The 54,362-nt window shown below is 63.9% G+C and carries 56 protein-coding genes and 1 tRNA gene (1 of these 57 running past the window's edge); 20 read left to right on the top strand and 37 right to left on the bottom strand.

Annotation, left to right across the window (positions count from 1 at the left end):
• On the top strand, positions 1–238 hold the 3' portion of the coding sequence (locus tag ACFMBG_RS06220; protein WP_421053838.1) for a VOC family protein. Its footprint begins 188 nt before the window's first position; only the last 238 of its 426 coding nucleotides appear in the window; its start codon lies beyond the left edge, outside the window; the stop codon is at positions 236–238.
• Between the two features lie 122 nt (positions 239–360).
• Positions 361–1,083 (top strand): alpha/beta fold hydrolase, encoded by a 723-nt coding sequence (locus ACFMBG_RS06215; RefSeq protein ID WP_421053837.1) that lies wholly within the window; start codon positions 361–363, stop codon positions 1,081–1,083.
• Here ACFMBG_RS06215 and ACFMBG_RS06210 read toward each other — a convergent pair.
• Together ACFMBG_RS06210 and phaZ are read right to left on the bottom strand one after the other, a co-directional pair.
• A complete protein-coding gene (locus tag ACFMBG_RS06210; RefSeq protein ID WP_421053836.1) occupies positions 1,080–1,652 on the bottom strand; it encodes a DUF6151 family protein in 573 nt (190 codons plus the stop codon). The genes ACFMBG_RS06215 and ACFMBG_RS06210 overlap by 4 nt on opposite strands.
• Before the next feature lie 4 nt (positions 1,653–1,656).
• On the bottom strand, positions 1,657–2,931 hold the full coding sequence (gene phaZ / locus ACFMBG_RS06205; RefSeq protein ID WP_421053835.1) for a polyhydroxyalkanoate depolymerase: 1,275 nt from the start codon (positions 2,929–2,931) through the stop codon (positions 1,657–1,659).
• A 133-nt stretch (positions 2,932–3,064) separates the two neighbouring features.
• Between phaZ and ACFMBG_RS06200 the strand changes: the two genes are divergently transcribed.
• Positions 3,065–4,867: a PHA/PHB synthase family protein gene (locus ACFMBG_RS06200; protein ID WP_421053834.1), complete on the top strand. Its 1,803-nt coding sequence runs from the start codon at positions 3,065–3,067 to the stop codon at positions 4,865–4,867.
• 131 nt (positions 4,868–4,998) lie between these two features.
• Positions 4,999–5,448, top strand: coding sequence for a phasin, PhaP (locus ACFMBG_RS06195; protein ID WP_421053833.1), 450 nt, complete (start codon positions 4,999–5,001; stop codon positions 5,446–5,448).
• A 107-nt stretch (positions 5,449–5,555) separates the two neighbouring features.
• Here ACFMBG_RS06195 and ACFMBG_RS06190 read toward each other — a convergent pair whose 3' ends face one another.
• Both ACFMBG_RS06190 and ACFMBG_RS06185 read right to left on the bottom strand, forming a co-directional pair.
• Positions 5,556–7,304 carry an adenylate/guanylate cyclase domain-containing protein gene (locus ACFMBG_RS06190; RefSeq protein ID WP_421053832.1) on the bottom strand — a complete coding sequence of 583 codons (1,749 nt, stop codon included), beginning with the start codon at positions 7,302–7,304 and terminating at the stop codon, positions 5,556–5,558.
• Between the two features lie 117 nt (positions 7,305–7,421).
• Positions 7,422–8,291 (bottom strand): NAD-dependent epimerase/dehydratase family protein, encoded by an 870-nt coding sequence (locus ACFMBG_RS06185; protein ID WP_421053831.1) that lies wholly within the window; start codon positions 8,289–8,291, stop codon positions 7,422–7,424.
• 198 nt (positions 8,292–8,489) lie between these two features.
• Here ACFMBG_RS06185 and phaR point away from each other — a divergent pair, with 198 nt between their 5' ends.
• Complete coding sequence (gene phaR / locus ACFMBG_RS06180; RefSeq protein WP_421053830.1) at positions 8,490–9,047, top strand: polyhydroxyalkanoate synthesis repressor PhaR; 558 nt, start codon at positions 8,490–8,492, stop codon at positions 9,045–9,047.
• Positions 9,048–9,131: 84 nt separating this feature from the next.
• Here phaR and ACFMBG_RS06175 read toward each other — a convergent pair whose 3' ends face one another.
• The 18 genes from ACFMBG_RS06175 to ACFMBG_RS06090 form a co-directional block, all read right to left on the bottom strand.
• Complete coding sequence (locus ACFMBG_RS06175) at positions 9,132–9,314, bottom strand: hypothetical protein (RefSeq protein ID WP_421053829.1); 183 nt, start codon at positions 9,312–9,314, stop codon at positions 9,132–9,134.
• A gap of 65 nt (positions 9,315–9,379) precedes the next feature.
• Positions 9,380–9,901 carry a hypothetical protein gene (locus ACFMBG_RS06170; RefSeq protein ID WP_421053828.1) on the bottom strand — a complete coding sequence of 174 codons (522 nt, stop codon included), beginning with the start codon at positions 9,899–9,901 and terminating at the stop codon, positions 9,380–9,382.
• A 93-nt stretch (positions 9,902–9,994) separates the two neighbouring features.
• Entirely contained in the window at positions 9,995–11,200 is a 1,206-nt protein-coding gene (locus ACFMBG_RS06165) for a DegT/DnrJ/EryC1/StrS family aminotransferase (protein WP_421053827.1), read from the bottom strand.
• A gap of 145 nt (positions 11,201–11,345) precedes the next feature.
• Positions 11,346–12,656 carry an NAD(P)/FAD-dependent oxidoreductase gene (locus ACFMBG_RS06160; RefSeq protein WP_421053826.1) on the bottom strand — a complete coding sequence of 437 codons (1,311 nt, stop codon included), beginning with the start codon at positions 12,654–12,656 and terminating at the stop codon, positions 11,346–11,348.
• 106 nt (positions 12,657–12,762) lie between these two features.
• Complete coding sequence (locus tag ACFMBG_RS06155; RefSeq protein WP_421053825.1) at positions 12,763–14,121, bottom strand: glutamine synthetase family protein; 1,359 nt, start codon at positions 14,119–14,121, stop codon at positions 12,763–12,765.
• Complete coding sequence (locus ACFMBG_RS06150; RefSeq protein ID WP_421053824.1) at positions 14,121–14,801, bottom strand: type 1 glutamine amidotransferase; 681 nt, start codon at positions 14,799–14,801, stop codon at positions 14,121–14,123. The genes ACFMBG_RS06155 and ACFMBG_RS06150 overlap by 1 nt, the downstream gene beginning before the upstream one ends.
• A gap of 69 nt (positions 14,802–14,870) precedes the next feature.
• The gene (locus tag ACFMBG_RS06145) at positions 14,871–16,205 is read right to left on the bottom strand and encodes a glutamine synthetase family protein (protein WP_421053823.1); all 1,335 of its coding nucleotides are present in this window, start codon (positions 16,203–16,205) and stop codon (positions 14,871–14,873) included.
• 192 nt (positions 16,206–16,397) lie between these two features.
• Positions 16,398–17,204 (bottom strand): ABC transporter permease, encoded by an 807-nt coding sequence (locus tag ACFMBG_RS06140; protein WP_421053822.1) that lies wholly within the window; start codon positions 17,202–17,204, stop codon positions 16,398–16,400.
• Positions 17,201–18,085, bottom strand: a complete 885-nt coding sequence (locus ACFMBG_RS06135) for an ABC transporter permease (protein WP_421053821.1) — start codon at positions 18,083–18,085, stop codon at positions 17,201–17,203. Before ACFMBG_RS06135 ends, ACFMBG_RS06140 begins: the two co-directional genes overlap by 4 nt.
• A 111-nt stretch (positions 18,086–18,196) precedes the next feature.
• Entirely contained in the window at positions 18,197–18,904 is a 708-nt protein-coding gene (locus ACFMBG_RS06130) for a transporter substrate-binding domain-containing protein (RefSeq protein ID WP_421053820.1), read from the bottom strand.
• A gap of 45 nt (positions 18,905–18,949) precedes the next feature.
• On the bottom strand, positions 18,950–19,729 hold the full coding sequence (locus ACFMBG_RS06125) for an ABC transporter ATP-binding protein (protein WP_421053819.1): 780 nt from the start codon (positions 19,727–19,729) through the stop codon (positions 18,950–18,952).
• A 135-nt stretch (positions 19,730–19,864) separates the two neighbouring features.
• A complete protein-coding gene (locus ACFMBG_RS06120; protein WP_421053818.1) occupies positions 19,865–20,638 on the bottom strand; it encodes a phosphate/phosphite/phosphonate ABC transporter substrate-binding protein in 774 nt (257 codons plus the stop codon).
• Entirely contained in the window at positions 20,635–21,075 is a 441-nt protein-coding gene (locus ACFMBG_RS06115; RefSeq protein WP_421053817.1) for a tellurite resistance TerB family protein, read from the bottom strand. The genes ACFMBG_RS06120 and ACFMBG_RS06115 overlap by 4 nt, the downstream gene beginning before the upstream one ends.
• Positions 21,075–21,536 (bottom strand): tellurite resistance TerB family protein, encoded by a 462-nt coding sequence (locus ACFMBG_RS06110; RefSeq protein WP_421053841.1) that lies wholly within the window; start codon positions 21,534–21,536, stop codon positions 21,075–21,077. Before ACFMBG_RS06110 ends, ACFMBG_RS06115 begins: the two co-directional genes overlap by 1 nt.
• A gap of 43 nt (positions 21,537–21,579) precedes the next feature.
• Positions 21,580–21,873: a DUF1330 domain-containing protein gene (locus ACFMBG_RS06105; RefSeq protein ID WP_421053816.1), complete on the bottom strand. Its 294-nt coding sequence runs from the start codon at positions 21,871–21,873 to the stop codon at positions 21,580–21,582.
• 198 nt (positions 21,874–22,071) lie between these two features.
• Positions 22,072–25,143 (bottom strand): valine--tRNA ligase, encoded by a 3,072-nt coding sequence (locus ACFMBG_RS06100; RefSeq protein WP_421053815.1) that lies wholly within the window; start codon positions 25,141–25,143, stop codon positions 22,072–22,074.
• 369 nt (positions 25,144–25,512) lie between these two features.
• Positions 25,513–26,337 (bottom strand): 3-methyl-2-oxobutanoate hydroxymethyltransferase, encoded by an 825-nt coding sequence (locus ACFMBG_RS06095; protein WP_421053814.1) that lies wholly within the window; start codon positions 26,335–26,337, stop codon positions 25,513–25,515.
• Positions 26,338–26,407: 70 nt separating this feature from the next.
• Positions 26,408–27,409: a sterol desaturase family protein gene (locus ACFMBG_RS06090; protein WP_421053813.1), complete on the bottom strand. Its 1,002-nt coding sequence runs from the start codon at positions 27,407–27,409 to the stop codon at positions 26,408–26,410.
• 140 nt (positions 27,410–27,549) lie between these two features.
• Between ACFMBG_RS06090 and ACFMBG_RS06085 the strand changes: the two genes are divergently transcribed.
• Positions 27,550–28,431: a LysR family transcriptional regulator gene (locus ACFMBG_RS06085; protein WP_421053812.1), complete on the top strand. Its 882-nt coding sequence runs from the start codon at positions 27,550–27,552 to the stop codon at positions 28,429–28,431.
• Between the two features lie 3 nt (positions 28,432–28,434).
• Here the strand turns inward: ACFMBG_RS06085 and ACFMBG_RS06080 are convergent, their stop codons facing one another.
• Positions 28,435–28,872, bottom strand: coding sequence for an Lrp/AsnC family transcriptional regulator (locus ACFMBG_RS06080; protein WP_421053811.1), 438 nt, complete (start codon positions 28,870–28,872; stop codon positions 28,435–28,437).
• Positions 28,873–28,977: 105 nt separating this feature from the next.
• Between ACFMBG_RS06080 and ACFMBG_RS06075 the strand changes: the two genes are divergently transcribed.
• The 3 genes from ACFMBG_RS06075 to ACFMBG_RS06065 are packed head-to-tail and all read left to right on the top strand — an operon-like array spanning position 28,978 to position 33,529.
• Positions 28,978–30,129, top strand: coding sequence for a type III PLP-dependent enzyme (locus tag ACFMBG_RS06075; protein ID WP_421053810.1), 1,152 nt, complete (start codon positions 28,978–28,980; stop codon positions 30,127–30,129).
• 48 nt (positions 30,130–30,177) lie between these two features.
• Entirely contained in the window at positions 30,178–32,475 is a 2,298-nt protein-coding gene (locus tag ACFMBG_RS06070; RefSeq protein WP_421053809.1) for a xanthine dehydrogenase family protein molybdopterin-binding subunit, read from the top strand.
• Entirely contained in the window at positions 32,453–33,529 is a 1,077-nt protein-coding gene (locus tag ACFMBG_RS06065; protein WP_421053808.1) for a DUF2235 domain-containing protein, read from the top strand. The genes ACFMBG_RS06070 and ACFMBG_RS06065 overlap by 23 nt, the downstream gene beginning before the upstream one ends.
• Before the next feature lie 88 nt (positions 33,530–33,617).
• Here ACFMBG_RS06065 and ACFMBG_RS06060 read toward each other — a convergent pair whose 3' ends face one another.
• From ACFMBG_RS06060 to ACFMBG_RS06050, 3 genes are all read right to left on the bottom strand, one after another.
• Positions 33,618–34,133 carry a DUF2867 domain-containing protein gene (locus tag ACFMBG_RS06060; protein WP_421053807.1) on the bottom strand — a complete coding sequence of 172 codons (516 nt, stop codon included), beginning with the start codon at positions 34,131–34,133 and terminating at the stop codon, positions 33,618–33,620.
• A gap of 93 nt (positions 34,134–34,226) precedes the next feature.
• Positions 34,227–34,706, bottom strand: a complete 480-nt coding sequence (locus ACFMBG_RS06055; protein ID WP_421053806.1) for a PaaI family thioesterase — start codon at positions 34,704–34,706, stop codon at positions 34,227–34,229.
• Positions 34,707–34,770: 64 nt separating this feature from the next.
• Positions 34,771–35,640 carry a methylenetetrahydrofolate reductase gene (locus ACFMBG_RS06050; RefSeq protein WP_421053805.1) on the bottom strand — a complete coding sequence of 290 codons (870 nt, stop codon included), beginning with the start codon at positions 35,638–35,640 and terminating at the stop codon, positions 34,771–34,773.
• Between the two features lie 98 nt (positions 35,641–35,738).
• Between ACFMBG_RS06050 and ACFMBG_RS06045 the strand changes: the two genes are divergently transcribed.
• Positions 35,739–36,644 carry a LysR family transcriptional regulator gene (locus ACFMBG_RS06045; RefSeq protein ID WP_421053804.1) on the top strand — a complete coding sequence of 302 codons (906 nt, stop codon included), beginning with the start codon at positions 35,739–35,741 and terminating at the stop codon, positions 36,642–36,644.
• Positions 36,645–36,741: 97 nt separating this feature from the next.
• On the opposite strand, the gene ACFMBG_RS06040 is transcribed toward ACFMBG_RS06045, so the two are convergent.
• Complete coding sequence (locus ACFMBG_RS06040; RefSeq protein ID WP_421053803.1) at positions 36,742–37,761, bottom strand: NADP-dependent oxidoreductase; 1,020 nt, start codon at positions 37,759–37,761, stop codon at positions 36,742–36,744.
• A 191-nt stretch (positions 37,762–37,952) separates the two neighbouring features.
• Between ACFMBG_RS06040 and ACFMBG_RS06035 the strand changes: the two genes are divergently transcribed.
• Positions 37,953–38,738 (top strand): inositol monophosphatase family protein, encoded by a 786-nt coding sequence (locus tag ACFMBG_RS06035; RefSeq protein WP_222502900.1) that lies wholly within the window; start codon positions 37,953–37,955, stop codon positions 38,736–38,738.
• A gap of 165 nt (positions 38,739–38,903) precedes the next feature.
• Here ACFMBG_RS06035 and ACFMBG_RS06030 read toward each other — a convergent pair whose 3' ends face one another.
• The 3 genes from ACFMBG_RS06030 to putA form a co-directional block, all read right to left on the bottom strand.
• Positions 38,904–39,284, bottom strand: a complete 381-nt coding sequence (locus tag ACFMBG_RS06030) for a GFA family protein (protein ID WP_421053802.1) — start codon at positions 39,282–39,284, stop codon at positions 38,904–38,906.
• A 202-nt stretch (positions 39,285–39,486) separates the two neighbouring features.
• Positions 39,487–40,257 (bottom strand): rhomboid family intramembrane serine protease, encoded by a 771-nt coding sequence (locus ACFMBG_RS06025; protein WP_421053801.1) that lies wholly within the window; start codon positions 40,255–40,257, stop codon positions 39,487–39,489.
• A gap of 53 nt (positions 40,258–40,310) precedes the next feature.
• Positions 40,311–43,724: a bifunctional proline dehydrogenase/L-glutamate gamma-semialdehyde dehydrogenase PutA gene (putA, locus tag ACFMBG_RS06020; protein ID WP_421053800.1), complete on the bottom strand. Its 3,414-nt coding sequence runs from the start codon at positions 43,722–43,724 to the stop codon at positions 40,311–40,313.
• 126 nt (positions 43,725–43,850) lie between these two features.
• Here putA and ACFMBG_RS06015 point away from each other — a divergent pair, with 126 nt between their 5' ends.
• The 4 genes from ACFMBG_RS06015 to ACFMBG_RS06000 all read left to right on the top strand — a co-directional run bounded on the left by ACFMBG_RS06015 (position 43,851) and on the right by ACFMBG_RS06000 (position 46,078).
• Complete coding sequence (locus ACFMBG_RS06015; RefSeq protein ID WP_421053799.1) at positions 43,851–44,321, top strand: Lrp/AsnC family transcriptional regulator; 471 nt, start codon at positions 43,851–43,853, stop codon at positions 44,319–44,321.
• A gap of 67 nt (positions 44,322–44,388) precedes the next feature.
• The gene (locus tag ACFMBG_RS06010) at positions 44,389–44,994 is read left to right on the top strand and encodes a tetratricopeptide repeat protein (protein WP_421053798.1); all 606 of its coding nucleotides are present in this window, start codon (positions 44,389–44,391) and stop codon (positions 44,992–44,994) included.
• A 107-nt stretch (positions 44,995–45,101) separates the two neighbouring features.
• Positions 45,102–45,187: transfer RNA gene (locus ACFMBG_RS06005), tRNA-Leu, on the top strand.
• Between the two features lie 159 nt (positions 45,188–45,346).
• A complete protein-coding gene (locus ACFMBG_RS06000; RefSeq protein WP_421053797.1) occupies positions 45,347–46,078 on the top strand; it encodes a helix-turn-helix domain-containing protein in 732 nt (243 codons plus the stop codon).
• Here the strand turns inward: ACFMBG_RS06000 and ACFMBG_RS05995 are convergent.
• From ACFMBG_RS05995 to ACFMBG_RS05970, 6 genes are all read right to left on the bottom strand, one after another.
• On the bottom strand, positions 46,055–46,666 hold the full coding sequence (locus ACFMBG_RS05995) for a hypothetical protein (protein WP_421053796.1): 612 nt from the start codon (positions 46,664–46,666) through the stop codon (positions 46,055–46,057). The two genes, ACFMBG_RS06000 and ACFMBG_RS05995, sit on opposite strands and share 24 nt — an antisense overlap.
• 305 nt (positions 46,667–46,971) lie before the next feature.
• Positions 46,972–47,436, bottom strand: coding sequence for a preQ(1) synthase (queF, locus tag ACFMBG_RS05990; RefSeq protein ID WP_421053795.1), 465 nt, complete (start codon positions 47,434–47,436; stop codon positions 46,972–46,974).
• A gap of 16 nt (positions 47,437–47,452) precedes the next feature.
• Positions 47,453–48,160 (bottom strand): 7-carboxy-7-deazaguanine synthase QueE, encoded by a 708-nt coding sequence (gene queE, locus ACFMBG_RS05985; RefSeq protein ID WP_421053794.1) that lies wholly within the window; start codon positions 48,158–48,160, stop codon positions 47,453–47,455.
• Positions 48,157–48,522 (bottom strand): 6-carboxytetrahydropterin synthase QueD, encoded by a 366-nt coding sequence (gene queD, locus ACFMBG_RS05980; RefSeq protein ID WP_421053793.1) that lies wholly within the window; start codon positions 48,520–48,522, stop codon positions 48,157–48,159. The genes queE and queD overlap by 4 nt, the downstream gene beginning before the upstream one ends.
• Positions 48,522–49,223: a 7-cyano-7-deazaguanine synthase QueC gene (gene queC, locus ACFMBG_RS05975; RefSeq protein WP_421053792.1), complete on the bottom strand. Its 702-nt coding sequence runs from the start codon at positions 49,221–49,223 to the stop codon at positions 48,522–48,524. Before queC ends, queD begins: the two co-directional genes overlap by 1 nt.
• A gap of 204 nt (positions 49,224–49,427) precedes the next feature.
• Complete coding sequence (locus tag ACFMBG_RS05970; protein ID WP_421053791.1) at positions 49,428–50,318, bottom strand: LysR family transcriptional regulator; 891 nt, start codon at positions 50,316–50,318, stop codon at positions 49,428–49,430.
• A gap of 110 nt (positions 50,319–50,428) precedes the next feature.
• On the opposite strand from ACFMBG_RS05970, the gene ACFMBG_RS05965 reads away from it, so the two are divergent.
• The 4 genes from ACFMBG_RS05965 (at position 50,429) to ACFMBG_RS05950 (ending at position 53,008) form a co-directional block, all read left to right on the top strand.
• Positions 50,429–51,187 carry a class II aldolase and adducin N-terminal domain-containing protein gene (locus tag ACFMBG_RS05965; RefSeq protein ID WP_421053790.1) on the top strand — a complete coding sequence of 253 codons (759 nt, stop codon included), beginning with the start codon at positions 50,429–50,431 and terminating at the stop codon, positions 51,185–51,187.
• Between the two features lie 106 nt (positions 51,188–51,293).
• Positions 51,294–52,322 (top strand): fatty acid desaturase, encoded by a 1,029-nt coding sequence (locus ACFMBG_RS05960; RefSeq protein WP_421053789.1) that lies wholly within the window; start codon positions 51,294–51,296, stop codon positions 52,320–52,322.
• A 36-nt stretch (positions 52,323–52,358) separates the two neighbouring features.
• Entirely contained in the window at positions 52,359–52,670 is a 312-nt protein-coding gene (locus ACFMBG_RS05955) for a non-heme iron oxygenase ferredoxin subunit (protein ID WP_421053788.1), read from the top strand.
• A 149-nt stretch (positions 52,671–52,819) separates the two neighbouring features.
• Positions 52,820–53,008, top strand: a complete 189-nt coding sequence (locus ACFMBG_RS05950; RefSeq protein ID WP_421053787.1) for a hypothetical protein — start codon at positions 52,820–52,822, stop codon at positions 53,006–53,008.
• Here the strand turns inward: ACFMBG_RS05950 and ACFMBG_RS05945 are convergent.
• On the bottom strand, positions 53,005–53,763 hold the full coding sequence (locus tag ACFMBG_RS05945) for an alpha/beta fold hydrolase (RefSeq protein WP_421053786.1): 759 nt from the start codon (positions 53,761–53,763) through the stop codon (positions 53,005–53,007). The two genes, ACFMBG_RS05950 and ACFMBG_RS05945, sit on opposite strands and share 4 nt — an antisense overlap.
• Positions 53,764–53,866: 103 nt before the next feature.
• Here ACFMBG_RS05945 and ACFMBG_RS05940 point away from each other — a divergent pair, with 103 nt between their 5' ends.
• Positions 53,867–54,232, top strand: coding sequence for a hypothetical protein (locus tag ACFMBG_RS05940; protein ID WP_421053785.1), 366 nt, complete (start codon positions 53,867–53,869; stop codon positions 54,230–54,232).
• Positions 54,233–54,362 lie beyond the last annotated feature (130 nt).

The following is a 54,362-nucleotide window of genomic DNA, read 5'->3' as shown; positions in this document are numbered from 1 at the left end:
GGAGCTGGGTACCGGCGCGATGACCCTGAGCCACAATACCCGAACCAAGGAAGAGGTGGCAGAGCTGCTGGCGGCGGCCGAAGCCGCGGGCGCGGAGGTGCTGAAGCCTGCGCAGGATGTGTTCTGGGGCGGCCATCACGGCTATTTCCGCAGCCCGGACGGGCATATCTGGGAGATCGCCTTCAACCCGTTTTCACCGCTGGCGGCGAATGGCGCGTTCCGCTGGAACGGCTACTGAGCGTGACGCGGCGGCGGCAGCGGTTTGGTGAATGACTGCCGCCGCGAGGTTTTTCTTGATCCGCCAGCAAGCTCTCCGCACAGTTGAGGCAACGGGTGGAGGGCAAACCGCGAGGGCAGGACATGCCTTATGACCAGCAACCGTGCCGCGAACCATTGGTTCTGCTGCCGGGGATGATGTGCGACGGGCGGATTTTCGAGGCTCAGATCAAGACGTTCTCCGGCAGCATGCCGGTGATGGTGCTGCCGCTGGCGGGCGGCGACACGGTGGAGAAGATTGCCGCCCGGATGCTGAGCCACCTGCCGCCGCGCTTTGCCCTGGCGGGGCTGTCGATGGGCGGGATTGTGGCGATGGAGCTGGTACGCCGGGCGCCGGAGCGGATCAGCCGGCTGTGCCTTATGGGAGCGAGCCCGCTGGCGGAGACGCCGGAGCAGGCCGCCGACCGGGAGCCGCAGATCATTGCGGCGCGGACCGGCAGGCTGGAGGATGTCCTGCGCGGGACGCTGCCGATGGAGGCGCTGGCGCCGGGGCCGTCGCGGCTGGAGGTGCATAACCTGTTCTGCCACATGGGGATGGAGCTGGGGCCGGAGCTGTATGTGGCGCAGGCGCGCGCCTTGCAGCGGCGGCCCGACCAGCAGGCCACGATGCGGCGGGTGCATATGCCGACGCTGGTGCTGGCAGGGCAGCATGACACGGTGGTGCCGCCCGCCAAGCATGAGCTGCTGTCGCAGCTGATCCCGAACGCGCGGCTGGTCGTCATTCCGGAAGCGGGGCATTTCCCGGTTCTGGAAGCGCCCGATGCAGTGAACCGGGCGCTGTTGCATTGGCTGGCGGTGCCGGCCTAGGGATACAGCACGGCGCGCTGCTCCTTGCTGAGCAATTCGGGCTCTGCCACCGGTTTGCCGGTCTTCGCATCAAAGAACGGCGTGTCTTTCCAGCGGCCTGACAGGCGGGCGGTGATCATCCGGCTGAGAATGCCCCAGGCCATGGCGCCGCCGCCCTTGGTGCGGGACTGTTTGCCAGGCACGGGAATGAAGGCCTTGGCGCGGATCTTGCCGAGCGCGGATTTGTCCTGGAACAGGCCGGAGCGCATGCCGGCAAAGGGCAGGCCGGGTTTTGCCAGCGTATTGGCGAACGGCGTGCCGCAGCAGGCAGCGTACCAGCGCAACGGGCCGCGGCGGCCGAGGCGGATCGCCTTCAGCTGCTCCGCGCCTTGGGTGATGGTGATGGTATCGGGCGACAGCTGGAACAGGTCGACCGGATCCGGCGCCGGATCCGGCTGGCCGTGATACAGCTCATTGGCGCGGCAGTCCGGGCAGTAGCAGACGACGCGGGTGCCGCCTTTGACACCCGCTGCTGAAACTTCGCCGCGCAAGGTCCCGCAATTGCAGGAGAACGCCAGGCCGCCGCTCATCCCGTCAGGCGGCCGTGTTCTTGTTGGCCGGTTTGCGGGCCGGCTTGCGGCGGCTGTTGGCGTTCATGAAATCGATCACCAGCGGCCGGATGTTGTCGCGCCAGCTGCGGCCCGCGAAGATGCCGTAATGGCCCGCGCCCGGCTCCACATGGCTGGCCTTCTTCTCCTCCGGCAGGCCGGTGCAGAGGTCCAGCGCCGCGACGCACTGGCCGGGGGCGGAGATATCGTCCTTGGCGCCTTCGACGGTTTTCACCGCCACGTCGGTGATCTTGCTGAAATCGACCTTGTGGCCGTTGACGATGAAGTCGTTGCGGGCAATCTCGCGGTTCTTGAAGATGCGCTCGACCGTCGACAGGTAGAATTCAGCGGTCATGTCCATCACCGCCAGGTATTCGTCGTAGAACCGGTTGTGGGCGTCGTGATCCGAGGCCTCCCCGCGGGAGACACGCTGGATCTGGTCCAGGAACGCCTTGGTGTGGCGCTCGCCGTTCATCGACATGAAGGAAGCGAGCTGCAGCAGGCCCGGGTAGACCTTGCGGCCGACGCCGGGGTATTTGAAGCCGACCTGCTGGATCATGGTTTCTTCCAGCTGGCCCATGGTGACACGGCGGCCGAAGTCGGTGACCTCCGTCGGGGTCGCGTCCGGGTCCACCGGGCCGCCGATCAGGGTCAGCGAGGAGGGCTGCGCCTTGGGGTCGCGCTCCGCCAGATAGGCGGTGGCGGCAAGCGTCAGCGGCACCGGCTGGCAGACCGCGACGACATGGGTGTCGGGGCCCAGCTCCCGCATGAAGTCGACGAGGTAGAGCGTGTAGTCCTCAATGTCGAATTTCCCTTCGGAAACAGGAATATCGCGGGCGTTGTGCCAGTCCGTCACATAGACTTCACAGTTCACCAGCAAGCTCTTGACGGTGGACCGCAAGAGGGTGGCGTAATGGCCGGACATCGGGGCAACCAGCAGCACTTTGCGCGGCTGTTCCTCGCGGCCGTTGACCTTGAAATGGACCAGGTCGCCAAAGGGGCGCTCGACCACGGTGGTGATGTCCACCAGATGGTCCTTGCCGTCTTCGCAGGTGAAGGTGCGGATGCCCCAGTCGGGCTTCACCACCATCCGCTGGTAGGTGCGTTCGGTCACTTCGCCCCAGGCCGCAACCCAGCTGAGCGCAGGATTTGGCAAGGCGGAAAAGACCGGGTAAGATGCCATGGAGAGGGCAGTGGCGCCCAGCCATTGGTTGGTGTTCCGGACGGTCTCCATCAGGTCGTAGGTCATCATGTATCGCATGCGCGTCTCCTTCGGGCTCTGTCCCCGCGTCATCGGACCAGAAAATCCGGAACATCGGACCAATCGCCGCTTTGCCCTGCCTTCTGCAGAAGAGTATTCTGCGTAGCAGAAAGCCTATGAGGGATTCCTTTTTATGACAACTAGTGACGAAGTCTCCGCAACGGCCAATTCTGAAAGCATTGAAAAACTTAAGGAAAATATGAAGCGTGTCGAGGAGCTGAGCAAGCGTTTGGCCGACGTCATGTCCCGGAAGGTGCCGCATAACCCGGCTTTGGACGGTCCGAATCAAGAGCTTTATGCGCGCGCAGCAACCGCCTATTGGACAGAGGCGATGCAAAACCCTGCCAAGCTTCTGGAGCATCAGCTCGAATTCTGGAGCAAGTCGGTGCTGAATTTCGCCGAAGCACAGAAAGCCCTGACCGGAAAAATGGACAGCCCGGATGACGGCGGCCCTGTGGACCGCCGTTTTACGAATCCGCTGTGGCAGAGCAGCCCGTACTTCAACTACGTCAAGCAGCAGTACCTGACCAACGCCGATGCGATCCGCAAGGCGGTGCAGAATGCCGGCGAGATGGATGGCAAGGACAAGCAGCGGCTGAGCTACTTTGCCGATCAGATCATCGAGATGATGTCGCCGACCAATTTCCTGCCTACCAATCCGGATGCGCTGGAGAAAGCGGTGGAAACCGAAGGCCAGTCGCTGGTCGACGGTCTGGAGAACCTGGTCACCGATCTGGAGGCCAACAACGGCGAGCTGGTGGTGCGGCTGGCGGACGAAACCGCCTTTGAACTGGGCGGCAATATAGCCACCACGCCGGGCGACGTGATTTACCGCAACCGGATGATGGAGCTGATCCAGTACAAGCCGGCGACGGAAACCGTGCATGAAACCCCCATCGTGCTGTTCCCGCCCTGGATCAACAAATTCTACATTCTCGACCTGAAGGCGCAGAACAGCCTGATCAAATGGGTGACCGAACAGGGCTACACGCTGTTCGTGGTCTCCTGGGTCAACGCCGATGCCAGCCATGCCGACGTGGGAATGGAGGACTACATTCAGGAGGGTTTCCTGACCGCGATCGAGACCGCCAAGGAGGTCTGCAATGTCGATCAGGTCAACACGGTGGGCTACTGCATCGCCGGCACCACTCTGAGCCTGACGCTGTCGCTGCTGAAACAGCGCGGCGACAAGTCGGTGAAATCGGCAACCTTCTTTACCACCCTGACCGATTTCGGCGATCAGGGCGAGTTCACCCCGTTCCTGCAAAACGACTTCATCGACGGGATCGAGGCGCAGGTGGAGCAGGAGGGCCTGCTGCGGTCGTGGGTGATTGCGCGCACCATGTCCTTCCTGCGCTCCAAGGACCTGATTTACGGCCCGGCGGTCAAAAGCTACATGATGGGCGAGACGCCGCCCGCATTTGATTTGCTCTATTGGAACGGTGACGGTGCCAACCTGCCGGGGCGGATGGCGATCCAGTACCTGCGGGGCCTGTGCCAGAACAATGAGTTCGTCGGCGAGGGGTTCGAACTGATGGGGCACAAGCTGCATATCAAGGACGTGGATGTGCCGCTGATCTCGATCACCTGCGAGACCGATCACATCGCCCGCTGGAAGGACTGCTACCACGGCGTGCAGCAGATGGGGTCGCGCAGCAAGAGCTTCATCGTGTCGGAGTCCGGTCATATCGCGGGCATCGTCAACCCGCCGAGCAAAAAGAAATACGGCCATTACGTCAATGACGACCTGAAGGGCGACAGCGAGGCCTGGATGGCCGGGGCGGAGTACCACGAGGGCTCCTGGTGGCCGCGCTGGAACGACTGGCTGAAGAAGCGGTCGGGCAAGCAGGTCCCCGCCCGCGACGTGGGAGATTCGGGCTATCCGTCTTTGATGCCGTCCCCGGGATCCTATGTGAAGGTGAAGGCAAACCGTTGATTTTGCAGGCGCAGAAAATTTTTCTGCGCCGCAGCATCAAAACTCTTGAAATGCTGCGGTGCAGCGTGCATATTCCCCTCATGCTAAGAGCGCAGGATGGTCCTGCTGCAGCTTTCTGAGGAATTAGAACTATGGCAAAGACCCAAGACTTCACCGCGATGATGAAAGACTTCATGGGCGCCTTCCCGGTCGACACCAAAGCGATGGAAGACGCATTCAAGAACACCGCAGCCCTGAACGAGAAACTGTCCGCCGTTGCGCTGGACGCTGCCGGCAAGTCGGCCGAAATCTCGAACAAGTGGACCAAAGAAACCATCGCCAAGCTGAGCGACGTTTCCAAGGTCAAGGCTGAGCCGGCTGACTACGCCAAGGCCGCGACCGATTTCGCTTCCGCTTCCGCTGAAGTGGCTGCCGAAAACATGGCTGCCTTCGCCGAAGTGGCAAAGAAAGTCCAGATGGACACCGTCGAGCTGCTGATGGCGGCTGGCAAAGACGCAACCGAAGAAGCCACCGCTGCCGTGAAAAAAGCCACCGAAGAGGTGACCTCGGCCGCGAAAAAAGCTTCGGCAGCTGCCAAGTAAGAACGTCCACGATCCGGCCCTCGCTCTCCTCCCTGACGGAGCTGGACCGTGAAGAAGGGCAGGCCGCAAGGCCTGTCCTTTTGCATTTCAGGGGTCATGCCGGGGGGTCAGTCAGGCAGCCCGGCGCGCCTCAGACCGTCGCAGTAATGCTCCAGGTCCTCCGCCCTGGCAAACGGCAGCGTCTCGCTGATGCGGGCCACTGAGAATTTGGGCTCAAGCTCCAGGATTCGCCCGCATTCCCGCGCCGCGGCGGGCCTGTCTCCCAGCTGGGCATAGCAGGCGGCAAGATGGCGGTGCGGCGCCGGGAAGCCCGGGAACAGCTCGATCGCCTTGTTCACTTCGGAAACCGCCGGTTCATAGACCCGGCACATGTACAGCGCGAGCCCCCGGAACCAGTGGAAATAGGTCGGGTGGAACGGGTTCTGAGATGTCGCCTGATCCAGTTCCTTCAGCGCCTTTTCCGGCCGGCCCTGGTAGATCAGCGACAGCCCGCGGAAGGCCATTGCATCGGTGTCGTTGGGGTTCAGCATCAGGGCGCGCTGAAAGTGGTCCTCTGCCGGGGCGAAGTTTCCCTTGCACAGATGCATGACGGCGAGCCTGCGCTGCGCAACGCTGTCGAGCGGATCGATCCTGGCGGCATGGCGCAGCAGCGGAAAGGCCTTGTCCAGGGTCAGTTCCACCGACAGGCCCCAGCCGCTCATCCATTCCACCAGATAAGTCAGCGCCAGCCCGGAATAGGCGGCCGCACTGCCGAAGTCGGCATCACAGGCCTGCTGGTACAGCTCCCGGCACTGCTTCAGCCTGCTGCGGGAGTCCAGGATGACGGATTTGGCCTGCATCACCAGCTCCCGCGCGGTCGGAGCGCCGCCCTTGGCCGCCAGCGCCGCGGATTTCTGCCGGGCAATGGACTGGAGCTGCGTCGCCAGGGTCTGGGTGATCTGAGAGGCCAGGGCGTCCTGCTGAGAGAAATCGTTCGAGAGGTACCGGTCATAGCGGCCGCTCCACAGCGACAGGCCGCTGGCGCCGTCCGAAAGCGTGACCGTGATCCGCAGCTTGCCGGTCAGTTGCCGGATACTGCCTTCGGCCAGAAACCGGACGCCAAGCTCGGAAGCCACCACGGACGACCCGGCGGTGCTGCCGGCAAAGCGCAATGCCGCATTGCGGGAGACGACGCGCAGCGCACGGAACCGGGACAGGCCAATGGTGATGTCCTCGGTCAGCGTCTGCGCCATGGTTTCGGTTTCGGCGCTGGCGGGTGAGGTACTGGCAAAGGGAAGCACCGCCACCGAGGCCTCGGGCGAGGGGCCTTCGGGGTCCAGCGCGGGCAGGGAATTGCCGGTGATGCGAAAGATGCGCACGGGCTCTGAAACGTTGCGGACCTGCTGCAATCCCAGGTCGTCGAAGGCCGCGCCGACCTTGCCGCGGACCTGTTCATGCACGGTGCCAGAGATGCAGATTTCCCCGGGCGCGGCGAGGCTTTGCAGGCGGGCGGCGATATTGACGCAATTGCCCAGCAGGTCATCGTCCGAGGGGAACACCATGCCTGAATGGATACCCATCCGCAGTCTCAGGTTCAGCCCGCGGGGGCCGTTGCGGAAGGCCGCCGCGTTGCCGGCAATTGCCATCGCCGCTTTGACCGCCCGTGCGGAAGCCGGGAACTCCAGCAGGAAGCCGTCCCCCACTGTTTTGACAAGCCGTCCTCCGTGCTCCTGCGCAACCGGGGCGATGATACGGTTGCCCAGATCACGGACCGCCGCGATGGTTTCGGATTCCCGTGCCTCAACCAAGGCGGAGTATCCGGCCACGTCAGCGATCAGTATGGCGGCTTGTCTTTGCCTGTCCCCTTGGTCAGCCATTTTCCCCGACACCACAGACTCGAAAGACCTGACGTCAATTGTATCACATTGAGAATCTTTTGCTGCCTTTTAGGTGCGGAAAGTCGTGACCCTGGGTCAGAATATTCCGTGTTAGCGTCAAAATTGTGCATCGCGGAAGCTTAAGTGCTGCAATTTCCAGCCGGTCAGGCGCCGCAGCCTGTGCGAGGCCATCTGCTGATCGAGCGCCGGACCCTCGGCCCAAGCGCCGTATTTGATCAGCACATGTTTCAGGCTGCGCACCACATAGCTCGCATCATGCCCGTGGCGGCGGGCAATCTCCCCGGTGATCTCCGCCACCGGAACGCCGGTTTCGGCACTGGCGTTGAAATGGCCGGTGAGCTGCGGCTGTTCCAGCAGCAGCCGGTAGGCGCGGGCCAGATCCGCCCGGTGCACCAGCGGCCAGCGGGTGGCGATGCTGCCCCAGATTTCGAACGGCTTGCCGCTGCGGGCGGCTTCCAGGTAGCGGGAGAAGGCACCGCCGTCCTCGTGGTAGACCATCGCCGGATGCAGCACTGCGGCTGTGAGGGCGGGGGACGCCAGAACCGTTTCGCCGTTCTCCTGCATCCAGGCAAAGGGCTTGATCGGCCGCAGCGGGCTGGTCTCATCCGCGACCCGGTTGCCGGTGGCGCCATAGAGCCAGCAGCCGCCGGTGTAGATCAGCCGCAGCGGCTCCGGGCGCAGGGCGGCCTGGCGCAGGATGGCAGCGATGGCGGTGGTGTCCGCCTCGGCCATGTCATCATCGAAGGTGGCGGCCAGCTGGATCAGCGCATCGGTCCTGGCAACCTCCCGGACCCAGCAGCCGGGGCTGCGCAGATCGCCCCGCAGGGGGCAGGCGCCCATCGCTTCCAGTTTGCGGTCGGAGGCCGCCGAGCGGCTGAGGCCGGTGACCTGATGGCCGCTGCGGACCAGCTCCCAGGTGACGGCAGCGCCGATGGAGCCGGTGCCGCCGAGAATCAGAACTTTCATTTCTATGCGCTCCTGCTGCGGTTTGGACTGCAGGACAGATCTGTAAAAGCTCAAGCAAGGTTCAGGTCAAGGGTTGTTGCGGCCGCCTGCCTGAGATTTTGACGGGAACTATTGTTGCGGAAACAGCGCTGAGGCTTCCCTTTTGTTCTGCAGTGGCATAGGCTTTGCTGCGATGCGTCATGACCGGGGAGGGAGCACATGGCAGAACAGGACAAACCCTTGCTGATCAAACGGTATGCAAGCCGCAGGCTGTATAACACCGAGACCAGCGATTACGTCACGCTGGAAGATATCGCGGGGTTTATCCGGGATGGCCGCGAGGTGCAGATCGTCGATCTGAAAACCGGCGATGACCTGACCCGGCAGTATCTGCTGCAGATCATTGCCGAGCATGAAAGCCGCGGCGAGAACGTGCTGCCGGTGAATGTGCTGAACGATCTGGTGCGCAGCTACATGGTGCCCGGCGGCGGAGTGATGCCGCAGTTCCTGCAGACCTCATTCGACATGCTGCGCGAGAGCCAGTCGAAGATGATGGAGAACATGAACGCAATGAACCCGATGTCCAAGATGCCGGGGTTCGAGGCGATGAAGGCGCAGCAGGAAGCATTCCTGAAGGCGATGACCGGCGGTTTCGGCACGGCGGGCTGGAGCGGCGGCGCGCAGGAGGATGAAAAGTCCGAAAGCGGCGGCGAGGATCTGGACGACATCAAGAAGCAGCTGGCGGCGCTGCAGGAAAAGCTGTCGAAGATGAAGTGAGGTTTTTCGGCGAGCACTGACAGCAAAGCCCCCGGTCCAGTTTGGCGGGGGCTTACTTTTTGCGCAGTCTGACGCCGGGGCGGATCAGGAGCCGGCTTCAACCTTCAGCACGTTATGCAGCCGGTGATACGGGGCGTTCTTGACGATCTCGTCCAGAGTCTTTGCCTCCGGCGCGGGACGCGCGCGCAGGTACAGATAGGCGCTGGCGCCAAAAGACAGGGCGCAGGCGCCGATGATCGTGCTGACGATGACTGTCTCAAGTCCCATGGCTTCAAACATGCGTTTCTCCGGTTGCGCTGCCAATATAGGCGAGGAAAGCTGAAAATTCCATATCACTTCCCGTCATGCCTGAGTTTGCCGGCTTCCAGGACGTGGCGGGCAAGGGACTCGGCGCTGTCGCGTGCCTGTGCGTGGCGGCGCATTCTCAGCCGTCCGCCGATCCTGGAGGCGGTTGCAAATACAAAGCCCGAAAACGACAGGAGGGTGAGGCCGAAGGCGAGCCCGCCGGTTACGGTGCCGGCAATCGCCGCACCAAAGCCCGCCAGCAGCGCGCCGGCTGCCAGCCGCTGTGCCCATTGGCCGATGACCTGATCCGCGTCGCGGGCCTGGGCCTCAGCCTCTGCGGCCTCAGAGGCAAAGGCGGTCAGCAGGTCGGCCACGGCAAGACCGCTGTCCGGGTCATTGGACACGCGGATCGCGGCCAGCAGGGCAGCCCGTTCCGCCTGGTCCGAAACCACCGCGCTAATGATCTGGGTCAGTTCGCCTTTGGGGACGGCATCCCCCATGCTCAGGGAGTTTGCCATGGCAACCAGCGCGGTTGCCGGGCGCCGCTTGAATTTGGCCGGAGCTTTCATAGGCGGCAAGGTGGACGGCACATCCCAGGATTGCAATCACGAAAAAGCCCCGGCGCGGGGCCGGGGCTGCAACTGTCAGGTTTTGGCTGCGTCTCAGGCGGCGGCCTTGCCCATGGTTTCTTCAACCGCACCCAGCAGGATGTCCGCAATCACGTCCAGCTCCGCCCGGGTCAGCCGCACCGGCAGCCGCACATCGCAGGCCTTCATCAGCATTGCGCGGGTTTGCGGCAGGTCGGGCACGTCGCGCAGGAACTGCCAGTTCCAGAAGGCGCGGGCGTTGTCGGTGGAAAGGCCAAAGACCTGCACCTTGACACCCTTGGCTTCGGCGGCGATGGCAAAGGCGCGGGTCTGCTCCTCGCTGAGGCCCACCAGGTTGAACTGGATCGAATCCGGCGCGCGGCGCTCCGGGCCCAGCGGCTCCGGCACGTGGAAGAAGGGCGAGCCGTTCAGCCGCTCTGCCACGTAGTCGTGGTTGGCCAGCCCGTCGCGCACCCGGCGCGCCAGCTCCGGCAGCTGCGGGCGGATCACGGCCGCCGACAGGTTGCTCATCCGCAGGTTATAGAGCGGCAGCTGGTTCTGCCACTTGGCAAAGGCCTGTTCCAGGTCCGGGGTGTTTTCCCCATGCGGGCCCTTGTGCTTTTTCCAGTTGCGCTCATAGGCGCCGGACATGATCACGGCGCGGGCAATCAGGTCGGCGTCGTCGGTGATCAGGATGCCGCCTTCGCCGGCGTTGACCATCTTGTAGGACTGGAACGAGAAGCAGCCCACCTTGCCGATGGTGCCGATGTTCCGGCCGTTCCAAGTGGTGCCCAGCGAATGGGCCGCGTCCTCGACCACCGGGATGCCGCGGGCATCGCACAGCGCCATGATCGCATCCATGTCGGAGGTATGGCCGCGCATGTGGCTGATGATCACCGCCTGCACGCCGTCCAGCTTGGCCTCGAAATCACCCATGTCGATGCGGTAATTCTCACCCACCTCGCACAGCACCGGCACGCAGTCGGCATGAACGACCGAGGAGGGGACGGCGGCAAAGGTGAATGCGGGGATCAGCACCCGCGCATCGCGCGGCAGGCCAAGCGCTTTCAGCGACAGGAACAATGCTGCGGAGCAGGAGGAGACCGCCAGCGCATACTTGCTGCCCAGAAGTTCGGCGTATTCCTGTTCCAGCAGCGTGACCGGCGCATCTTCGGGCGCGGTATAGCGGAAGAGATCGCCGGATTGCATCAGCGCGTCGATGGCCTCGCGGGCGGCTGCGGGAATGGGTTCAGCGTCATGAACGTTGGGCGGCAGGGCCATATTTCAAAATCCTGAATTGTTTCTTCAGGAAACGTAAAACTAAGCACTGCGGATGCCAAGACCGGACGCGGCGGAATTTGCCGCCCCCGGCGAGATTTCACACAACTGTTGCGAAGTTGCGCGGAAACCGGCTCAGGCGCTGGGGTTAGACCCCCAGCCGGTCGCGCAGGGCAAACCAGGTCATCGCCAGCACCAGGAGCGGCGAGCGCATCCGCGGCCCGCCGGGGAAGCGCGGTGCAGGGACGCGGGCCATGGTGTCAAAGCCTTCGGCCTCGCCCCGGATGGCCTGGGCCATCAGCTGGCCTGCATGGGTTGCGGTGCCGACGCCGTGGCCGGAATAGCCGGAGGCGGTCAGCACGTTGGGTGCCAGCCGCGCCAGGTACGGCATCCGCTTCATGGTGATGCCCAGAGTACCGCCCCAGGCGTAGTCGATCTTCACGTCTTTCAGGCGCGGGAAGATCTCCGTCATCGGCTTTCGCACGGTGGCAGAGATGTCGGCCGGGAAGCGGTAGCCATAGCTTTCGCCGCCGCCGAACAGCAGCCGCTTGTCATGGCTGAGGCGGAAGTAGTTCACCACGAATTTGGTATCGGCCACCGCCACGTCGCGGGTCAGGACCCGGGCGGCGTCCTCTCCCAGCGGCTCGGTGGCCACCACGAAATTGTTGATCGGCATCACCCGCGCAGCCACTTGCCCGTTCAGCCCGCCCAGGTAGCCGTTGCAGGCAAGGATCAGGTGATCGGCGGTGACGCTGCCGCCCGCAGTGCGGATGCGCAGCTTGGCGCCGTCCTGGATGTCCAGAACTTCGCTGCCTTCAAAAATCCTGGTGCCTGCCGCGGCGGCGGCACGGGCCAGGCTGAAAGCATAGTTCAATGGGTGAAGGTGGCCCGCACCATGATCCAGGATGCCGCCCTTGTAGGCGGGCGAGGGGCACATGGCCCAGCAGGCGTCCTTGTCGAGCAGCTCAATGCTGCTGTAGCCGTACCGGTCCTGCAGGTGGCGGCCATAGTCGTGCAGCTCTGCCGCTTCCTTTTCGGAGAAGGCGGTCCAGGCGACGCCGGGCTTCAGATGGCAGTCCTGGCCGTGGCGCGCGATCAGCGATTTCACCAGGTCCTTGGCATCCTCGCCCAATTGCCAGAGCTTCTGCGCCTCCGGCCCGCCCATCAGCGCTTCCAGCCCTTCCTGGTCCATCCGCTGGCCGCTGCCAAGCTGGCCGCCGTTGCGCCCGGAGGCGCCAAAACCCACCCGTTGCGCTTCCAGCAGCACCACGGACATTCCGGCTTCCGCCAGGTGCAGAGCCGCGGACAGGCCGGTATAGCCGCCGCCAACGATGCAGACATCCGCCTTCACCTCCCCCTGGAGGGCCGCAAAGCGCTCCATCGGAATGGCGGTTGCCGCATACCAGCTGTTCGGGTATTCGCCCTTGCGGTCATTGGAATAGAGCAGGTTCATCCCCATCGCGCACCTCTTTTGAGTGCAGATGCCCGCTCGGACAGCCTGCACTTCTTCTTTGCAAAAATACTCAATTGCACTGGCGCTGCACCGGAGCGCAGCGCCGGAGTTCTTACACGTTCATCAGCAGATGCTCGCGCTCCCAGGGCGAGATCACCTGCAGGAACTCCTCGTATTCCGCCCGCTTCACGGCGGAATAGACCCGGGCAAATTCAGGCCCCAGGATCTCGTGCAACTCCGTGGCTTCGTCGAACAGGTCCAGCGCCTGGCCCATCACCTGCGGGATATCGCCGTCGCCTTCATAGGCGTCACCCTTGAACTGCTTGCGCGGGCGTTCCTCGTTGACCAGGCCAAGGTAGCCGCAGGCCAGCGACAGGGCGATGCCCAGATAGGGGTTGCAGTCCATGCCGGCGATGCGGTTTTCCACCCGCCGCGCCTCGGGGCCGGACAGCGGGATGCGGATGCCGGTGGTGCGGTTGTCGCGCGCCCATTCCAGGTTGATCGGCGCGGCGTGGTCCTTCACGTAGCGGCGGTAGGAGTTCACGTAGGGCGCCATGACCGCAAGGCCTGCGGGCAGGTGGTTCTGCAAACCGGCAATGAAGTTGTAGAACGCATCCGTCTCGCCGCCCTGCGGGCCGGAGAAGATGTTCTGGCCGGTTTCCAGGTCGATCACCGAATGGTGGATATGCATGGCTGAGCCCGGCTCATCCTCGATCGGCTTGGCCATGAAGGTGGCAAAGCAGTCGTGACGCAATGCCGCCTCGCGGATCAGCCGTTTGAAGTAGAACACCTCATCCGCCAGCTTGACCGGATCGCCGTGGCGCAGGTTGATCTCCAGCTGGCCGGCGCCGCCTTCCTGGGTGATGCCGTCGATCTCAAACCCCTGGTGCTCGGCAAAGTCGTAGATGTCGTCGATCACCGGGCCGAACTCGTCCACCGCGGTCATCGAATAGGCCTGCCGTGCCGCAGCCGGGCGGCCGGAGCGGCCCATCATCGGCTCGATCTCCTTGGCCGGGTCGATGTTTCGCGCGACCAGGAAAAACTCCATTTCCGGTGCCACCACCGGTTTCCAGCCCCTGTCACGGTACAGCTGCACCACGCGCTTCAGCACGTTGCGCGGGCTGTAGGGGATCGGCTGATCGTGCCGGTCATAGGCGTCATGGATCACCTGCAGGGTCCAGTCGCCGGTCCAGGGTGCGGCGGTCGCGGTGGACATGTCCGGCTTCAGCGTCATGTCCTTTTCGATCCAGCCGTCCTCGTCCGCGGCATCGGCCCAGTCCCCGGTGATGGTCTGGTAGAAGATGCTGTCCGGCAGATGGAAATAATCGGTCTTTGCAAACTTCGATGCCGGTACCGCCTTGCCACGGGCGATACCGGGAAGGTCCGAGATAACGCATTCAACTTCGTCGAGACGACGGCCCTCCAGATAGGTTTTTGCTGCTTCGGGAAGGGCGTCGAGCCAGGCTGACATTAGGTCCTCTCTTTCCTGTAAAACTCTGCGAGGAAGGTTGCGATTTCGGGGTTGTCCACGGGGGCGTCCAGATCGGCTGCGGCGCGGTCGAGCAGATCGTCCGGCACGACACCGCGGCCGCGTTTTTCGATCAGGCCGCCAACAAAGGCGCTGGGGAATTCAGGGTGGGGCTGCCAGGAGATGATGTGTTCGCCATAGGCCAGGATGCCGTTCCGGCAGAAATCATTTCCGCCAAGAATACGGGCCCCGCCGGGCAGCTCCACAACCTGGTCCTGGTGCCAGGCATTCAGGGTTAGCGGGCCGTCCTGCGTCTGGTAGGTGACGCGGCCCACGGCCCAGCCGCCCTCGAACTTGGCGACCTTGCCGCCAAGCGCCTGGGCGATGATCTGATGGCCAAAGCAGATGCCGGCCAGCGGCTGCTTGCGCGCGTTGATGGCGCGGATCAGATCCTCCAGCGGCGGGATCCAGGCGTGATCCTCATAGGCGCCGTGCTTGGAGCCGGTGATCAGCCAGCCGTCGGCGTCCTGGGGGCCATCCGGGAAGATGCCGTCGACCACGGCCCAGGTCTGAAACTCGAACCCGTTGCCGTCCAGCATGTCGCGGAACATGGCGTCGTAATCGCCGAACGGGCCAAACAGGTCTTCGGGGGAGTGGCCGGTTTGCAGGATGCCGATTTTCATAAGTCACCAGTATCAGATTGCGTGCTGCGCGGAAGGTAGCCCGCCGCCAGGACGGCGGGCAAGCGGCCGTCAGACCGTATCCAGGTAGATCTCGACCCGCTCCTCCGGGGTGAGCTCTTCCATGTAGTGCAGCTCCTGGCGCTTGGTCAGCACCATGTTGCGGATCATCTCGGCAGAGAAAAAATGCGGGATGATGTCCGAGTTTTCGAACGCGTCGATGGCACTTTGCCAGGTGTTGGGAACCTGCGGGAGGTCGAGCGCATAGGCATTGCCGGTGATCGGCTCCGAGGGCTCGATCCTGTTCTCGATCCCGTAGAGCGCCGCCCCAAGGATGGCGGTCAGCATCAGGTAGGGGTTCACGTCGCCGCCGGCAAAGCGGTGCTCGATCCGGCGTGCCTTGGGGCTGCCCGAGGGAACGCGGATGGCGGCGGTCCGGTTCTCGTAGGCCCAGCAGATGCCGGTGGGGGCGTGGGCGCCCGGGACCATCCGGTCATAGCTGTTGCCATGCGGCGCAAAGACCAGGGTGGAATCGCTCATCGCCTTCAGGCAGCCGCCGACGGCATGGCGCATGGCATCGGTGCCCTTGGGGCCGCCATCGTCAAAGATGTTGTTGCCGTCCTGATCCAGCACCGAGAAATGGGTGTGCAGGCCGTTGCCGGCGTAATCCTCATACGGTTTCGCCATAAAGCTGGCGGCAAAGCCGTGGCGGCGGGCAAGCCCCTTGACCAGCATCTTGAACAGCCAGGCGTCGTCAGCGGCGCGCAGCGCGTCGGGTCCGTGCATCAGGTTGATCTCGAACTGGCCCAGGCCCGCCTCGGAAATCGCGGTGTCGGCGGGGATGTCCATATCCTCGCAGGCGTCATAGAGGTCGGTGAAGAAGGTGTCGAACTGGTCCAGCGCCCGGATCGACATGGTCTCCGCCGCCTTGCGGCGCTTGCCGGAGCGGGGCGATGTCGGCACCTGCAGGTTCTTGCCGCTGTCGTCGATCAGGAAGAATTCCAGCTCGACCGCGACCACCGGGGTCAGCCCCAGTTCCTTGTAGCGGTCGACCACGGCGCGCAGCGCATGGCGCGGGTCGCCGTCATAGGGGCGGCCGTCTTCGCGGTACATCCAGATCGGCAGCAGGGCGGAGGGCGATTCCAGCCAGGGCATCGGCACAAAGCCGCGCTCGGTCGGCTTCAGAACCCCGTCAGCATCGCCGGTCTCGAATACCAGCGGGCTGTCGTCGATATCCTCGCCCCAGATGTCCAGGTTGAGAACCGACAGCGGAAAGCGGGTGCCTTCCTCGACCGCCTTGTCGGCAAAGCGGGCAGGGACACGCTTGCCCCGGGCCTGACCGTTGATGTCCGCCGCCGCAACGCGGATGGTGCGCACGTGCGGGTTTTTCCTGAGCCAGTTCTTCATCCAATCACCTGACGGTTTCGGGGGCACCGCCGGCCTCAGGCGCCCCCGGACGGGGCGCAGCAGGGCCGGGGCAGCTTTTCACCCCTGGTCCAATTTTTTGATCATAATCCAGCGTAGCCTGGATTTTGCCCATGAACTCGCAGGATTCCGCGGTCAGTCGGCCCGGCTGTGAATTTGATCAAATAATGGATACTACCGGATCAGATTAGGACGCAAGCGAAATTTTCTCCGCCGTTCCTGGGGCAGGTGCTTGTTCAGCCGTTTGTTCACCAGGCCGAAGACGGCGATGATCACCAGCGTCAGCAGGATGAAGTAGAACGCAAGGATCGGGTAGGGGATGAACGGGTTGAAGGTCTTGTCGGCAAAATAGTTGGCATAATAGAGCGCATCGCCCTGCTGCCGCCAGGCCGGGAAGCCGGAGAAGAACACCAGTGTGGTGGCGTGGAACAGGAAGATCGCCTCGTTGGTGTAGGCGGGCCAGGCCAGCCGAAGCATTGTCGGGAAGGTGATGCGGCGGAACCGGGTCCAGCCGGTCATGCCATAGGCGTCGGCGGCCTCGATATCGCCCTTGGGGATCGACAGCAGCGCGCCATAGAAAATTTCGCCGGAGTAGGCGGCGGTGTTGAAGAACAGCACGACCAGTGCGCCCAGCCAGGCCGAGGTGAACGGGTCGAAGAAGCTGGAGACGCTCTTGAGGCTGAGGAAGCAGGCATAGGCAAAGAAGAACTGGATGAACAGCGGGCTGCCTCGGAACACGAAAATGAACCACTCCGCCGGTTTGCGCCACAGCGGGTTTGGGCTGGACTTGCCGACCGCCAGGGCAACCGCCAGGAAGAAACCGGTCATCAGCGCCAGCACGCCGAAGTAGACATTCCAGATCAGGCCGGAGCCGATCAGGGTGAAATGCTCGCACAGGGTATACTCGCCGCGCGGCAGCAGCCGTTCGCCAAAACCCAGGGAACGGAAGGCATAGGCCTGGATGGTTTCAACGCAACTCATGCCGCTGCCTTTCTTTGTGCTTCGCCACCCGCAGTGGCCTGGCCTTTGGTCAGGCGCTTCATGATCCGGTCCAGCACCACTTCGGACACTTTGGTGAAGCAGAGGTAGAACACCAGCAGCGCGGCAAAGTACCAGACATGCCAGTTCGGGTGCGGGTAGTCGGTGAAGCGCGCGGTCTTGGTGCCGCCCAGTTCACGGGCCCAATAGACGATGTCCTCGACCCCCAGCAGGAACAAGAGCGGGGTGGACTTGATCAGCACCATCCAAAGGTTCGACAGCCCCGGCAGCGCATAGACCCACATCTGCGGCACCAGGATGCGCCAGAACGCCTGGCGGCGGGTCATGCCATAGGCTTCGGCGGTTTCGATCTGGGCCCGCGGCACGGCCCGCATGGCGCCGTAAAGAACGTTGGCGGCAAAGGCCCCGAAAACGATCGAGAAGGTCAGCACCGCCAGGAAGAAGCCGTAGGTTTCATGCACCCACTGCGGGGCGGACGACAGCGGCAGCTTGGCCGCGTCGCAGACCACAAAGTCGATGCCCTGGCGGATCGGCTGATCCCAGTCGGGGCATTTCACCTTGTGGCGCATCCACTCGAACGCCTGGTCGAGCGCGATGACGAAAAACAGGAAGAAGGCAATGTCCGGCACGCCGCGCACGATGCTGGTATAACCCTTGCCGAACCAGCGCAGCGGCGGGAACTTGGAGCGGGCGGCGCTGGCGGCGCCAAAGCCGAACAGCAGCGCAACCGGGGCGGTGATGGCCAGCAGGACCAGAACCACGACAACCGAGATATAGAGGTTCACATGCTTGCCGGTGGTCAGGTAGCAGCTGAGCCAGCTCAGCCCCTCAAGCGTTGATGGGTCCGTGCAGTAGGAAAACATGTTTGAGCCTGTCTTTCTCCGGTCGTGCCCGGCGCAATGTGCACCGGAAGAGAATGAATGAGGCCCGCGCGCCGCAGCGGCGGGCCTGCAAGATCCTGAAACAGGATCAGATTACCACTGGGAGGACACTTCCCACTTGGCGATCAGTTCGTTCAGCGAGCCGTCGTCTTTCATCGACTGGATCGCCGCATCGAACTTGCCGCGCAGTTCTGCGTCGGATTCACGGAAGCCCATGCCGACACCGCCGCCAAGCGATTCGGTGCGCTCCAGCATCACCAGATCATCGCCGATGACGGAATCGAGGAAGCTTTTGTCGGCCAGAACCGCGTCCGCTTCGCCGTTGCGCACAGCTGCGACGGTTTCTTCCGGGGTTGCGAATTCGACCAGGGTCCAGCCCTGCTCAGCGATGAAGGCGGCCTGGATGGTGGTGGCCTGGGCCGCGATCACACCGTTTTCCAGATCAACGTCAGTGGACTGGGCGACATAGGAGGACGGATCCGGCGGCGTGTAGGGCTGGGTGAAGTCAATGACCTCGTCACGCTCGTCGGTGATCGACATGCCGGCGATGATGGTGTCGTAGTTGCCGGAGACCAGGTTCGGAATGATCGAATCCCAGTCGTTCTTGACCCACTCGCAGGTCAGCTCGGCACGCTTGCACAGCTCGTCGCCCAGCTCACGCTCGAAGCCGTCGATCTCGCCCGCGTCGTTGACGAAGTTCCAAGGCGCATAGGCGCCTTCGGTGCCCATGCGCACGGTGTCCGCCAGGCCCATGCCCGCGGTCAGCGCCAGGGCGGCGGTGCCAAGGATCAGTGATTTCATAGTTAACTCCCGTTCTGTTTGGTTATTGGATTTGTTAGTTATTGCTCAATGCGCGTGGCGGGTCGAGGACAGGAACGCGCGCAGACGCTCGGAGCGGGTGCCACCGAACACTTCGTCCGGCGTGCCTTCCTCTTCGATCAGGCCCTGGTGCAAAAAGACGACGTGGCTGGAGACATCGGCGGCCATTTTCATGTCGTGGGTCACGATCATCATGGTGCGGCCTTCGGCAGCCAGATCCTTGATCACCTTGATCACTTCCTGTTCCAGTTCCGGATCCAGCGCAGAGGTGGGCTCATCGAACAGCAGCGCCTCGGGCTCCATGCACAGGCCGCGGGCGATCGCCGCGCGCTGCTGCTGGCCGCCGGACAGCTGGGCCGGGTAGACATCGCATTTGTCGCCGATCCCGACCTTGGTCAGGTAGTAGCGGGCTTTTTCCTCGACCTCTGCCTTGTCGCGGCCCAGCACGGTGACCGGCGCCTCCATCACGTTCTGCAGAATGGTCATATGGGACCACAGGTTGAACTGCTGGAACACCATGCTGAGGTTGGTGCGGATGCGCAGGATCTGCTTGGCGTCGGAGGGGCGGCGGTTCAGCCCCTGGCCGGTCCAGGTGACTGGTTCGCCCTTGAACAGGATCTCGCCCTGCTGGCTGTCCTCCAGCAGGTTGCAGCAGCGCAAAAGCGTCGACTTGCCCGACCCCGAAGACCCGATCAGCGAGACCACGTCACCCTTGTGGGCGGTGATATCCACGCCTTTGATCACTTCCAGCTCACCATAGGATTTGTGCAGGCCGCGGATTTGCAGAACGGGCGTTGTGTCGGTCAAGGTGTCTTTGTCCCTATGAGTGGAAATTCGTTCTTATTGGACCGAAAAAAAGACCGAATGCAACGTTCAAACCGCACAAGCTGGCACCGCAGGTGCCAAAATGACCGGTTGTGCCGCCGTTTTGGAAGGAGGCCGTTACGTCAGCTCCGCGGCGCGAATGCGCTGCCCGGTCAGCACCGGGCCGGGCGGGGTTGGCACCGCCAGATAGTCGCTGGGGGCGATCTGCTCCAGGCCATTCAGATGCAGCAGGCTGCGGGTCTCCGGATCCAGTCCGTGGATGGCGGATTCAATGGCGGAAAACAGCGCCTTGGTGTCGCCGCCCAGGGCGGTGATATAGGGCAGCGTCGGGGTTGGTTCGGTGCGATCGATCTCCGTCAGCCCCGCGGCGAAACCATCGTATTTGCGGACCATTTCCCAAGTCAGCGCGTCCAGCGCGGCAAAGTCGGTACGCCCTTCGGCCACGGCTTCGGCAGACAGCCGGTGGCCGCCGGTCTCCACCAGCGCGCCGGGCAGGATGCTGCGGTCATGCAGATGCATCATTGGCGCCGCCCAGCCAGACTGCGACAGCGCCTCGTTATAGGCAAAGCGGCGCCCGGCAAAGCTGCCAAGCGGCTGGCCCGCGTCCTCTTTGCGGGCGATAAAGACGCTGTTGTAATAGCCGGGCGGGCAGCCGGGCAGGCCGTAATCCGGGGTGCCCACCAGCTCCACCTCGCCATAAAGCCGGGTGCGGTAGGGGCAGCCGCAGGTTTGCGACAGCAGCAGGTCAGGCGATTTCCAGACCTCCCAGAAATCGGCGCCGCGGGTCAGCTGCTCGGGGCCGCCGCCAAGATGGTCGCGGATCGATGCCCAGAACCGGTCGTTTGCCGCAGCGGTTTCCGGGCGGTCGTACATTCCAAGATGAGCAATCATAAAGCAGTCTCTGCCCGTTTGCGCGCCTTTGCGCTGTCCACATCCGATACTCCCAGCAGGCTGGACGACAGCCGCAGGAGCGCGTCTTCATTCGCATCGCGGCGGCCGTCGGCCAGGGCAACCTGCCAGAGCGCCTCGATCACGCCGGTGCGGTCCTCATAGGCCACCGCGTCCTTGATCGCGCGGGTAAAGCGCACGGTGTCGGGCGCTTCGGCCTCCATCGCCTCGGCCTGTTCGCGCAGGATCAGCGCGCCGCCGGTGTCCAGCCCGTAGCGGGCGGCCAGGATGCGGTCGATGCGGTCCTTCTCCACCTCGGAATAGTTGTGGTCGGAGCGGGCAATCCGCACCAGCAGCGCCGTCAGCGCCAGCCGGGCACCCTCGTCATCCAGCGTGGCAGGTGCAGGCTCCAGCAGGCGGTGAAGAAGCTCCCGGAACATCAGCGCTCTCCAGCCGCACTGGCGATTTTTTCTTCGGCCCGGCTGCGGGCTTTCTGGCTGTCGGCATAAGACAGCCCCATCGCCTTGCGCGCGTCCTCGAGGATGGTGACTTCACCCTCGTGGGCGCTGCCGTCGGCCAGCACCACTTCCCAAAGCGCATCAAGCGCGGCAAGGCGTTCTTCCAGCCCGGTGGTTTCGCGGATCAGCCGCCCGAAGGTGTCTGTCTCCGGCGCCGCGGCGTGCAGCTTCTCGCAAGTGGCGCGCACCTTGGCGGCCTCGATCGCGTTGTGCTGGTACAGCCGCGCCAGGATCCGGTCGATCAGGCTGATCTCCTCCAGCTGGTATTCGCGGTCCGACTGCGCCACCCGCACCAGCAGCGCCCCCAGCGCCAGTTCAGCATCCGGATCGGGCAGGACCGGCGGTTCGGAGGGGCGGAAGGCTTGGAAGAATTTCTTGAGCAGGGGCATTCGGTGACCTCGGTCAGCTGCGCAACGGGGCGCGGGATTATTCGCCGTAGCCTTCGATGATTTCCATATCACCAGCGGAGACAGGATCACGCAAGGCCTTGGCGTCCTGGTAGGCCACTGAATCATAGCAGGCTTTTGCGGTAGCGAAATCCTTGAATTCGATCACCACCGTGCGCGACCTTGTCTGCCCTTCGCGTACTTCCTTCCGGCCGCCGCGCACCAGGAATTTCGCCCCGTATTCGGCAAAGACCGGGCCGTTTGCATTGATGTAATCCTTGTAGCGCTCCATGTCGTTCACATCCACATGGGCCACCCAGTATCCCTTGGGCATAGGCTGCAGCCTCCCTTCTTTTTATGTTTAAGCGCAGGCTGGAACAAAAGCGCGGCAAAGACAATGGGCCGGTTGTTAAGAATTTCCCCGTTCCGCCGGCAATTGCGCTCGCTTCACCGCCCCTGCAGCGGAACACGGAGCGCCCGCCGGAAAGGCGGGCGCTTTGGTTCCATGCTTGCAGCAGCGGCAGGGCCGGGATCAGCCGATCTCGGCCAGGCGCGCCAGCGCTTCCTTGACCTTGGCTTCTTCCTCTTCGCGCGCAGCGAGGTTTTCGCGGGCTTCCGCCACAACCTCTTCCGGCGCGGAGGCCGCGAATTTCGGGTTGTTCAGCCGCCCGCGCAACCCGCCCAGCTCCTTGGCCAGCTTGCCCAGGGTCTTCTCAAGACGCGCCTTTTCGGCATCCACGTCGATCACATCCGCAAGCGGCAGGCCGAAGGACGCACCGGGGGCCGCCACCGAGGCGCAGCCTTTGGGGAAGCTCTCGACCTGTTCCAGCGCGGTGATGCGGGCCAGCTTCTTGATCATTGCCTCGTTCTTCTCCCAGGCCGCGCGGGCCTGATCGGAGAACTCAGTCACCACCATCGGGATCTTGGCACCCGCCGGCACATGCATCTGCGCGCGGGTGGAGCGGATGTTTTCGATCGCGGTGATCACCCAGTTCATCTCCGCATCCGCATCGGCGTTCACCAGTTCGGTGCCATAGGTGGGCCAATCGGCATGCACCAGCATCTTCTCGCGCTTGGCGGTGTTGCCCCACAGCTCCTCGGTGATGAAGGGCATGATCGGGTGCAGCAGGATCATGCACTGATCCAGCACCCAGCCCAGCGTCTGGCGGGTTTCGGCGATCACCGCCTCATCCTCAGAGTTGAACAGGGGTTTGCTCAGCTCGATGTACCAGTCGCAGACCTTGCCCCAGACAAAGGCATAAAGCGCATTGGCCGCGTCGTTGAAGCGGTAGGCCTCCAGCGCCGCGTCCACCTCAACCCGCACCTTGGCGGTCTCGCCAATGATCCACTGGTTCACGGCAGCCTGCGCATCCGGGCAGTCATAGGCCGGAACTTCCGCATCATAGACGTTGTTGAAATGGGCAAAGTTCACCGCATTCCACAGCTTGGTGCCGAAGTTCCGGTAGCCCTTGAGCCGCTCCATATCCAGCTTCAGCACACCGCCTAGAGCCGCCATCGCAGCAGAGGAGAAGCGCAGCGCGTCGGCACCGAATTCCTCAATGATCTCCAGCGGGTCGACCACGTTGCCGGTGGATTTCGACATCTTCTTGCCCTTGGCGTCGCGCACGAGGCCATGCAGGTAGACGGTGTCGAATGGGATGCGCTTTTTGACCGGCAGGTTTTCGTCCAGCACCGCCAGTTGCATCATCATCATCCGGGCGACCCAGAAGAACAGGATGTCCTGCCCGGTGACCAGGGTCGAGGTCGGGAAATACTTCTCCATTTCCGGAGTGGCGTCCGGCCAGCCCAGGGTGCCGATCGGCCACAGGCCGGAGGAGAACCAGGTGTCTAGCACGTCGGGGTCGCGGAACATCGGCACCTGCATCGGCCCGTCAAAGCTGCGGATCGCGCCTTCGTCCTGGACATCCATCAGCTTGATCTGTTCGGCCAGGATCTGCGCCGCTTCCTGCTGATCGGCAACGATGCGGAATTCCGTGCCTTCGGCAGAGCTGAGCCGGGCCTTCTCCAGCGCCTCTTCCTCGGTCGCGGCACAGATCGGGTACCAGTCCTCTTCACCGGGGATATACCAGACCGGGATCTGATGGCCCCACCACAGCTGGCGCGAGATGCACCAGGGCTCGATGTTCTCCAGCCAGTGGTAATAGGTCTTCTCGCCCGATTCCGGCAGGATCTTCACATCGCCGTTGCGCACGGCATCCAGCGCCGGGCCGACGACCTTTTCCGCGTCCACGAACCACTGGTCTGTCAGCATCGGCTCGATGACAACCTTGGAGCGGTCGCCAAAGGGCTGCATGATCGGCTTGTTCTCGACGTAGGGTTCCTGCACCTCAACGTCTTCGCCGGTCTCGGGATCGGTCTTGGTGACGGTGTGCATCACCGCCAGGCCTTCGCTGGTGATCTGCTCCACCACCAGTTTGCGCGCCTCGAACCGGTCCAGGCCGCGCAGGTCGTCCGGCACCAGGTTGATGGTGTCGGCCTCATTCTCACTCAGGGTCTGTTCGCCCTTGGCCACTGCCATGGCGATACCCGCAGCCTCGGCATAAGACGCGCCGTCGTCGCGCATCTGGCCCTTGGTGTCCATCAGGCGGTACATCGGGATGCCGCCGCGCTTGGCGACCTGGTAGTCGTTGAAATCATGCGCGCCGGTGATCTTCACCGCGCCGGAGCCGAAGTCCGGGTCCGGGTATTCGTCGGTGATGATCGGGATCAGGCGGCGGTGCTCCTTGGGGCCCACCGGGATTTCACACAGCTTGCCGACGATGGGTGCGTAACGCTCATCCGAGGGGTGCACCGCAACCGCACCGTCGCCCAGCATGGTCTCGGGCCGGGTGGTGGCGATGGAGATATAGTCGCGCTCCTCCTCGAGGATCACGTTGCCGTCCGCGTCCTTCTCCACGTAGGTGTAGGTGGCACCATTCGCAAGCGGGTACTTGAAGTGCCACATGTGGCCCGCAACCTCGATGTTCTCCACCTCGAGGTCGGAAATCGCCGTTTCGAAATGCGGGTCCCAGTTGACCAGCCGCTTGCCGCGGTAGATCAGGCCCTTGTTGTACATCTCCACAAACACCTTGATCACGGCATCGTGGAAGTTGGGAGAGTTCTCGTGGCCCACGCGGGTATCACCCTGCGCGCCCGCCATGGTGAAGGCGGTGCGGGAGAAGTCGCAGGAGGCGCCGAGGCGTTTCAGCTGCTCAACGATAGTGCCGCCGGATTTCTCTTTCCACTCCCAGACTTTCTCCAGGAACTTCTCGCGGCCCAGCTCGCGGCGCGACGGCTGCTGGGTCTTGGCCAGCTCGCGCTCGACAACCATCTGGGTGGCGATCCCCGCATGGTCGGTGCCGGGCTGCCACAGGGTGTCGTAGCCTTGCATCCGCTTCCAGCGGATCAGGATGTCCTGCAGGGTGTTGTTGAAGGCGTGGCCCATGTGCAGCACGCCGGTGACGTTCGGCGGCGGGATCATGATGCAGTAGGTGGAGGCCTCCGGCTTGGCATTTGCGCCTGCCTTGAAACAGCCTGCGTCTTCCCAGGCCTTGTAAAGGCGGCTTTCGGCTTCAGCCGCGTTGAACGTCTTTTCCATCGCCATGCGTCTCGATCCCTCATGCAGTTGGGCGTTCAATTACCGAATGGCGGCAGGAAGGTGAAGGCGGATTCTGCCGCAAGCGGCCCGCCTGCGGCTGCCGGAGCGCTATTGGGTATTTGAGACCAGAAAGAAGCGGCAAGATTCCGTTAACCAGAATCGCGCCACTCTCCCTATGCGGTACAGGCTGGGGAGCCGATGACCGCACCAGGAAGAAGCGGCCCTTGCTCCTGGCATGACTATCCCTTGGCGGACGGACGGCCTGCGGGCAAGGGCACTTCGTTTGCTGCTTCTTTCTGGTTCCAAATACCCAATTGGCGCCGGAGGCGCTAAGGCCAGCGCGCGCCTGGGCGGGCGCGCACCGCTTTTCTCAGGTTACAGCTTGTCGAGCGCTTCGTGCAGTTTCTCCAGCTCGCCGTCGCGCATCGGTATCGCCTGAGCCTTGTAAGGGAAGTTCCTGGCGCGCACTTCCGACTGGAACTCCTGCAAGGCCTCCACCCGTTCCCGGTACATCTGCCTGTGCAGCCGGCCCAGGTCGCGGAAGGCGTGGGCATGGCGCGGCGGGTTTTCCGCTTCGCCGCAGATATCGGCCGTGAACAGGAAGATCACGTCGCCCGCATTGCCCGAGCCCAGCGAGATGGTGACGATGGATGTGCGATCATTCAGCAGCCGCAGGGTATCCTCGGCCACGCATTCAATCTCGCAGGCAAAGGCTCCGGCATTTTCGTAGCGTTTGAAGGTGTCGTGGATCTGCATCGCCTCTTCCGCGGTGCGGCCAAAGGCGCGCAGGCCGCCGCACCAGTGGCTGAGGGAGGGCACCAGCCCCATGTGCACCTGCACCGGGATGCCTTCCTTGGCGAGCATCTCTACCACGCCGTAAGAGCGGTTGGTGAAATACATGTCGGCGCCGTTCTCCATGCAGGTGATGGCATGGCGCATGATCTCGTCATTGGTGGCGAACTGGCCCCAGTTCATCGCGGTGCCGGCAAAATGGGTGGGGGCGATTTCGCGCGCCATGTCCAGATGCACGTCCCACAGCGTCAAGAGGTCGATGCCCGCGTCGACGCAGGCCCGGAGCTCGGCCTCGTTTGCCGGGTTGCACATGGTCAGGCGTTCACCTGTTTTCTTCAGGTCGATCAGATCCTTGACCGTGTAGTTGCGCTGCGCCGGGCGGCGGCCGAAGGTGTAGATGTTCTTCATGGGTTTCCCCTGTCGTGCAAATGGGAAAGCCGGGCCGTTGCCAGCCCGGCGGTCTAGCTGTGATGTGTGCCTACTCGGCCGCCCAGATCTTGCGGCGGCGCTCCTTGACCATTTCGTTGCCCTCATCGGTGCCGTCGTGGAAGGTGTTGAACCATTCATCCCAGGGCGTCTCCCAGGTGCCGTAGTTGCAGTCGAAGAACCGGTGGTGCAGCTGGTGGAAGAAGTCGCCGACCAGGAACTTGGCCTTGTTGCCGAACTTCACATGCTCGAACCCTGCGTGCGACGCCGGGGCGCCGATCCCGTGGTGGAACAGCAGGAAGATCGCGTGCACCGGGTGCGAGGGCAGCAGGAAGAAAATCATGGTGTCGAACATCAGAAAGAAGCTCTCCACCGGGTGCATCGCCAGGCCGGACCAGGGGCCGGTGTTGATGTTGCGGTGATGCCAGGCGTGCACCTTGGTATAGAGCACGCCCACATGCAGCAGCCGGTGCAGCCAGTAAAAGTGGAAGCCCGCCCAGATCGGGATGAAGACGGTCATCACCGTGAACCAGACCGGATTGCTCTCCAGCGTGATCATCGTCACCCAGCCGTTGGCATAGGCGTAAAGGATGAAGCTCTCCCAGAAGGTCCAGAAGGTGAGCGCCGGGCCCAAGGTCCAGAACATGTTGTCCCAGACCTGGTTCTTGAAGGTGAAAACCTTGGCGCCCTTCATCATCGGGCGCATGTCATAGCGGTATTCGTCGGCTTGGGTGCGGAACTTCCACAGCGCCAGATGCAGCCCGCCGGCCACCACCATCAGGATGCAGAAGTTTCTGAACCAGATCTCGAACACCCAGTCCCAGCTGAAGGTGGCGATGCGGTCCAGCGAGGGGGTGAAGAAGGTCCAGGTGATGATCGCAAACATCAGCAGCAGCGCCCGCAGTGCCAGCGGGTTCCAGCTTTGCAGCAGGTATCTGATCGAGGCCAGGGGCTTCATCGGCCAGTCCCAATAGGGAGAGGTCTGGATCGGCAGCTGGGGTGTGAAGTTCCAGATCTTGCGTTTGGGGCGCGGGGCGTTGGCGGGACCTGTCATGTCGCGTCTCTCATGTGGGTGGTGGAAGTGCGGCTGCCGCCGCGGGGTCTGTTCGCTGCCGGAAACCCTAGGCGGAAAGCGGGAAATCCCAGCACGGTATGTCTTGCCGGTTAGGCTAAGTTCTGCTTAGCCTGCTGCGTATGGCGACCCGGATCCCCTCTCTCAACTGGCTGCGCGTGTTCGAGGCGGCGGCGCGCACCGAAAGCTTTGCCCGCGCAGCGGCGCAGCTGAACATGTCGGCGGCGGCGGTCAGCCAGCAGGTCAAGGCGCTGGAGACGCAGCTGGGCACGCCGCTGTTTCACCGCCACGCCCATTCGGTGACGCTGACAGAGGCAGGGCGGGCTTATCTGCCATCCGTGCAGCAATCGCTTCTGATGCTGGAAACCGCCACCACCGGCCTGTTCGGGGAGAGCCGCGAGCAGCGGCTGTTTGTGCAGTCGGTATTGCTGTTTGCCCATGGAGTGCTGGCGCGGGGCCTGCCGCAGTTCCAGGCAGCGCATCCGCAGGTCAGCCTGGCGCTCAGCACCGGAAATATGGCGGCGGATTTTGCCAACCAGTTCACCGATCTGCAGATTGTCTTTGGCAACCCGTCACTGTTCGGCACCGAGGGGGACGAACTGCTGCGCGAGGTGCTCTATCCGGTTGCGCCGCCGGAGATTGCCGCGCTGATCCAGGCGCCGCAGGATTTGTTCCGGTTTCCGCTGATAGAGGTGTCCACCCACCGCGCCAGCTGGGTGCAGGTGTTTGAGCATCTGCGGCTCTCCCACGGGCAGGCACGCTATTTCTTCGCCGACAACTCGCTGATGGCGGCGGAGCTGTCGGCGCAGGGAATGGGAATAGCGCTGGCGCGGGCGCCTGCCTCTGACGCGGTGACCGCCGCCAGCGGGCTGGTGCGCTGCCTGCCGGAGGTCGAAGTGCCAGGGCAGGAGGCCTATCACCTGATCTACCCGGACCGGGGCACCATGCGCCCGGCTGCCAAGCTGTTCCGGGACTGGCTGCTGGACTACGTGCGGACCGTCTGAGCCTTACTGCCCGGTGCGGTCCAGCTTGGTGGCCAGATGGATCAGGCTCTCGGAGGAGCGCACCCCGCGGGCTTCCGCAATCTTGTCGATGGTTTCGTCCAGTTCCGCGGTGCTTTGCGCGACCACTTGCGCCAAAAGATCAAACCGGCCGGAGGTCGTGTGCACCACCTCCACCCCTGGCAGTCTGCGCAGCCGGGCCAGCACCTCCGGGCCGGAGCGCGGTTCGATTGACATCAGCACCGTGGCCTGCAGCGGCGGGCGGGCGGCGTCGGAGGATTTGAGCGTGTAGCCGGTGATCACGCCGGTGGCTTCCAGCCGTTCGATCCGCGCCTGCACGGTGGTGCGGGCAAGGTCAAGGCGGCGGGCAATCTCGGCCACCGGGCGGCGCGCGTTCTCCCGCAGCAGGGTTATAAGGCGCTGATCTGTGTCGTCGGTTTGCATGTCTGGCCTGCGATATGACGAAAGTTTTCGTCACTATAGGCAGAGTGACGAGCGGAATCGACGGGAAACTCGCGGAAAATATGCAAAACGAATGAGGGTTACACGATGCAGCAGATTCCCCCGCTATGGCTTTCGCCTGAATCCCACCTGGCCCGCAGCGCGCCGGATCATCCGATCCTGTATTTCTCGCCGCGGGTCCTGCACGAGGTGGCGCGGCGGTTCAGTCAGGGGTTTCCCGGTCTGGTGACCTATGCGGTGAAGGCAAACCCGCACCCGGCTGTCCTGTCCAATCTGGTGGCGGCGGGGATCACCGCCTTTGACGTGGCCTCGCCCGCGGAGATGGAAGCAGTGCGCGCCGCCAGTCCCGACGCGGTCATGCACTACAACAACCCGATGCGGTCCGAGGCGGAGATCGCCGCCGGGATCGAACATGGCGTTGCCAGCTGGTCGGTGGATGAGCTGAGCGAGCTGGAGAAGCTGGACGCGGTGCCGCGGTCCTGCGAGATCGCCGTGCGCTTTGCGCTGCCGGTTGCGGGGGCGGCCTATGATTTCGGCAGCAAGTTCGGCGCCGCGCCGGAGGAGGCGGTGGAGCTGCTGAAGCAAGTGGCGGCCAAGGGCTGGACGCCCGCCCTGTGTTTCCACCCGGGCACCCAATGCGAAGATGAGATGGCCTGGGTCGAATATGTCCATGCGGCGAAAAGCATTGTCGATGCGGCGGGCGTGCGGATTGCGCGGCTGAACGTGGGCGGCGGGTTCGCGGCCAACCGCGACGGCGTGGCGCCGGATCTGGAGAAGGTCTTTGCCGCCATCGGCAAGGCGGCGGATCAGGCGTTTGGCGCGGACAAGCCCACGCTGATCTGCGAGCCGGGCCGGGCGATGGTCTCCGAAAGCTTCACCCTGGCCGCCCGCATCAAGGGGATGCGCAAGGACGGCGGGGTGGTGTTCCTGAACGACGGCATCTATGGCGGGCTGGTCGACATCCGCGACATGGGCCTGCCGGGCCGGGTTGAGGTCGTGGCCTCCGACGGCACTCACCGCAGCGGTGTCCGCAAGCCGCGGGTGGTGTTCGGCCCGACCTGCGACAGCCTTGACCGGCTGCCGGACGGTCTGCCGCTGCCTTGCGATTGCGCCGCGGGGGACTATGTGCTGTTTCCGGGGCTGGGTGCTTATTCTTCCGCCATGAGCACGCAATTCAACGGTTATGGCCTGTCTGACGTGGCGACGGTGATCGAGCTGGCTGGACAAGCGGCCCGCTGACAGTAGTCTCGCCCCCGCAACAGCAGCCAGCGCGGACAGGGGGCGAGCATGGAAAAATTCGGGAAAAGCCAGCCGGTAAAACGGGTCGAGGACGTCAGGTTCCTGACCGGCCAGGGGCGGTACATCGAGGATGCCGCCCCGGCGGATGCCTTGCGCGCCTGGGTGCTGCGCAGCCCGGTGGCGCATGGGGTGATCTCTGGGCTCAATGTGGAGGACGCGCGTGAGGCGGACGGCGTCCATGCGGTGATCACCCTGGCCGATCTGGAGGCCGCGGGCATCAATACCTCGATGGACGGCTCGCTGGTGACCAACCGCGACGGCACCAAGGGCGCGTCGCCCGAGCGCCCGATGCTGGCGCGCGATCGGGTCCGCTATGTCGGGGAGCCGGTGGCCGTGGTCATTGCGGAGACGCTGGATCAGGCCCGCGATGCGGGAGAGCTGATCGAATTGGACATTGACGACCTGCCGGTCAAGCTGGATGTGCTGCCCGGCGGTGAGCCGCTGCATGACGGGGTGCCGGACAACAAGGCCTTTGACTGGGGCATGGGCGATGAAGCCGCGACCGAGGCGGCGTTCCAGGACGCGGTCCATACCGTGGCTCTGCAGGTCGAGGACAACCGGATCATCGTCAATTCGATGGAACCGCGCGGCTGTTTTGCCGAGTGGTCCGAAGGGCGGCTGCATTTCTGCTATGGCGGGCAGGGGGTTTGGGCGATGAAGTCCCAACTCGCCGCCAAGATGGGGCTGGACGAGGCCGCTGTGAAAGTCACCACCCCGGATGTGGGCGGCGGTTTCGGCATGAAGGCGATGCCTTATCCGGAGTATTTCGCCGTGGCCCATGCCGCCCGGACACTGGACCGGCCGGTGTTCTGGATGTCCGACCGCTCTGAGGCGATGCTGAGCGACAATGGCGGCCGCGACCTGACTTCTCTGGCGGAGCTGGCCTTTGACGAAAACCTGAAGATCACCGCTTACAGGGTCACTACCCGCTGCAACCTCGGCGCGTACAACTCCCATTTCGGCCAGCCGATCCAGACCCAGCTGTTCAGCCGGGTGCTCGCGGGCGTCTACGACATTCAGACCGCCTGGCTGCAGGTGGAGGGGATCTATACCAACACCACCCAGGTCGATGCCTACCGCGGCGCCGGGCGGCCGGAAGCGATCTATGTGCTGGAGCGGGCGATGGACCGGGCCGCGCGTGAGCTGGGCGTGGACCCGTGGGAGCTGCGGCGGCGGAACTTCATCCGGCCTGATGCGTTTCCCTATGACACCGTGACCGGGGAGAGCTATGACGTGGGCGATTTTGGCAAGGTCCTGAGCCGCGCCGCGCAAGAGGCTGATATCGCAGGATTCGCTGCCCGCCGCGCCGCAGATGGTAAACGCGGCAAGTTACGGGGCGTCGGGCTGTGTTACTATATCGAAAGCATTTTGGGCGATCCTTCGGAAAGCGCGGAGGTGGAGTTTCTGGAGGACGGCCGGGTGCATATCTATGTCGGCACGCAGAGCAACGGACAGGGGCATGAAACCGTCTATGCCCAGTTCTTGGCCGACCAGAGCGGTATCCCGGCAGAAAAGATCCAGGTCATTCAGGGCGACAGCGACCGTATTGCCACCGGCGGCGGCACTGGCGGTTCGCGTTCCGTCACCACCCAGGCAAATGCCACGCTGGCGGCAGTGGAGACGATGATTGCTGCCTTCATCCCCTTCCTGGCAGAGGAGATGGGGGTGGAGGAGGAGGCCGTTGAATTCGACGGTGAAACCTTCCGCGCACCGGGTTCCAACCTGACCCCCACCATGCTGGAAGCGGCAGAGATGGCCCGCGCGCAAGGGCGGCTCGATCTGCAGCGTCATGCGGCGCGGGCCCGGCTGCCGGGGCGCTCGTTTCCGAACGGTGCCCATGTTGCCGAGGTCGTGATCGACCCGGAGACTGGGAATTCCGCCGTGGAGCGCTACACTGTAGTTGACGATTTCGGTAATCTGATCAACCCGGTGCTGGCCGAAGGCCAAGTGCACGGCGGGGTGGCGCAGGGGCTGGGACAGGCCATGCTGGAGCGGGTTGTCTATGATGCAGATGGACAGCTGCTCACGGCTTCGTTCATGGACTATGCCTTGCCGCGGGCAAGCGGCGTTCCCATGATTGGATTTACCTCCGAGCCGGTGCCTTCGACACAAAACCCGATGGGGATGAAGGGCTGCGGTGAGGCGGGCACCGTCGGCGCGCTGGCAGCGGTTGCAAACGCGGTGCAGGACGCGGTCTGGGACCGCGGCGTGCGGCAGGTGGACATGCCGTTCACCCCGCTGAGGATTTGGGAAGTGCTTAGGGATGTTTCTGACGCAGCTGAGTAAGAGGGTTTTAGGGTGGCTGGGACGGCCGCTGCGCTCGGAGCATTCCGGCGAAACCAAGCTGCGCGGGCCGCAGGCCCATGTGATCATCCTGGATGGCACCATGTCGACGCTGGAGGAGGGGCGTGAAACCCACGCCGGCCAGCTGTACAGGCTGTGCCGCCAGATGGGCGGGCAGGTCTCAGTCTTCTACGAATCCGGCGTTCAGTGGAAGGGCTGGGGCAGTGCGCCCGACGTGATGATGGGGCGCGGCATCAACCGCCAGATCCGCCGCGCCTATGGCTATCTTGCTTCCCGGTACCGGCCCGGCGACCAGATCTACCTGTTCGGCTATTCCCGCGGCGCCTATGCGGTGCGGTCGCTGGCCGGGGTGATCGACCGGATCGGCCTCTTGAAGGCGGAGCACGCCACCGTGCGCAACATCCGCACCGCCTACCGCCACTACCGGCTGAACGGGCGTTCCATGACGTCAGGCACCTTCTCCAACGCGCATTGCCACGACGAGGTCGGGATCGAGATGGTCGGCGTCTGGGACACCGTCAAGGCGCTGGGCCTGCGGCTGCCGCTGCTGTGGCGCTGGGCGGAAAAGCAGCACAATTTCCACAACCATACATTGGGCCCGCATATCAAGAGCGGCTATCACGCACTCGCACTGGATGAGACCCGCGACGTGTTCAAGCCGGTGTTATGGGACTGCCCGAAGGGCTGGAACGGCCACGTCGAACAGGTCTGGTTCCGCGGCGCCCATGGCGATGTGGGCGGCCAGCTTGGCGGGTTTGAAGAAGCACGGCCGCTGGCCAATGTCTCGCTGATCTGGATGCTGGAAAAGGCCGAGGAGCGCGGCCTGCCGTTGCCCAGCGATTGGCGCATGCGCTTTCCGGTCGACCCCAAGGCACCCTCGGTCGGCACCTGGCAGGGCTGGGCCAAGATCTTTCTGCTGCGCAGCCGCCGCCGGGTCGGGCTGGATGGCAGCGAGCGGCTGCACAGCAGCGTCGATGCGGGAAAGCAGAACACCGCTTCCTCCGGCGGCTGGCTGGCGATGTTTTCCAAAACCTGAGGACCGCAGGCGGGCGCTGCTGGTGTGCTGAGCTGCGTGAACGGATCAGTGCTGTTTACCGGCAAGAGGCGGCGGGAAGGGGAGCGGATCAGCTTGCGGCGCTGCGCCGTTCCAGGGCCTGCTCCAGGCGTTTCAAAGACATCGCGACGATCAGCTTGTGGGCTGGCCGGACAGGGATCATGTAGGCCCGGCCAAACCAGTTGCGGGTTTTGACCGAGGAGGTCACGGTCAGAACGCCTCGGCTGCTAGTCAGGCAGGTCATCACGTCCAGGTGCCTGTCCCGCACGGTCAGGGTCAGGATCGTGTCCGATACGGCTTCCACCAGGAAGAAGTCCAGCTTGTCACCTGTCCGCACGCCCGTGTGCGGCTGGCTGGAGATGCCGCCGATGCGTTTGACGCCAAAGCAGGCGGAAACCGCATCCCGCAGCCAAAACGCCAGCCTCAGGCCAGGAAGCGGCCGCGCGTGCATCAGGTTCCAGGCCTCCAGCGGGGTGATCTGCGCAGGCAGGACAACGGATTGGCTGTCCAGGAAATCCAGCTCCGCGGCGGGGGCCAGGATTTGAATGCGGGCGGTGGCAGCCCGCGCGAAAGAGTTTGGCGGCATGGCCGGCCTTTCCGCTGCTTGTCAGGTTACTGCCTGAAGATAATCGGAAAAATACGGCCGGCAAGACCGCGGGCAGAAATCCAATGGCCGGGTTCAGGCGATTTTCATCACGATGCAGGTGGTGGAGCCGGTCGCATAGAGGCGGCCGTCCTCAACCCCGCGCAGCTCGCCATGCGCAACACCGGTTGAGCGGCCCACATGGTCGATGGTGCCGGTGCAGTCGATCAAAGTGCCCAGCGGGATCGCCCGCAGAATGTTGATCTTGTATTCCAGCGTTGTGTAGACCGACCCCAGCGGCACCTTGGTCATCACCGCGCAGGCCATGGCGCTGTCCAGCAGCGTGCCGTACCAGCCGCCATGTACGGTGCCCATCGGGTTGGTAACACGGAATTCCGGCGTGCCGCGGAACACGACCTGGCCTTCTTCCACGCTGTGCAGGTGATAGCCCAGCGTCTCGGCAATCGGCGGGCCGGGCAGGCGGCCCTCCAGGATGCCCCGCATGAAATCGAGGCCGGAGATCCGGGAAATCTGCTCAATCGTCAGCAGGTCAGAGGGCTGTTTGGCATAGAACATGGCGCGCGGGTCCTTGGCGGGGCTTTTTCCGCCATTAGAAACCGCGCGCCGTTTTGCGCAACGCTTACGCCACGTTCTGAAGCGAAACCTTGGGGGTGACACCCAGGGCAAAGCAGACGTCGCGGGTCAGCTCCGGCCGGTTCAGCGTGTAGAAGTGCAGCTTGTCCACGCCGCCCTCCAGCAGGTCCGAGCACAGTTCAGTGCACAGCGCGGTTGCCAGCAGGTCTTCGCGGCCGTCGCGCACGGCATTGCCGAAGGCGTGCTCGACCCAATCGGGAATGATGGTGCCGCAGCGTTTGGCGAAATTGCGTGCGCCTTTCCAGTTCTCGATCGGCAGGATGCCTGGGGTCAGCTTGCGGCCGTCGATCCCGGCCTTCTCGCAGGCGTCGCGGAAGCGGAAGAAGGTCTCGGCCTCGAAGAAGAACTGGGTCAGCGCCTCATCGGCGCCAGCGTCCAGCTTGCGCTTCAGCCATTCCACATTCGCGGCCTGGCTGGCGGCCTCCGGGTGGCAGTCCGGATAGGCGCCGACCTTGATGTTGAAGTTGCCGCGCGCCGCCAGCCCCTTGATCAGCTCCACCGAATTGGCAAAGCCGTCGGGGTGCGGGGTGAACTTGCCTTCGCCCTTGGGCGGGTCGCCGCGCAGGGCAACAATCTCGGTCACGCCGGCCTCGGCGAACTGATCCGCGATCTCCAGCGTCTCCGCCTTGGAGGCATTCACGCAGGTCAGATGCGCCGCCACCTTCAGGCCGGAGGATTTGTGCAGGGTTGCCACCGCGTCGCGGGTCAGCGAGCGGGTGGTCCCGCCTGCGCCATACGTCACCGAAACAAAGCGCGGGTCCATCGGAGCGAGGACCTGCACGGTGTCCCAAAGCCGGAAGGAGGCTTCGAGATTTTGCGGCGGGAAGAATTCAAAGGAAATCTTGGGCGTCGTCATCTCAGGTCTCTCGCTAGGTTGATGTCAGCTCTTGTTGCATGCACAGCATTGTGAGACAATTTCATAATACTCAAGATTAACATGAGCGATCTGATAGGATGCATATCGAATTCCGCCATCTCCGCACCATTAAGGCCATCCATGAGGCCGGCGGTCTGGCCCGCGCTGCCGAGCAGCTGAACATCACCCAAAGCGCGCTGAGCCATCAGGTAAAGGGGCTGGAAGACCAGGCTGGAGTGGAGCTGTTCATCCGCCGCTCCAAGCCGATGAAACTGTCCCCCGCCGGGCTGCGGCTGTTGCGGCTGGCAGAGCAGGTTTTGCCGCAAGTCGAGGCAGCACAAGCAGAATTTTCCTCTTTGCGCGATGGAAATACGGGCCGGATGCATATCGCCATCGAATGCCACGCCTGTTTCGAATGGCTGTTCCCGGTGCTGGAGGCGTTCCGTAAGAACTGGGGGGACGTGGATGTCGATATCCGCCCGGGGCTCGCCTTTGACGCGCTGCCGGCGCTGCAAAAGGAGGAGGTGGATCTGGTGGTTTCCTCCGACCCGGAGGACATCAATGGCGTCGAGTTTATCGAGCTGTTTGATTACAATGCTGTGTTTGTTGCCTCCGCCCAGCATCCGCTGGCGGAAAAGCCTTACATCGAAGCAGAGGATTTCATTGGCCAGAACCTGATCACCTATCCGGTGGACAAGACCCGTCTGGATGTATTCAGCCAGCTGCTGATTCCGGCGGGGGTGGAGCCGGCCTCAATCCGCCAGGTGGAGCTGACGGCGGTGATCCTGCTGCTGGTGGCTTCCAACCGCGGCGTGTCGGTGCTGCCGGACTGGGTGGTGCGGGAGGTGAAATACTCCTCGGACTATGTAACCCGGCCGCTGACCAAATCCGGCATCACCCGCAGTCTGTATGCCGCGATCCGGACGGAGGACCGCGAGAAACCCTTCATGCAGGAACTGATCCGGCTGGCCAAGGTCGAGGCGCGCAAGCTGCAGCATCAATAGATACTGCCGCCGGGAGAGGCGCGGAGCGGCCTGCGCCGTTCCGGCGCTTGTGCCCGCTCCGCGCGGTTGCGTGATCCGGCGGGTGCCGGCGCGCGGCTCAGACCAGCTTGACGATCTGCTTGCCGGTATTGCCGCCCTGCATCATCGACAGGAAGGTCTTGGGCGCGTTCTCCAGACCTTCGGCGATGTCTTCCAGGTACTTGATGTCTCCACTGGCGATCTTGGGCGCGGCCTCCTGCAGGAACTCAGTGTAGCGGTCGTAATGGTTGAAGATGATGAAGCCATTGACCGAAAGGAACTTGGTCAGCACCGTGCGCCAGATCGCAGGCGCGGTCAGATCCGTTTCGGCGCTGTTGTACCAGGCGATCATGCCGCAGACCGGGATGCGGCCGAAGTTGTTCATCAAGGGCAGCACCGCCTCCAGCACCTTGCCGCCGACGTTTTCGTAATAGATGTCGATACCACCCGGGCATTCCGCCGCCAGAGCCTCGCTCAGCGCTTCGGCGCTTTCATAGGCACGGTGGTCGAGGCAGGCGTCAAAGCCGAAGGTCTCGACCGCCAGCTTGCACTTGTCCGCACCGCCCGCGATGCCGACGACGCGCAGGCCCTTCTGCTTGGCCAGTTGGCCGACCATCGAGCCGACCGGGCCGGTGGCGGCAGCAACGACCAGGGTTTCGCCCGCCTGCGGGCGGCCATAGGCGTCCAAGCCATGCCAGGCGGTAAACCCCGGCATGCCGAGAACGCCAAGCGCGGTGGTGAGCGGCGCCATGTCAGGGTCCAGCTTGCGGATGTCCGAGGCCAGGGCGCAGGCGTGGCTGGCCCAGCCGAAGGCACCAAGGGCAAAGTCGCCGGGCTGGAAATCCGGGCTGTTGGAGGCAATCACCTCGCCCACGCCGCCTGCGGTCATGGTCTCGCCGATTTCGACCGGATCGGCATAGGACTTGCCCGCGTTCATGCGCCCGCGCATATAGGGGTCCAGCGACATATAGTGTACCTTTACAAGCACTTCGCCGTCGCCGGGCTGGGGCATCGCCACGCTTTCCAGGCGGAAGTTTTCTTCGCTGGCCTGGCCTTCGGGGCGGCTGGCCAGCACGATACGCTGCATCTGGTCGGGCATGAGTGTCCTCCTTCATTTGTTTGCAGCCGAGACTGGGCCCCGCGGAGGCGGAATTCAACCGCTTACCGGCCTGTAACCGGACGTCAGCGCCACGGCCTTGTTTCCGGCAAAGCCCCTTGGCAATTGGGGGCAGGGGGCGTATAGGCACGGTTTGACCCGGCATCTCCCCGACGTGACAGGATTCTGCAGACATGATTGGCAGCGCAAACCTCAATGTGATGATCAAGGCCGCCCGCAAGGCTGGCCGTTCCCTGGTGAAAGACTTCCGCGAGGTGGAAAACCTGCAGGTGTCGATGAAAGGCGCGGGCGACTTTGTCTCCAAGGCCGACATCGCTGCCGAGAAGATCATCAAGGATGAGCTGCGCAACGCCCGCCCGACCTATGGCTGGATCGCCGAAGAGGGCGGCGAGATCGAGGGTGAGGACCCGACCCGCCGCTGGATCGTCGATCCGCTGGACGGCACCACCAACTTCCTGCACGGGCTGCCGCACTGGGCGATCTCCATCGCGCTGGAGCACAAGGGCAAAATCGTTGCGGGCGTGGTCTATGACGCCGCCAAGGATGAGATGTTCTTTGCCGAGAAGGGCGCCGGCGCCTGGATGAACGACACCCGCATCCGCGTGTCGGGCCGCCACCGGATGATCGAGTCGATCTTCGCCACCGGCGTGCCGTTTGGCGGCCGCGCAGACCTGCCGCTGACCCTGCAGGATCTGGCCCGTCTGATGCCCGCCTGCGCCGGTGTGCGCCGCTGGGGCTCTGCCGCGCTGGACATGGCTTATGTGGCCGCAGGCCGCTACGAAGGCTTCTGGGAGCGCCGCCTGAACCCCTGGGATCTGGCCGCAGGCATCATCATCGTGAAAGAGGCCGGCGGCCTGGCCGAGGCGATCGACCCGGAAGCGGGCATCATCGACAGCGGTTCGGTGGTCTGCTCGAACGAGCCGATCTTCGAGAACTTCGCCAAGGTGATCCGCGGCTGAACCGGCCTGAGAACTTGAGAATAGGAAACGCGGCCATCCGGTCGCGTTTTTTGTTTAAGCGGGTCTTGTTACACGGTGAGGGCAGCGTCCGTCCGAGGGCGGAAAGCGAAGCGCCCGCCCGTGGGGGCGGACGGGCGCTGCCCGGCCTATCGGCCTGGCGATGTGTCACTTCCTATCGGAAGGATGGTTCACCCCGTCGTTCCAGGGGATCTCGCCATAGGTCTCAGGGTGCGTGCGCGGGTTGGCGCCCTCGATACAGCCCAGGTTGACACCGCATTCCTTCGGGTCAGAGCGGCGCTGGTGGTGGGTATAGATGCCGCAGGTCTTGCAGAAGTAGTGCTTGGCCGTATGGGTGCCCCAGGTGTAGAGGCTGAGGTTTTCCGCCCCTTTCAGCACCTTCAGGCTGGCGGCCATGGCGGTGACGGCAGCCGCCCCGCGGCGGCGGCAGAAGGAACAGTCGCAGCGCGCGGCGGAGGCGAGGCCCTCGGGGAAGTCCGCCTCGATCTCAACAGCGCCGCAGTGGCAGGTGGCTTTCAGACGTGTCACTTTGGGCTCCTTTGTTTGGCCAAGCCTGAGCAATACCTTCGATAATTCCCCGTAAAACCGTCGAGTGCAGCTCTACCATATCTTTACCCCGATGCCCGTCGGGGCAGCGGCCTGCGCATTAACCAGTAGCTTGTTCCCATGGTCACGCAGGCCGCTTTTGTTTTGCACTACTGCTGTTTGAAGAACGGTATTGCAAGGGGCCTTACTTCCCCCAAGGCCCGGGATTGCGCTTCTTGCGCGGCAGCTTGGGGATGCGGCTCGCGGAGTATTCATACTCGTTTTCCGGATGCGGCGGCTGGCCGTGGGTCCGGTTCCAGAACGCCGGGCCTCCGCGGCGCAGCCACAGGGGCAGGCACAGGATCAGCCCGACAGCAAAGCCGCCGGCATGGGCCCAATAGGCCACGCCGCCCTGGTCGGGATCGGCGCCGAGGCCTCCGAGGAACTGCATTGCCAGCCACACCCCCAGCATCACAAAGGCGGGGATCGAGAAGATGCGGAAAAAAACGATCAGGATCAGCAGGATATCGACGCGCGCCTTGGGGAACATCAGCAGGTAGCCGCCCATGACACCGGCAATGGCACCTGAGGCGCCGACCGTGGGCACCATGGAGCCGGGCGCCGATATCACATGGATCAGCCCGGCGCCGATACCGCTGGCGAGATAGAACAGGAGGAAGGGGATATGCCCCATCTCATCCTCCAGATTGTCGCCGAAGATCCACAGGAACAGCATGTTGCCGCCCAGGTGCATCAAGCCTGCATGGATGAAGAGCGAGGTGAACAGCGTCTCCAGCCCGTATCCGTGGCTGATCTCGGCTGGCACCACCGCATAAGCGTCATAGAAGTAGGCGAGTGCCAGGGGAGAGGCAAAGCTGGCCGAGTAATAGATATAGGCCAGGATGTTCGCCGCCATCAGCGCATAGACGGCATAGGGCGTACGGCCGGACGGGTTGTGGTCGCGGATCGGAAACATGGGGGAACGCTGGGCCGGAAAGGGCCCAGCGTCAAGTGCTTACCGGCTACAGCTCAGGCGTTGCCGCCGAGCAGCGCCGCGTTGCCGCCCGAGGCGGTGGTGTCAACGCAGACGTGGCGCTCGGCCAGAACGCGGGCGCGGTCGGGCTTGCCCGGGATCAGCGGGATGATCGGGCCGTCGCGCTTGGCAAGGTGCTGCTCGATCTCGCGCCCGGTCGTCTCATCGCCCCACCACAGCACGCCGGAGATGCCCTCGACGGTTTCCAGCTGGCTCAGCCCCAGAAGGCCATGCGCCTCGATCGCGGTGCCGCCAAGGCTGATCACCTCCTTGGCCTGCTCCGCGGCGGCCTCCGGCCCCGGGCCCATGCACAGCAGCGGCGGGCGGGCCGAGACCGTCAGGCGGTTCGATTCACCGGTCGGTCCGGGCAGGGAGGTGGTCACCGGCTGTGCAGGCACGCCGCTTGCCCCCGGCAGCGCGGCAGCTTCGGTTTCCCACTCGGCGCTGACCTGCTGCCGGTCCGGCGCGCAGAAGCGGTTGAGGTAGTAGGGGCCGCCCGCCTTGGGGCCGGTGCCCGACAGGCCCTCGCCGCCGAACGGCTGGCTGCCGACGATGGCGCCGATCTGGTTGCGGTTCACATAGATGTTGCCCGCATGCACCCGGTCGCAGACATGCTGCACCCGGTCGTCAATGCGGGTGTGCAGCCCGAAGGTGAGCCCGTAACCGGTTGCGTTGATGTCGGAAATCACCTGGTCCAGCTGCTGCGACTTGAACCGCGCGACATGCAGGACGGGGCCAAAGATCTCCTCCTCCAGCGCGCTGATGCCGGGGATTTCGATCATCGTGGGCGCCACAAAGGTGCCGCCCTGGGGCGCCATCAGCTCCTTGATCACCCGGCCTTCGGCGCGGGCCCGGTCGATATGGGCGAGGATGCCCGCGCGGGCGCCTTCGTCGATCACCGGGCCGCTGTCGGTGGACAGGTTCCAGGGGTCATCCAGGTGCAGGCAGTCCATCGCGCCCTTGAGCATCTTCAGCACGGTGTCGGCGATGTCGTCCTGCAGGTAGAGGCAGCGCAGCGCCGAACAGCGCTGGCCCGCGGACTGGAAGGCGCTTTCGATCACCGCCTGCACCGCCTGTTCCGGCAGCGCGGTGGAGTCGACGATCATCGCATTCAGCCCGCCGGTCTCCGCAATCAGCGGCGCGCCCGGCTGCAGGTTGTCGGCCATTGCCTTGCGGATGCGCATCGCGGTGGCGGTGGAGCCGGTGAAGGCCACGCCATTGACCCGCGGATCGGACGTGATGGCGGCCCCGACCACGCTGCCGCGGCCCGGCACCAGCTGCATTGCGGCCCGCGGCACCCCGGCCTCGTGCATCAGCTGCACGGCGCGGTGGGCGATCAGCGGCGTCTGGTCGGCCGGCTTGGCCAGGACGGCATTGCCTGCGGCCAGCGCGGCCGAGACCTGACCGGTGAAGATCGCCAGCGGGAAGTTCCACGGCGAGATGCAGGAGAAGATGCCAGCGGGCGGCGCATCGGGAATACGGGCGGCGTAGTAGCGCAGGAAATCCACCGCCTCGCGCAGTTCGGCGACCGCGTCGGGAATGGTCTTGCCGGCCTCGCGGGCGAGGATCGCAAACAGTTCGCCGAAGTTCTCCTCATAGAGATCAGCCGCCTTGTTGAGGATCGCCGCGCGTTCCTCCGCCGGGGCGTCCCAGGGGTCGGCCAGCGCCAGCGCCAGTTCGATGTCCTCGGGGCTGCACTGGCTGACGGTGCCGGCGACGCTCTGGTCGGTCGGGCTGGTCACGTCCTTGGCGGCCTCCGGCTGGGCATCGCCTGCCAGCAGCGGCCCGGCCTGCCACTGGTGGCTGCGCCAGGGCGCGCGGGCTTCTTCGATCTTTGCCAGCGTCGGTGCGTGGCCCAGGTCAAAGCCCTTGGAGTTCGGACGCTCCGGCGCATACAGCTCCGGCCCGGTCGGGATCTTGCGGGTCACATCCGCGACGGCAGCAAACGGATCGGCGGCCACGGCCTCCGGCGGGACATTCTCGTCCACGATCTGGTTCACAAAGGAGCTGTTGGCGCCGTTTTCCAGCAGGCGGCGCACCAGATAGGCCAGCAGGTCGCGGTGCGCGCCGACGGGCGCGTAGATCCGGCAGTTGGTCTTGTTCTGCTCCAGCACCATCTGGTGCAGGGTCTCGCCCATGCCGTGCAGGCGCTGGAACTCAAAAAGCCCCTTATCCATGCCTTCGGCCATGTGCAGGATGGCGGCAACGGTGTGGGCGTTATGGGTGGCGAACTGCGGATAGATCCGGTCCGTCAGGCCCAAGAGCTTGCGGGCATTGGAGATATAGGACACGTCGGTCAGCGGCTTGGAGGTATAGACCGGGAAGCCCTCGACCCCCTCGACCTGGGCGCGCTTGATCTCGGTGTCCCAATAGGCGCCCTTCACCAGCCGCACCATGAAGCGGCGGTTGTACTTCTCGGCCATCTCATGCAGCGCGTCGATGGCCAGGCCGGTGCGCGGGCCATAGGCCTGCACCACCACACCAAAGCCGTCCCAGCCCGCCAGCGCCGGGTCGGAGACCACGGCGTCGATCACTTCCAGCGACAGCGACAGGCGGTCGGCTTCTTCGGCGTCGACATTGAGGCCCATCTTGGCGGCTTTCGCCAGCAGCGCCAGCGCCTTCAGGCGCGGCACCAGATGCTCCATCACGCTGGCGTCCTGCGCCAGTTCATAGCGCGGGTGCAGCGCCGACAGTTTCACCGAGATGCCGGGGTTCTTGCGGATGTCGTCGCTGTTGCAGGCGGCGGCAATGGCCGAAATCGCCTTGGAATAGGACAGGTGATAGCGGGAAGCATCGGCCTCTGTGCGGGCGGCCTCGCCCAGCATGTCATAGGAATAGGTGTAGCCCTTGGCCTCCATCCCGGCGGCGCGGTTCATCGCGCTTTCGATGGTTTCGCCCAGCACGAACTGGCGGCCCATTTCCTTCATCGCGCGGCTGACGGCGGTGCGGATCACCGGCTCGCCCAGGCGTTTGATGGCGCCGCGCAGGGCACCGATGGGGCTGCGTTCCTCATCCAGCACCTTGCCGGTCAGCATCAGCGCCCAGGTTGAGGCATTGACCAGCGAGGAGGTGGACTTACCCAGATGCTTGCCCCAGTCGGAAGGGGCGATCTTGTCCTCGATCAGCGCGTCGATGGTGTCGGCGTCCGGCACCCGCAGCAGCGCCTCGGCCAGGCACATCAGGGCGATGCCTTCTTCGGTCGACAGGCCGTATTCGGCCAGGAACACCTCCATCAGCCCGGGTGCCGAATGGCCGCGGATATCGCGCACCAGGGCAGCAGCGTTGGCGCAGATGCGGGAACGGTCAGGCTCGGACAGGGCGGCTTGGGCAATCAGCTGGTCGCGCATGGCAGTCTGATCGGCATAGGTGCCGGCATCGATCCGGTAACGCAGCTTGGGTTGGGTGGTCATGCAGGGAACTCCACAGGAAACATGCAGGGCTTTTGCTAAGAATACACGCTTTCTGGCGGGACAATCGCCTGAAAATGTGCAGAATGCAGGCTGTATGATGAAAAAGATCGAGGGTGCGCAGTCCAAATGAACTTTCCTGATATCGACCGGTTCGACCGCGCGATTCTCAATGTGCTGGCAGAGGACGGGCGGATCTCCATCGCCGACCTGGCCCGCAGGATCGGCCTGTCGAAAACCCCGACCCAGACCCGGCTGCGGCGGCTGGAGGCGGAGGGCATCATCACCGGCTACCGCGCCTTGGTGGACCCGATCAGGCTGGGGCTGGATCATGTGGCCTTTGTCGAGGTGAAGCTGGACGACACCCGGCAGGCGGCGCTGGCCAAGTTCAATGCGGCGGTGTCCAAACTGCCGGAGGTCGAGCAGGCCTATATGATGGCGTCGCATTTCGACTATCTGCTGAAGGTGCGCACCCGCTCGATGACCGATTACCGGGCGGTGCTGGGGGAGAAGATCTCCTCACTGCCGCATGTCTCCTCGACTTCCACCTACGTGGCGATGGAGGCGGTGAAGGAAGACGGTGCGCTGGGGCCGCTATAGGGTGTTGCGGATGCAGCGCGCGGACAGTTGACTTGATCGCAACCAGAATTGTGCCAGCATTAGGGGCATGTTTTGCTCTGTGTTCCGTGCCCCGCGTTTTCCGGTCAATTGTGTTCTGGCGGCTGCTGCCGTGCTGCTGGCATCGCAGGCCGCCGCCGCGGACTGCCCGGCCGCCCCGGACCACAGCACCCCGCTCGAAGGGCTGCTGCGCCAGGTCCAGCAGGCCGACAGCGAGGCGCAGGCGCGCGAGATCGCCAACCGGATGTGGGAATTCTGGGCCGATGCCCCGGATGAGCGCGCGCAGGAGATCCTCAACCGCGGCATGACCCGGCGCTCGTCCTTCGACTTCCTGGGTGCGCTGGAGGATTTCGACCAGCTGATCGACTACTGCCCGGACTATGCCGAGGGCTACAACCAGCGCGCCTTTGTGCATTACCTGCGCCGGGATTTTGCGGCTGCGCTGCTGGATCTGGACCGGGCGCTGGAACTGTCGCCGCGCCATGTCGCGGCGATGAGCGGGCGGGCGCTGTCGCTCTATGGCCTGTCCCGGATGGAGGAAGCACGGGAGGCGCTGGCCGATGCACTGGCGCTGAACCCCTGGTTGCCGGAGCGCTACCTGGCCGATCCGGGCGGGCCGCTGGCGCCGCCGGGGGCAGGGGACGTTGAACTGTAGCGGCGCGTGCATCACGGAAAAATTCCCCGCAAACACCGAAAAGCGATTGTCCGCCTGAAATCAGGAGGCTAGACCTGCTGTTGTGGCGCCGCCCGGCGGTGCCACCGGCGGACGTGGTGGAATGGTAGACACCGGAGACTTAAAATCTCCTGGCCTTATGGCCGTGCGGGTTCGAGTCCCGCCGTCCGCACCACTGGTTTCATCGCAGTAGCCCCCTCTGACAGCACCAGCCCGGCCACATCCGGCCTGCGTTCCCTGTGCAATAAAACATGGAATGATCACGTAAAGATTGCATTGCTGTAACGATAGTTTTGTGCAAGATGTCGGTCAGAATGTGAAAGATCTTTGACACATGGCGCTGATTCACGAGAAAATCGCCGCGCTGCTCGCGGATATGAACCTGTCCAACCGGCAAGCGGCGCTGAAATGCGGCATTCCCTATGGCACTTTCAACAGCGCGCTGAAGCATGAGCGCGAGATCGGCTGGAGCACGCTGGATGCGCTGTCGCGCGGGCTGGGGGTGTCGTTCCGCTATTTCTCGTCCGATACCAACGGGCTGGAGCTGCTGCCGGAGCGCCAGGCAGGCGGGCACAGCAGCAAGGCCTTTGAGATCCTCAACGCGCAGATGCAGGCCGCTGCCCGCACACGGCAGTACTGCGGCACCGATGTCTCGCTGCAGGATTTCCTGGATTGGTGGTTTTCCAACAGCGGCCGGCTGGAAGGCTTTGACCAGCTGCAGCACGCGGTAGACATGTTCGATCCGCCCGACGTGGAGAAGAACCGCATCCAGCCGATCCAGTCCGGGGTGCACAGCCTGGCCTCCATCTGTTTTGAAGTGTCCAGCAGCGGCCAGCTGCGCGATACTCTGAACGGCTTCAGCGACAAGCTGAACGCCGATCTGGTGATGGCCCACAGCGAGGCGATCAACCGCGGCGAACCTGTCATCACCCATCCCTCGCTTGACGTGAAGCTGCTGAACGGCCGCCGCTTTACCCGGCAGTACCGGCGGGTTCTGGCGCCGGTCTACCTGCCGGACGGCAAGCTGCTGGTGGCCAATTTCTCACAGGATATCAAATTCGGCTAGGTCGCTTTGCAGCATGTGCTCCATTTCCAGCCGGGAGGAGCCGACAAACCATTCGGTGCTGCTGCGCACCTCCGGTTCCGGTTCGCGCCATTTCTGCGCGCGGGGGATCGCCCGGCTGAAGCCGTAGACCAGATCCAGCCGCGCCTGCATGTGGCGGTCGGGGATGAAGGCATAGATCCAGTCCACATCCCATTTCTGGATCGCCATGATCTGGAAAATCCGCATGAAGGGCGCCAGCCGCTCCGCCCGCTTGCCGCGGCGGCCGGGCAGAAAATTCAGCTCGCCGATATAGGCCAGCCGCCCGCTGACTTCGCGGGCCAGCGGTTCGGCCACGCTTTCGACACCGCCGCCTGCTGCATTGGGGAACTGGTGGCGGGAGGTGCGCAGCAGGAAGTCGGCCAGCGTTTCCCGGCCCAGGTCCTGCAGCATTGCCGCCGCGCCGCCGATATAGGCGCCGTCCTCCTTCAGGAACAGCCAGAAAGCCGAGTTCTCGGTGTGGTCGGCGCGCTCGATGGCAAAGCCCGGCATCTGGAACTGGCGGCCTGACAGGGCGGCGGTTTCAGGCACTTTCTCGAAATCCGTGAACATTTCGACCTGAAGGCCTGCCTGAGAGAGTGTATGCAAGTAGCCCGAAAGCGTTTTTCCCATGTCGAGCGAATTCATTAAGGTCCCCCGTTATTAGTTCACCCCTCCGAATAGCCCGAAACACCCCTTGGCGCCGCCAAAGAGTGCAAGTTGCATAAAATCTTAGTCATTTTTTCGTAAAAACGGACGATTTGCAGGGCGCCGGTATTGCACCTGTAGGATGCAACGGAAATTGCGGCGGGGCCGGCGGAGTAGCAGCCAGCCCTGGGGCGGGCTGGTTGTGGTGATCAGAGGGGCAGGGCGGCCGCTCAGCCGCGGCCGCGGTAGGGGGGCACGCCCTGGTCGGGGATCCAGACTCCCTCGGGCATCGGGCCGGTCTGCCAGAACACGTCGATCGGAATGCCGCCGCGCGGGTACCAGTAGCCGCCGATGCGCAGCCATTGCGGCTCCAGGAAGTCCGCCAGGCGGCGGGCGATGGAGACGGTGCAATCCTCATGGAAGGCGCCGTGGTTGCGGAAGGAGGTGAGGAAGAGTTTCAGCGATTTGCTCTCCACCAGCCATTTTCCCGGCACGTAGTCGATCACCAGATGGGCAAAGTCCGGCTGCCCGGTCATCGGGCAGAGCGAGGTGAACTCCGGCGCGGTGAAGCGCACGTTGTAGGCCACATCGGCCTGCGGGTTCTGCACCCGCTCCAGTTCCGCCTCTTCCGGGCTTTGCGGCACGATGGTGTCGCCGCCCAGCTGTTTCAGGTTGCTGTAGATGCTGTCAGACATATCAGATTCCTTGTCTTCAGACGCCGCGCTTGTTGCCCCAGACCAGCACATGCAGCTGCGGCAGGACGCGGGGGGTGAACCAGCCGTCGCCGGTCACTTTTTCGATGAGCCATAGCAGCCGGTCGGTGGCCTGCTGCAAGTCGACCGGCTGGTCCGGATCGACCTCAGGGTTGCCGGGCTGCAGGTACAGCGGCAGCTCGGGGTGGCGTTCGGCAGCGGCCTTGGCCCAGGCGTAATCCTTGTCGTCGAAGATCACGATCTTCATCACCGCCTGGCCGCAGCCCTTGGCCGCTTCGAGGCATTGGTCAAAGGCCTTCCAGTCCACCGTCTCGCCGCTGGAGGGCGGCTTGGGGCTCAGCACCAGCGTATCGAGGTCCGCAAACCAGGGCTTGCTGACCGATCCTTGGGTTTCGCAGGCAAACCGGTAGCCCTCGGCCTTGCCGTAGGCGATCACCGGGGCGAAGTCCTGGATCGCCGGATTGCCGCCGGAAATCGACACCGTCAGCGGCTTGCCGCCCGACAGGCGGCGCACCTCAGCCATGACTTCTTCGGGCGCCATCACCGCCCAGTCATGCCGGTAGGCGCTGTCGACCGCATGCATGCTGTCGCACCACAAGCAGCGGTAATCGCAGCCGCCCGCGCGCACAAACACCGTGGGTTCCCCGATCAGGGCGCCCTCGCCCTGGATCGTGGGGCCGAAAATTTCCGCGATGCGCAGGGTCACGGCCTGACCTCCGGCCTGTACTCCGCCCAGGTTTTCGGGGTCTCCGAGACCTTCACGGCAGTGACTTCCGGCCAGCGCGCATGGCACCAGTCATAGAAATGCCTGGCCATGTTCTCCGCCGTCGAATGTCCCTCCAGAACATCGTTCAGATGCCGGTGGTCGAAGGTTTCGTCGATATAGTCCTTCAGCGGCTTCAGCTCGTGATAGTCGCGCACGAACCCGTCGCTGTTCAGCTCCTTCGCCGCCAGCTCCACCACCACGACATAGTTGTGGCCGTGCAGCCGGGCGCATTGATGGTCCGGCGGCAGATGGGTCAGCTGATGCGAGGCGGAGAAGTGGAACTCCTTGGTGATCCGGAACATCAGGCGCCGTCCTTGGCGGCAATTGCCGCTTTCCAGAAATCGGGGTCGGCGTACTCCGTCGGATCCTCGACGCCTGCCAGGTGGAAGGCCTCGCGCCGTTCCACGCAGGTGCCGCAGCGGCCGCAGTGCTTTTCACCGCCCTTGTAGCAGGACCAGGTCTCGGCAAAGGGGGTGTTGTGCTTGGCGCCCGCGGTGACGATGTCGCCCTTGGTGCGGTGCACAAACGGCGTATACAGCCGCACGTCGGCATAGCCGTCCAGCGCGGCGCGCTGCATGGCATCAAACGCCTCGGTAAAGGCCGGGCGGCAGTCCGGATAGATGAAGTGGTCGCCGCCATGCACCGCCGTGGCCACGGCCTCGTCCCCGTTGGCGGCAGCGATGCCGTAGGCGATGGTCAGCATGATGGCATTGCGGTTCGGCACCACGGTGACCTTCATGGTCTCTTCTTCGTAGTGGCCGTCCGGCACGTCGATGTCATCGGTGAGCGCCGAGCCGGAAAGCGCGGCGCCGATACCCCTCATGTCGATGATGTCATGCGGCACACCCAGCCGTTTGGCAGCGGCGGCGGCATAGTCGAGTTCCTTCTTGTGGCGCTGGCCGTAATCGAAGGAGACAAGAAGGGTCAGCTGATGCTCCTCAGCGACCATATGGGCAAGCGAAACGGAATCCAGCCCGCCCGAGCAGATAACGATAGTCTTCATTTTTGAACCCTTGTTTTGGTGACCGGGTAGGCTGCGACCGGTGCCGCGCATATAACGTCGCAGGCGTTAACACGCAAGGGGCGGGCGGCTAGCGCACTTTTCTGAAGTGATGTTGGGAAATGTTGAAAGTGCCTGAAATACTCGGAGGGCAGTGCCAGGCCGCGGGCGGCAGCGCAGCACCCGCCCATGGGGGGCGGGACCTTTCTAAAATGGCGGCAGCTCCCCCTCCAGCCATTCCAGGAACGCCCGCGACGCCGGGGTGCTGGAATGGCTGGGCGGCGGCATCAGAAAGTAGTTCTCCAACAGCTCCGCCGAATGCTCGCTGGGTTTGACCAGCTGGCCGCTCTCCAGCAGACCGCCCGCCAGCGTGTCATGCGACATGGAAATCCCGGCGCCATTCACCGCGGCTGTCATGGCAATCACGTAGGTGGAGGCCAGGTTGATCTCGTGGTTGCGCTCAAACGGCAGTTCCTGCGACTTGAACCACGCCCCCCAAGAGCCTGTCACTCCGCCGCAATCCAGCAGGGTCGCGGTGCTGAAATCAAACTCGCCGCCCTGATAGCCCGGCGCACAGACTGGGTAGAACCGGTCCCGGGTCAGCCGGACCGCTGCCGCCGACATGTCATTCGGGCGGCCAAAGCGGATCTCGGTCCCGGCGGAGCTGGCATGCCGCTCCGGGTCCCAGATCGGCGTCACGATGTTCAGCACCAGCCAGGGGAATTTTTCATAGAGCCGGGGCAGGCGCGGCGACAGCCAGAACACTGAAAACGCCATATTGCACTGCAGCACCAGATGCCGCCCCTGATCGCCGCCGGTAAAGGCTTGGGTGCCCGCCGCAATCAGGTCAAAGGCCTCCCGCACGATGGGCATGTAATTGGCGCCGGCCTCGCTCAGCTCCAGCGCGCGGGTTTTGCGGATGAACAGCTCCCTGCCCAGGAAATTCTCAAGGCTGCGCACATGCTGGCTGATTGCAGATTGCGTCAGGTTCAGCTCTCCCGCGGCACGGGTAAAGGACAAGTGCCGGGCGCTGGCCTCGAAGGCGCGCAGCCAGGTGAGCGGCGGCAGGGAGGACGAAGGCGAAACGGGTGACGGCATGGACCTGTGACCTATGCATTAACTCGATTAATGCATTACTGTTGAATTCATCGTTTGTCAGCCCCTGTTGCGGCTGGCACCAATACGGCAGCATTTATGGGAGGTGCCAGATGAACAAACAAGCAGCGGTGAACCCGAACCTCACCCATTGGCAGGAGCGCGTCGACATGGCCGCGGCCTTCCGCTGGACCGAGCGGCTGAACATGCACGAGGCGGTGGCCAACCACTTCAGCCTTGCCGTGAACGAGGACGGCAGCCAGTTCCTGATGAACCCGAACCAGGTGCATTTCGCCCGGGTGAAGGCCTCGAACCTCCTGCTGTTGGACGCCAATGACCCCAAGACAATGGAGCGCCCCGACGCGCCCGACCCGACCGCCTGGGGGCTGCACGGCTCGATCCACCGGCTGTGCCCGCATGCGCGCTGCGTGATGCATGTGCATTCGATCCATGCGACCGTGCTGGCCTGCCTCGCCGACAGCACCCTGCCGCCGATCGACCAGAACACCGCCACTTTCTATAACCGCTACGTGGTGGATGGCGATTTCGGCGGTCTGGCGTTTGAGGACGAGGGCGCCCGCTGCGCCTCGATGCTGACCGATCCCAAGGTCAAGACCATGATCATGGGCAACCACGGGGTGCTGGTGATCGGCGACAGCGTCGCGGACACCTTCAACCGCCTCTACTATTTCGAGCGCGCCGCCGAGACCTATATCCGGGCGCTGCAAACCGGCCAGAAGCTGCGGGTGCTGAGCGATGAGATCGCCGAGAAGACCGCGCAGGAGCTGGAGGATTACCCGGACCAGGCGGAGCGCCACCTGGCGGAGCTGAAGGCGATCCTCGACGACGAAGGCTCCAACTACGCCAGCTAAATAGGCTTTCAATGCAGGCAATGACACCACGGGCAGTTCAGAAGACTGCCCGGCGGTTTGCTGCATCCAGTTGAAACACACAGTTCAGCCATCCAGAAGGTCCCAGATGCCTGATTACGTCCCCACAAATGCCGCGTCCTCGGGCGTGAAGCTCGACAAGAAGACGCTGAAATCCATTGCCGCCCGCAGTGACAGGCCCGGCTTGATCTATTTGGCGCAATGGCTGGCCTTTCTGGCCGCCACCGGCACCCTGGTCTGGGCCACCCTGGGCACAATCTGGATGTGGCCTGCCATGCTGCTGCACGGCGTCTTCCTAACCGTGCCGGCCTATTCCTTCAGCCATGAGACGGCGCATGGGACCGCCTTCCGCACCCGCTGGCTGAACGAAGCGGTGCTATGGGTCACATCGCTCCTCTACATGGAGGAGCCGCTGCACCGCCGCTACACCCACACCAACCACCACACCCACACTTGGTGGGTGGGCAAGGACAGCCAGATGCCGTTCGACACACCGATGGGCTTTGGCGGCTGGCTGGCCGAGATCACCGGCTTTGCGCTGCTGCGCTTCCATATGCAGGTCTTCGTGCATCTGGCGGCGGGCCACTACACCGACACCATGAAGATGGTCACGCCCGAAGGCGAGTTTGCCAAGATGACCCGCAACGCGCGCATCATGCTGGGGATTTATACGCTGATCGCCGCGGCGCCGTTCCTGGGCATCTGGTGGCCGGTCTGGCTGATCGCGGTCCCGCGGGTTCTGGGCGCGCCGGTCATGCTGCTGTTCACCCTGATCCAGCATGTGGAGCTGCAGGAAAACTCGCCCTCGATCCTGGAAAGCACCCGTTCTTTCCGCAGCAACTGGCTGGCTGAATTCCTCTACATGAACATGAACAACCACGTCGAACACCATCTGTATCCGCAGGTGCCGTATCATGCACTGCCCAAGCTGGCCGAGGCGGTGCAGGACCAGCTGCCGCAGCCCGATCCCGGTTTCTTCAAGACCAACCTTGAAGTGCTGTCCGTGGTGCTGCGCCGCTCTCTGGGCCGCCCGACCAAGGCCGCCACCATCCGCCAGGCGCCGCACATGATCACCGAGGGCGGGCCTGTGCAGCGGGTTGCGCAGCGGACCATGTAACCCCAGCCGCGATGATCTCAACCAGGAGCAAACAGCATGAGCCAATGGATAAACGCCTGCGCCACCGATGACATCGACGAGGAGGACCTGATCTCCTGGGAGCACGAGGGCAAATCCTACGCAATCTACAACACGGAAAAGGGCTTCTTTGCTTCCGACCTCATGTGCACGCATGAGGAGCAGAGCTTGGAGGACGGATTGGTGATCGACTGCGTCATCGAGTGCCCCTTGCACGGCGGCCGCTTCGACATCTGCACCGGCAAGGCACTGTCGGCGCCGGTGCATGAAGACCTCAAGACCTACCCTGTAAAGGTCGAAGGCGGCCGGGTTTTCGTGGAGATCGGCTGACGCGTTCCTCCCCGGATAGTCAGATGCTGGCGGCCCCGCCGGGGCCGCCCTATTTGATTGGCTGGCCATCTGATCCTGATCAAGGCCGCGGCCTTTCACTCTGCCTATGCCTGAACCCGAAAAGACTCGGCAGCTATAGGAGAGAGCCCATGTTGCGCCTTGCATCCATCCTGTATTCTCTGATCGGCAGCAGCCTGGCAGGGGTTGGCGTGATTGCGGTTCTGGTCGCAGGGATGGCCACGGTCCCGGCCATTCTCGCCGCCGCGGCGGCAGGTGCGGCTCTGGGGATGCCGGTGGCCTGGCTGGTTGCCAAACAGCTTTATGCCCGCGGCGCCTAGGCGTTGAGGAACACCCGCGCCGCGGCCTCGAACTCCCGCGGTTTCTCGGCGTGCAGCCAATGGCCCGCGCCGGGCAGCTTGGCAAAGCGGGCGGCGGGGAAGCGTGCGCGGATCTCCTCGCGGTGCTCCGGCAGCACGTAGTCCGACTCGGAGCCTGACAGGAACAGCGCAGGACCGTCCCAGGAGGCATCGGTCTGCGGGAAGGACATGATGTTCGGCATCTGATCCGCCAGCGTGTCCAGGTTCAGCTTCCAGCGCTTGTTCGGGACGTCGAGCGACTGGGTGAAGAAGCTCTGCAGCGCGGGCTCCACCCCGGCATCGGCCAGCTGTGCGGCGGCTTGCGGGCGGCGCTCCAGCGTCTCCAGATCGACCGAACGCATGGCATGGATATACTGGATCTGGGTGTGGCCATAGGCCACCGGCGCAATGTCGGCGACCACCAGGCGGCGCACCGCTTCGGGGTGGTTCAGCGCCAGCATCATCGCCGCCTTGCCGCCCATCGAATGGCCGATCACATCCATCCGGCCGCCATGCGCCGCGACCACTTCCGCCAGATCCTCTGCCAGCTCCGGATAGGTGTGGCTGTCCGCCCGCGGGCTGTCACCGTGGTTGCGCATATCGGCGGCCACCACCAGCCGCTCGTCCGACAGGCGCTTGGCGATGACGCCCCAGTTGCGGGCCGAGCCATAGAGGCCGTGGGCTATCAGGAGCGGCGGTTTTCCGGTGGCAGAGCCATGAGTGATCGTGTTCAGCATGCCGCCTTGATAGCGGGGCAGGCGGAGGCTTGCCAGCCCCATTGAGACGGACGCGGGCGCAGGCTAGGGTGGCGGAACGAGGCAGCTGAGGGAGAGTGCCGCAATGGCCGCCAGCCTGGACCAGGATATCGAAGAAATCCGCACGCTCCTGAAGGAGCGCGAGCATGCCTCCGGCGGCCTCGCCGCAGCGCTGAAACGCGCCCGCCGCCGCCTGCCGCGCCGCATTTACAAGCAGGGCATGAAGATCGCCGATGCGCTGCCGCTGCTGGAACACCCCAAGCTGCGGCAGACGGTGGACGAAAAACCGCTGCGCGGCGCCGCCCGCGAGGTAAAGGCGCATCTGCAGAAGATCGACCTCGCCGACCGGCGCAAGGGCTTCTGGCTCGGGGTGCTGGGCAGCATGGCGTTTTCGCTGCTGGTGGTGATGATCCTGCTGATCGTGGTCCTGCGCTGGCGCGGCCTGGTCTGATTTCCCGCTCTACGCCACCGCCGCTATCCGCATTTAGATACCTCCCGTCTAGCAGCCGGGCGCTCCCGCCCCTTTCCGGCCTGCCTGCGGCCGTCCCGAAAGCGTTGGGCAGGGCGCCGTGCGAACCGCA

The organism is Leisingera coralii (genome assembly GCF_049056525.1).
Taxonomy (GTDB): Bacteria; Pseudomonadota; Alphaproteobacteria; order Rhodobacterales; family Rhodobacteraceae; genus Leisingera; species Leisingera coralii.
Note: the sequence above shows the minus strand (reverse complement) of the source record. Positions and strands in the feature narration are given on the sequence as shown.

Bases quoted from the DNA above. Each gene is read 5' to 3' on its own strand.
- ACFMBG_RS06215 (WP_421053837.1), top strand. From the start codon at position 361: ATGCCTTATGACCAGCAACCGTGCCGCGAACCATTGGTTCTGCTGCCG.
- ACFMBG_RS06210 (WP_421053836.1), bottom strand. From the start codon at position 1,652: ATGAGCGGCGGCCTGGCGTTCTCCTGCAATTGCGGGACCTTGCGCGGC.
- phaZ (WP_421053835.1), bottom strand. From the start codon at position 2,931: ATGCGATACATGATGACCTACGACCTGATGGAGACCGTCCGGAACACC.
- ACFMBG_RS06200 (WP_421053834.1), top strand. From the start codon at position 3,065: ATGACAACTAGTGACGAAGTCTCCGCAACGGCCAATTCTGAAAGCATT.
- ACFMBG_RS06195 (WP_421053833.1), top strand. From the start codon at position 4,999: ATGGCAAAGACCCAAGACTTCACCGCGATGATGAAAGACTTCATGGGC.
- ACFMBG_RS06190 (WP_421053832.1), bottom strand. From the start codon at position 7,304: ATGGCTGACCAAGGGGACAGGCAAAGACAAGCCGCCATACTGATCGCT.
- ACFMBG_RS06185 (WP_421053831.1), bottom strand. From the start codon at position 8,291: ATGAAAGTTCTGATTCTCGGCGGCACCGGCTCCATCGGCGCTGCCGTC.
- phaR (WP_421053830.1), top strand. From the start codon at position 8,490: ATGGCAGAACAGGACAAACCCTTGCTGATCAAACGGTATGCAAGCCGC.
- ACFMBG_RS06175 (WP_421053829.1), bottom strand. From the start codon at position 9,314: ATGGGACTTGAGACAGTCATCGTCAGCACGATCATCGGCGCCTGCGCC.
- ACFMBG_RS06170 (WP_421053828.1), bottom strand. From the start codon at position 9,901: ATGAAAGCTCCGGCCAAATTCAAGCGGCGCCCGGCAACCGCGCTGGTT.
- ACFMBG_RS06165 (WP_421053827.1), bottom strand. From the start codon at position 11,200: ATGGCCCTGCCGCCCAACGTTCATGACGCTGAACCCATTCCCGCAGCC.
- ACFMBG_RS06160 (WP_421053826.1), bottom strand. From the start codon at position 12,656: ATGGGGATGAACCTGCTCTATTCCAATGACCGCAAGGGCGAATACCCG.
- ACFMBG_RS06155 (WP_421053825.1), bottom strand. From the start codon at position 14,121: ATGTCAGCCTGGCTCGACGCCCTTCCCGAAGCAGCAAAAACCTATCTG.
- ACFMBG_RS06150 (WP_421053824.1), bottom strand. From the start codon at position 14,801: ATGAAAATCGGCATCCTGCAAACCGGCCACTCCCCCGAAGACCTGTTT.
- ACFMBG_RS06145 (WP_421053823.1), bottom strand. From the start codon at position 16,205: ATGAAGAACTGGCTCAGGAAAAACCCGCACGTGCGCACCATCCGCGTT.
- ACFMBG_RS06140 (WP_421053822.1), bottom strand. From the start codon at position 17,204: ATGAGTTGCGTTGAAACCATCCAGGCCTATGCCTTCCGTTCCCTGGGT.
- ACFMBG_RS06135 (WP_421053821.1), bottom strand. From the start codon at position 18,085: ATGTTTTCCTACTGCACGGACCCATCAACGCTTGAGGGGCTGAGCTGG.
- ACFMBG_RS06130 (WP_421053820.1), bottom strand. From the start codon at position 18,904: ATGAAATCACTGATCCTTGGCACCGCCGCCCTGGCGCTGACCGCGGGC.
- ACFMBG_RS06120 (WP_421053818.1), bottom strand. From the start codon at position 20,638: ATGATTGCTCATCTTGGAATGTACGACCGCCCGGAAACCGCTGCGGCA.
- ACFMBG_RS06115 (WP_421053817.1), bottom strand. From the start codon at position 21,075: ATGTTCCGGGAGCTTCTTCACCGCCTGCTGGAGCCTGCACCTGCCACG.
- ACFMBG_RS06105 (WP_421053816.1), bottom strand. From the start codon at position 21,873: ATGCCCAAGGGATACTGGGTGGCCCATGTGGATGTGAACGACATGGAG.
- ACFMBG_RS06100 (WP_421053815.1), bottom strand. From the start codon at position 25,143: ATGGCGATGGAAAAGACGTTCAACGCGGCTGAAGCCGAAAGCCGCCTT.
- ACFMBG_RS06095 (WP_421053814.1), bottom strand. From the start codon at position 26,337: ATGAAGAACATCTACACCTTCGGCCGCCGCCCGGCGCAGCGCAACTAC.
- ACFMBG_RS06090 (WP_421053813.1), bottom strand. From the start codon at position 27,409: ATGACAGGTCCCGCCAACGCCCCGCGCCCCAAACGCAAGATCTGGAAC.
- ACFMBG_RS06085 (WP_421053812.1), top strand. From the start codon at position 27,550: ATGGCGACCCGGATCCCCTCTCTCAACTGGCTGCGCGTGTTCGAGGCG.
- ACFMBG_RS06080 (WP_421053811.1), bottom strand. From the start codon at position 28,872: ATGCAAACCGACGACACAGATCAGCGCCTTATAACCCTGCTGCGGGAG.
- ACFMBG_RS06075 (WP_421053810.1), top strand. From the start codon at position 28,978: ATGCAGCAGATTCCCCCGCTATGGCTTTCGCCTGAATCCCACCTGGCC.
- ACFMBG_RS06070 (WP_421053809.1), top strand. From the start codon at position 30,178: ATGGAAAAATTCGGGAAAAGCCAGCCGGTAAAACGGGTCGAGGACGTC.
- ACFMBG_RS06065 (WP_421053808.1), top strand. From the start codon at position 32,453: ATGTTTCTGACGCAGCTGAGTAAGAGGGTTTTAGGGTGGCTGGGACGG.
- ACFMBG_RS06060 (WP_421053807.1), bottom strand. From the start codon at position 34,133: ATGCCGCCAAACTCTTTCGCGCGGGCTGCCACCGCCCGCATTCAAATC.
- ACFMBG_RS06055 (WP_421053806.1), bottom strand. From the start codon at position 34,706: ATGTTCTATGCCAAACAGCCCTCTGACCTGCTGACGATTGAGCAGATT.
- ACFMBG_RS06050 (WP_421053805.1), bottom strand. From the start codon at position 35,640: ATGACGACGCCCAAGATTTCCTTTGAATTCTTCCCGCCGCAAAATCTC.
- ACFMBG_RS06045 (WP_421053804.1), top strand. From the start codon at position 35,739: ATGCATATCGAATTCCGCCATCTCCGCACCATTAAGGCCATCCATGAG.
- ACFMBG_RS06040 (WP_421053803.1), bottom strand. From the start codon at position 37,761: ATGCCCGACCAGATGCAGCGTATCGTGCTGGCCAGCCGCCCCGAAGGC.
- ACFMBG_RS06035 (WP_222502900.1), top strand. From the start codon at position 37,953: ATGATTGGCAGCGCAAACCTCAATGTGATGATCAAGGCCGCCCGCAAG.
- ACFMBG_RS06025 (WP_421053801.1), bottom strand. From the start codon at position 40,257: ATGTTTCCGATCCGCGACCACAACCCGTCCGGCCGTACGCCCTATGCC.
- putA (WP_421053800.1), bottom strand. From the start codon at position 43,724: ATGACCACCCAACCCAAGCTGCGTTACCGGATCGATGCCGGCACCTAT.
- ACFMBG_RS06015 (WP_421053799.1), top strand. From the start codon at position 43,851: ATGAACTTTCCTGATATCGACCGGTTCGACCGCGCGATTCTCAATGTG.
- ACFMBG_RS06010 (WP_421053798.1), top strand. From the start codon at position 44,389: ATGTTTTGCTCTGTGTTCCGTGCCCCGCGTTTTCCGGTCAATTGTGTT.
- ACFMBG_RS06000 (WP_421053797.1), top strand. From the start codon at position 45,347: ATGGCGCTGATTCACGAGAAAATCGCCGCGCTGCTCGCGGATATGAAC.
- ACFMBG_RS05995 (WP_421053796.1), bottom strand. From the start codon at position 46,666: ATGTTCACGGATTTCGAGAAAGTGCCTGAAACCGCCGCCCTGTCAGGC.
- queF (WP_421053795.1), bottom strand. From the start codon at position 47,436: ATGTCTGACAGCATCTACAGCAACCTGAAACAGCTGGGCGGCGACACC.
- queD (WP_421053793.1), bottom strand. From the start codon at position 48,522: ATGTTCCGGATCACCAAGGAGTTCCACTTCTCCGCCTCGCATCAGCTG.
- queC (WP_421053792.1), bottom strand. From the start codon at position 49,223: ATGAAGACTATCGTTATCTGCTCGGGCGGGCTGGATTCCGTTTCGCTT.
- ACFMBG_RS05970 (WP_421053791.1), bottom strand. From the start codon at position 50,318: ATGCCGTCACCCGTTTCGCCTTCGTCCTCCCTGCCGCCGCTCACCTGG.
- ACFMBG_RS05965 (WP_421053790.1), top strand. From the start codon at position 50,429: ATGAACAAACAAGCAGCGGTGAACCCGAACCTCACCCATTGGCAGGAG.
- ACFMBG_RS05960 (WP_421053789.1), top strand. From the start codon at position 51,294: ATGCCTGATTACGTCCCCACAAATGCCGCGTCCTCGGGCGTGAAGCTC.
- ACFMBG_RS05955 (WP_421053788.1), top strand. From the start codon at position 52,359: ATGAGCCAATGGATAAACGCCTGCGCCACCGATGACATCGACGAGGAG.
- ACFMBG_RS05950 (WP_421053787.1), top strand. From the start codon at position 52,820: ATGTTGCGCCTTGCATCCATCCTGTATTCTCTGATCGGCAGCAGCCTG.
- ACFMBG_RS05945 (WP_421053786.1), bottom strand. From the start codon at position 53,763: ATGCTGAACACGATCACTCATGGCTCTGCCACCGGAAAACCGCCGCTC.
- ACFMBG_RS05940 (WP_421053785.1), top strand. From the start codon at position 53,867: ATGGCCGCCAGCCTGGACCAGGATATCGAAGAAATCCGCACGCTCCTG.